The 56,428-nt window shown below is 64.7% G+C and carries 54 protein-coding genes (1 of these 54 running past the window's edge); 24 read left to right on the top strand and 30 right to left on the bottom strand.

Annotated features, from left to right (window positions below; translation table 11 throughout):
- Window positions 1-158: 158 nt before the first annotated feature.
- A complete protein-coding gene (locus ACR9YP_RS32980) occupies window positions 159-938 on the top strand; it encodes an enoyl-CoA hydratase-related protein (RefSeq protein WP_438109933.1) in 780 nt (259 codons plus the stop codon).
- 341 nt (window positions 939-1,279) lie between these two features.
- Here ACR9YP_RS32980 and ACR9YP_RS32985 read toward each other — a convergent pair whose 3' ends face one another.
- Genes ACR9YP_RS32985 through ACR9YP_RS32995 form a run of 3 tightly spaced genes read right to left on the bottom strand, consistent with a single transcriptional unit; the run spans window position 1,280 to window position 3,431 of the window.
- Window positions 1,280-1,657 (bottom strand): DUF6285 domain-containing protein, encoded by a 378-nt coding sequence (locus ACR9YP_RS32985; protein WP_438109935.1) that lies wholly within the window; start codon window positions 1,655-1,657, stop codon window positions 1,280-1,282.
- A 2-nt stretch (window positions 1,658-1,659) separates the two neighbouring features.
- Window positions 1,660-2,646: a phosphotransferase family protein gene (locus tag ACR9YP_RS32990; RefSeq protein WP_438109936.1), complete on the bottom strand. Its 987-nt coding sequence runs from the start codon at window positions 2,644-2,646 to the stop codon at window positions 1,660-1,662.
- Complete coding sequence (locus ACR9YP_RS32995; protein WP_438109938.1) at window positions 2,643-3,431, bottom strand: enoyl-CoA hydratase/isomerase; 789 nt, start codon at window positions 3,429-3,431, stop codon at window positions 2,643-2,645. Before ACR9YP_RS32995 ends, ACR9YP_RS32990 begins: the two co-directional genes overlap by 4 nt.
- Before the next feature lie 180 nt (window positions 3,432-3,611).
- Between ACR9YP_RS32995 and ACR9YP_RS33000 the strand changes: the two genes are divergently transcribed.
- From ACR9YP_RS33000 to ACR9YP_RS33010, 3 genes are all read left to right on the top strand, one after another.
- Window positions 3,612-4,391 carry an SDR family NAD(P)-dependent oxidoreductase gene (locus tag ACR9YP_RS33000; RefSeq protein ID WP_438109939.1) on the top strand — a complete coding sequence of 260 codons (780 nt, stop codon included), beginning with the start codon at window positions 3,612-3,614 and terminating at the stop codon, window positions 4,389-4,391.
- 113 nt (window positions 4,392-4,504) lie between these two features.
- Window positions 4,505-4,885, top strand: coding sequence for a VOC family protein (locus ACR9YP_RS33005; protein WP_091895255.1), 381 nt, complete (start codon window positions 4,505-4,507; stop codon window positions 4,883-4,885).
- 298 nt (window positions 4,886-5,183) lie between these two features.
- Complete coding sequence (locus tag ACR9YP_RS33010; RefSeq protein ID WP_176945975.1) at window positions 5,184-6,461, top strand: acyl-CoA dehydrogenase family protein; 1,278 nt, start codon at window positions 5,184-5,186, stop codon at window positions 6,459-6,461.
- Window positions 6,462-6,660: 199 nt separating this feature from the next.
- On the opposite strand, the gene yghU is transcribed toward ACR9YP_RS33010, so the two are convergent.
- Window positions 6,661-7,533, bottom strand: a complete 873-nt coding sequence (gene yghU / locus ACR9YP_RS33015; RefSeq protein ID WP_438109941.1) for a glutathione-dependent disulfide-bond oxidoreductase — start codon at window positions 7,531-7,533, stop codon at window positions 6,661-6,663.
- Window positions 7,534-7,802: 269 nt separating this feature from the next.
- Between yghU and ACR9YP_RS33020 the strand changes: the two genes are divergently transcribed.
- Window positions 7,803-8,936, top strand: a complete 1,134-nt coding sequence (locus tag ACR9YP_RS33020; RefSeq protein ID WP_474217871.1) for a nitronate monooxygenase — start codon at window positions 7,803-7,805, stop codon at window positions 8,934-8,936.
- A 114-nt stretch (window positions 8,937-9,050) separates the two neighbouring features.
- On the top strand, window positions 9,051-10,568 hold the full coding sequence (locus ACR9YP_RS33025; protein ID WP_438109943.1) for an acetyl-CoA acetyltransferase: 1,518 nt from the start codon (window positions 9,051-9,053) through the stop codon (window positions 10,566-10,568).
- 105 nt (window positions 10,569-10,673) lie between these two features.
- Here the strand turns inward: ACR9YP_RS33025 and ACR9YP_RS33030 are convergent, their stop codons facing one another.
- From ACR9YP_RS33030 to ltnD, 7 genes are all read right to left on the bottom strand, one after another.
- Window positions 10,674-11,870, bottom strand: coding sequence for an efflux RND transporter periplasmic adaptor subunit (locus ACR9YP_RS33030; protein WP_474217872.1), 1,197 nt, complete (start codon window positions 11,868-11,870; stop codon window positions 10,674-10,676).
- A complete protein-coding gene (locus ACR9YP_RS33035) occupies window positions 11,857-15,036 on the bottom strand; it encodes an efflux RND transporter permease subunit (RefSeq protein WP_438109945.1) in 3,180 nt (1,059 codons plus the stop codon). Before ACR9YP_RS33035 ends, ACR9YP_RS33030 begins: the two co-directional genes overlap by 14 nt.
- A gap of 169 nt (window positions 15,037-15,205) precedes the next feature.
- A complete protein-coding gene (locus ACR9YP_RS33040) occupies window positions 15,206-16,900 on the bottom strand; it encodes a methyl-accepting chemotaxis protein (protein ID WP_438109947.1) in 1,695 nt (564 codons plus the stop codon).
- Between the two features lie 235 nt (window positions 16,901-17,135).
- Window positions 17,136-18,827, bottom strand: coding sequence for a methyl-accepting chemotaxis protein (locus ACR9YP_RS33045; protein ID WP_438109949.1), 1,692 nt, complete (start codon window positions 18,825-18,827; stop codon window positions 17,136-17,138).
- Between the two features lie 167 nt (window positions 18,828-18,994).
- A complete protein-coding gene (gene otnK / locus ACR9YP_RS33050; RefSeq protein ID WP_474217873.1) occupies window positions 18,995-20,272 on the bottom strand; it encodes a 3-oxo-tetronate kinase in 1,278 nt (425 codons plus the stop codon).
- Window positions 20,269-21,051: a 2-oxo-tetronate isomerase gene (gene otnI, locus ACR9YP_RS33055; protein WP_091895286.1), complete on the bottom strand. Its 783-nt coding sequence runs from the start codon at window positions 21,049-21,051 to the stop codon at window positions 20,269-20,271. The genes otnK and otnI overlap by 4 nt, the downstream gene beginning before the upstream one ends.
- A gap of 15 nt (window positions 21,052-21,066) precedes the next feature.
- Window positions 21,067-21,984 carry an L-threonate dehydrogenase gene (ltnD, locus tag ACR9YP_RS33060; RefSeq protein WP_438109953.1) on the bottom strand — a complete coding sequence of 306 codons (918 nt, stop codon included), beginning with the start codon at window positions 21,982-21,984 and terminating at the stop codon, window positions 21,067-21,069.
- Window positions 21,985-22,089: 105 nt separating this feature from the next.
- Here ltnD and otnC point away from each other — a divergent pair, with 105 nt between their 5' ends.
- Entirely contained in the window at window positions 22,090-22,764 is a 675-nt protein-coding gene (gene otnC, locus ACR9YP_RS33065; RefSeq protein ID WP_474217874.1) for a 3-oxo-tetronate 4-phosphate decarboxylase, read from the top strand.
- Between the two features lie 200 nt (window positions 22,765-22,964).
- On the top strand, window positions 22,965-23,408 hold the full coding sequence (locus ACR9YP_RS33070; protein ID WP_245471085.1) for a hypothetical protein: 444 nt from the start codon (window positions 22,965-22,967) through the stop codon (window positions 23,406-23,408).
- A 16-nt stretch (window positions 23,409-23,424) separates the two neighbouring features.
- On the opposite strand, the gene ACR9YP_RS33075 is transcribed toward ACR9YP_RS33070, so the two are convergent.
- The 6 genes from ACR9YP_RS33075 to ACR9YP_RS33100 form a co-directional block, all read right to left on the bottom strand.
- Window positions 23,425-24,129, bottom strand: a complete 705-nt coding sequence (locus ACR9YP_RS33075; protein ID WP_438109957.1) for an ABC transporter ATP-binding protein — start codon at window positions 24,127-24,129, stop codon at window positions 23,425-23,427.
- Complete coding sequence (locus ACR9YP_RS33080) at window positions 24,113-24,844, bottom strand: ABC transporter ATP-binding protein (RefSeq protein WP_438109959.1); 732 nt, start codon at window positions 24,842-24,844, stop codon at window positions 24,113-24,115. The genes ACR9YP_RS33075 and ACR9YP_RS33080 overlap by 17 nt, the downstream gene beginning before the upstream one ends.
- Window positions 24,841-25,824, bottom strand: a complete 984-nt coding sequence (locus ACR9YP_RS33085) for a branched-chain amino acid ABC transporter permease (protein ID WP_474217875.1) — start codon at window positions 25,822-25,824, stop codon at window positions 24,841-24,843. Before ACR9YP_RS33085 ends, ACR9YP_RS33080 begins: the two co-directional genes overlap by 4 nt.
- Entirely contained in the window at window positions 25,824-26,702 is an 879-nt protein-coding gene (locus ACR9YP_RS33090; RefSeq protein ID WP_438109963.1) for a branched-chain amino acid ABC transporter permease, read from the bottom strand. Before ACR9YP_RS33090 ends, ACR9YP_RS33085 begins: the two co-directional genes overlap by 1 nt.
- Window positions 26,703-26,931: 229 nt before the next feature.
- Window positions 26,932-28,176 (bottom strand): ABC transporter substrate-binding protein, encoded by a 1,245-nt coding sequence (locus tag ACR9YP_RS33095; protein WP_128935071.1) that lies wholly within the window; start codon window positions 28,174-28,176, stop codon window positions 26,932-26,934.
- Window positions 28,177-28,265: 89 nt separating this feature from the next.
- Window positions 28,266-29,081, bottom strand: a complete 816-nt coding sequence (locus ACR9YP_RS33100) for a putative hydro-lyase (protein ID WP_438109965.1) — start codon at window positions 29,079-29,081, stop codon at window positions 28,266-28,268.
- Window positions 29,082-29,201: 120 nt separating this feature from the next.
- On the opposite strand from ACR9YP_RS33100, the gene ACR9YP_RS33105 reads away from it, so the two are divergent.
- From ACR9YP_RS33105 to ACR9YP_RS33120, 4 genes are all read left to right on the top strand, one after another.
- Entirely contained in the window at window positions 29,202-30,119 is a 918-nt protein-coding gene (locus ACR9YP_RS33105) for a LysR family transcriptional regulator (protein WP_438109967.1), read from the top strand.
- A gap of 32 nt (window positions 30,120-30,151) precedes the next feature.
- The gene (locus ACR9YP_RS33110) at window positions 30,152-31,402 is read left to right on the top strand and encodes a Zn-dependent hydrolase (RefSeq protein WP_438109969.1); all 1,251 of its coding nucleotides are present in this window, start codon (window positions 30,152-30,154) and stop codon (window positions 31,400-31,402) included.
- Window positions 31,403-31,414: 12 nt separating this feature from the next.
- Window positions 31,415-32,326, top strand: a complete 912-nt coding sequence (locus ACR9YP_RS33115; RefSeq protein WP_438109971.1) for an NAD(P)-dependent oxidoreductase — start codon at window positions 31,415-31,417, stop codon at window positions 32,324-32,326.
- A 123-nt stretch (window positions 32,327-32,449) separates the two neighbouring features.
- On the top strand, window positions 32,450-33,523 hold the full coding sequence (locus ACR9YP_RS33120) for a malate/lactate/ureidoglycolate dehydrogenase (RefSeq protein ID WP_438109973.1): 1,074 nt from the start codon (window positions 32,450-32,452) through the stop codon (window positions 33,521-33,523).
- A 267-nt stretch (window positions 33,524-33,790) separates the two neighbouring features.
- Here ACR9YP_RS33120 and ACR9YP_RS33125 read toward each other — a convergent pair whose 3' ends face one another.
- Window positions 33,791-34,864 (bottom strand): tartrate dehydrogenase, encoded by a 1,074-nt coding sequence (locus ACR9YP_RS33125; protein WP_128944873.1) that lies wholly within the window; start codon window positions 34,862-34,864, stop codon window positions 33,791-33,793.
- Here ACR9YP_RS33125 and ACR9YP_RS33130 point away from each other — a divergent pair.
- The 3 genes from ACR9YP_RS33130 to ACR9YP_RS33140 all read left to right on the top strand — a co-directional run bounded on the left by ACR9YP_RS33130 (window position 34,857) and on the right by ACR9YP_RS33140 (window position 37,348).
- A complete protein-coding gene (locus ACR9YP_RS33130) occupies window positions 34,857-34,991 on the top strand; it encodes a hypothetical protein (RefSeq protein ID WP_276484778.1) in 135 nt (44 codons plus the stop codon). The genes ACR9YP_RS33125 and ACR9YP_RS33130 overlap by 8 nt on opposite strands.
- A gap of 28 nt (window positions 34,992-35,019) precedes the next feature.
- Window positions 35,020-35,796 (top strand): SDR family oxidoreductase, encoded by a 777-nt coding sequence (locus tag ACR9YP_RS33135; protein ID WP_438109975.1) that lies wholly within the window; start codon window positions 35,020-35,022, stop codon window positions 35,794-35,796.
- Between the two features lie 121 nt (window positions 35,797-35,917).
- On the top strand, window positions 35,918-37,348 hold the full coding sequence (locus ACR9YP_RS33140; protein ID WP_438109977.1) for an amidase: 1,431 nt from the start codon (window positions 35,918-35,920) through the stop codon (window positions 37,346-37,348).
- A 216-nt stretch (window positions 37,349-37,564) separates the two neighbouring features.
- Here the strand turns inward: ACR9YP_RS33140 and ACR9YP_RS33145 are convergent, their stop codons facing one another.
- Both ACR9YP_RS33145 and ACR9YP_RS33150 read right to left on the bottom strand, forming a co-directional pair.
- Window positions 37,565-38,671, bottom strand: coding sequence for an amino acid ABC transporter permease (locus tag ACR9YP_RS33145; protein WP_438109979.1), 1,107 nt, complete (start codon window positions 38,669-38,671; stop codon window positions 37,565-37,567).
- A 2-nt stretch (window positions 38,672-38,673) separates the two neighbouring features.
- Entirely contained in the window at window positions 38,674-39,861 is a 1,188-nt protein-coding gene (locus tag ACR9YP_RS33150) for an amino acid ABC transporter permease (RefSeq protein WP_438109980.1), read from the bottom strand.
- An 88-nt stretch (window positions 39,862-39,949) separates the two neighbouring features.
- Here ACR9YP_RS33150 and ACR9YP_RS33155 point away from each other — a divergent pair, with 88 nt between their 5' ends.
- The 4 genes from ACR9YP_RS33155 to ACR9YP_RS33170 all read left to right on the top strand — a co-directional run bounded on the left by ACR9YP_RS33155 (window position 39,950) and on the right by ACR9YP_RS33170 (window position 43,996).
- Window positions 39,950-40,822, top strand: a complete 873-nt coding sequence (locus ACR9YP_RS33155) for a MurR/RpiR family transcriptional regulator (protein WP_438109981.1) — start codon at window positions 39,950-39,952, stop codon at window positions 40,820-40,822.
- Window positions 40,823-40,825: 3 nt separating this feature from the next.
- On the top strand, window positions 40,826-42,175 hold the full coding sequence (locus tag ACR9YP_RS33160) for an aspartate aminotransferase family protein (RefSeq protein WP_474217876.1): 1,350 nt from the start codon (window positions 40,826-40,828) through the stop codon (window positions 42,173-42,175).
- Window positions 42,176-42,187: 12 nt separating this feature from the next.
- Complete coding sequence (locus ACR9YP_RS33165; RefSeq protein ID WP_438109985.1) at window positions 42,188-43,201, top strand: amino acid ABC transporter substrate-binding protein; 1,014 nt, start codon at window positions 42,188-42,190, stop codon at window positions 43,199-43,201.
- Window positions 43,202-43,357: 156 nt separating this feature from the next.
- Entirely contained in the window at window positions 43,358-43,996 is a 639-nt protein-coding gene (locus ACR9YP_RS33170) for an aspartate/glutamate racemase family protein (RefSeq protein ID WP_474217877.1), read from the top strand.
- Here ACR9YP_RS33170 and ACR9YP_RS33175 read toward each other — a convergent pair.
- Window positions 43,993-44,637, bottom strand: a complete 645-nt coding sequence (locus ACR9YP_RS33175) for a TetR/AcrR family transcriptional regulator (protein ID WP_474217878.1) — start codon at window positions 44,635-44,637, stop codon at window positions 43,993-43,995. The two genes, ACR9YP_RS33170 and ACR9YP_RS33175, sit on opposite strands and share 4 nt — an antisense overlap.
- Before the next feature lie 133 nt (window positions 44,638-44,770).
- On the opposite strand from ACR9YP_RS33175, the gene ACR9YP_RS33180 reads away from it, so the two are divergent.
- From ACR9YP_RS33180 to ACR9YP_RS33200, 5 genes are read left to right on the top strand one after another with little or no spacing between them, the layout of a single operon-like run.
- Window positions 44,771-44,980: a ferredoxin gene (locus tag ACR9YP_RS33180; protein WP_018648108.1), complete on the top strand. Its 210-nt coding sequence runs from the start codon at window positions 44,771-44,773 to the stop codon at window positions 44,978-44,980.
- Between the two features lie 56 nt (window positions 44,981-45,036).
- Window positions 45,037-46,257 (top strand): cytochrome P450, encoded by a 1,221-nt coding sequence (locus ACR9YP_RS33185; protein ID WP_438109991.1) that lies wholly within the window; start codon window positions 45,037-45,039, stop codon window positions 46,255-46,257.
- Between the two features lie 33 nt (window positions 46,258-46,290).
- Window positions 46,291-47,613, top strand: coding sequence for an MFS transporter (locus tag ACR9YP_RS33190; protein WP_438109993.1), 1,323 nt, complete (start codon window positions 46,291-46,293; stop codon window positions 47,611-47,613).
- A 3-nt stretch (window positions 47,614-47,616) separates the two neighbouring features.
- Window positions 47,617-48,279, top strand: coding sequence for a sulfite oxidase-like oxidoreductase (locus ACR9YP_RS33195; RefSeq protein ID WP_438109995.1), 663 nt, complete (start codon window positions 47,617-47,619; stop codon window positions 48,277-48,279).
- Window positions 48,280-48,305: 26 nt separating this feature from the next.
- Window positions 48,306-49,529, top strand: coding sequence for a bifunctional alpha/beta hydrolase/OsmC family protein (locus ACR9YP_RS33200; protein WP_438109997.1), 1,224 nt, complete (start codon window positions 48,306-48,308; stop codon window positions 49,527-49,529).
- Between the two features lies 1 nt (window position 49,530).
- Here ACR9YP_RS33200 and ACR9YP_RS33205 read toward each other — a convergent pair whose 3' ends face one another.
- The 9 genes from ACR9YP_RS33205 to paaA all read right to left on the bottom strand — a co-directional run.
- Window positions 49,531-50,610 (bottom strand): YeeE/YedE family protein, encoded by a 1,080-nt coding sequence (locus ACR9YP_RS33205; protein ID WP_438109998.1) that lies wholly within the window; start codon window positions 50,608-50,610, stop codon window positions 49,531-49,533.
- Between the two features lie 115 nt (window positions 50,611-50,725).
- The gene (locus tag ACR9YP_RS33210) at window positions 50,726-51,730 is read right to left on the bottom strand and encodes a quinone oxidoreductase family protein (RefSeq protein ID WP_438110000.1); all 1,005 of its coding nucleotides are present in this window, start codon (window positions 51,728-51,730) and stop codon (window positions 50,726-50,728) included.
- Between the two features lie 64 nt (window positions 51,731-51,794).
- Complete coding sequence (gene paaK, locus ACR9YP_RS33215) at window positions 51,795-53,126, bottom strand: phenylacetate--CoA ligase PaaK (protein ID WP_438110002.1); 1,332 nt, start codon at window positions 53,124-53,126, stop codon at window positions 51,795-51,797.
- Between the two features lie 42 nt (window positions 53,127-53,168).
- Window positions 53,169-53,618 carry a hydroxyphenylacetyl-CoA thioesterase PaaI gene (gene paaI / locus ACR9YP_RS33220; protein WP_438110004.1) on the bottom strand — a complete coding sequence of 150 codons (450 nt, stop codon included), beginning with the start codon at window positions 53,616-53,618 and terminating at the stop codon, window positions 53,169-53,171.
- Window positions 53,619-53,673: 55 nt separating this feature from the next.
- Complete coding sequence (paaE, locus tag ACR9YP_RS33225; RefSeq protein ID WP_438110005.1) at window positions 53,674-54,756, bottom strand: 1,2-phenylacetyl-CoA epoxidase subunit PaaE; 1,083 nt, start codon at window positions 54,754-54,756, stop codon at window positions 53,674-53,676.
- 2 nt (window positions 54,757-54,758) lie between these two features.
- Entirely contained in the window at window positions 54,759-55,262 is a 504-nt protein-coding gene (gene paaD / locus ACR9YP_RS33230; RefSeq protein ID WP_370985131.1) for a 1,2-phenylacetyl-CoA epoxidase subunit PaaD, read from the bottom strand.
- On the bottom strand, window positions 55,256-56,032 hold the full coding sequence (paaC, locus tag ACR9YP_RS33235; RefSeq protein ID WP_438110007.1) for a 1,2-phenylacetyl-CoA epoxidase subunit PaaC: 777 nt from the start codon (window positions 56,030-56,032) through the stop codon (window positions 55,256-55,258). Before paaC ends, paaD begins: the two co-directional genes overlap by 7 nt.
- Complete coding sequence (paaB, locus tag ACR9YP_RS33240) at window positions 56,032-56,319, bottom strand: 1,2-phenylacetyl-CoA epoxidase subunit PaaB (RefSeq protein WP_370985129.1); 288 nt, start codon at window positions 56,317-56,319, stop codon at window positions 56,032-56,034. Before paaB ends, paaC begins: the two co-directional genes overlap by 1 nt.
- 10 nt (window positions 56,320-56,329) lie before the next feature.
- Window positions 56,330-56,428, bottom strand: the final stretch of a protein-coding gene (paaA, locus tag ACR9YP_RS33245) for a 1,2-phenylacetyl-CoA epoxidase subunit PaaA (RefSeq protein ID WP_370985128.1). It continues 894 nt past the right edge of the window; 99 of the gene's 993 nt are visible here — the last part of the coding sequence; its start codon lies beyond the right edge, outside the window; it ends in the stop codon at window positions 56,330-56,332.

Consider the following 56,428-nt stretch of genomic DNA (forward strand, 5'->3'; position numbering starts at 1 on the left):
TTGCTTGGCATGATTAAGCGGAGAAGAGCGCATCCAAGTCAAGCAAGCCGAGACGTGTGAGGCGCGCAAGGCGCGCTTGCGCAATTCGATGGTGCTCAGGCGCACCCGCGCGCTACTATGCCGGCAATATTCCTTCACGAGAAAATGCGGGAGCGATCATGGAGCTGAAATTTTCGAAGGTGGAACGCAAGGGCCCGATCACGATCGTCACGCTGTCGCGCCCCGAGGTCTACAACGCGCTGCACACCGATGCGCATTTCGAGCTCAACAAGGTGTTCGACGACTTCTCCGCCGATCCCGAGCAATGGATCGCAATCGTCACGGGTAGTGGCGACAAGGCGTTTTGCGCCGGCAACGATCTGAAGTGGCAGGCGGCTGGCGGCAAGCGCGGCTGGGACAAGGGCGGCTTTGCCGGCCTGACCTCGCGGTTCGACTGCGATAAGCCGATCATCGCAGCGGTGAATGGCGTCGCGATGGGCGGCGGCTTCGAGATCGCGCTGGCCTGCGATCTCGTCATCGCCTCGGAGAATGCCACCTTCGCGCTGCCCGAGCCGCGCGTCGGACTAGCCGCACTCGCCGGCGGCCTGCACCGGCTGCCGCGGCAGATCGGGCTCAAGCGCGCCATGGGCATGATCCTGACCGCACGTCATGTCAGCGCCAAGGAAGGCTATGACCTCGGCTTCGTCAACGAGGTGGTGCCGCAGAGCGAGGCGCTTAGCGCTGCGTTGCGCTGGGCTGAGATGATCACCAAGAATTCGCCGATGTCGATCCGCGCCTCGAAGCAGGCGATCCAGAAGGGGCTTGGCGTCTCGCTGGAACAAGCGATCGAGGAGCAGCGCGAATACCCGGCGGTGAAGGAGATGGCGGCTTCGCAGGATTACATCGAGGGCCCGAAGGCGTTCTCGGAGAAGCGGCCGCCGAAATGGGTGGGGAAGTAGCCCCGCTCGGCGCCGTCATTCCGCGCGCCCTAACATCACCGGTGTCATGCCCCGGCTTGACCGGGGCATCCAGTACGCCGCAGCTTCTCTGTATGTCACTGCCGTCTCTGGAATACTGGATCGCCCGCCTGCGCGGGCGATGACAGCTGAGAGCTTGGATGGCGAGTACCACCGTCATTGCGAGCCAACGGGTCCGCGCGAAGCGCGGCCCGATGACAGGCTCCGCGAAGCAATCCAAGCTGCCTCCGCGGAAGCAGTCTGGATTGCTTCGTCGCATCAGCGCAAAATTGCTCCGCAATTTTGTCGCGGGCTCCTCGCAATGACGGAGCAGGTGGCTACGCCTACCCGCCCCTCGACAGCTCCCGCTTGTATGACGCGTAATTCGGCTGATCGACTGCGAGCTTGTCCATCGTGGTCGCCCAGAGGTGCTCGGCAAGGCCCGGCGTCGCGAGGTCCACCTCGCCCTTGGCGATGCGATCGGCGAGCGTGCGGTTAAGATCAATCAATGAACCTTCCATGCCCAGCAGCGCGCGCAGACGCTCCACCTCCCTTGCATCGCTGCCCTCCTCCCGCGTCAATTGCCGCGTCACGAGGTCGAGGATGTTGATGGCGACGCGCAGCTTGAAGGCCTGGTGGCCGGAGATCAGCAGCGTGATGTCGTTGCGCAAGAAATCTGCGACCGACTTGGTCAGCTCGATCGGTGTGGGTTCGTCCTGCATGGTCAACTCCCGCGCGGCGCGAGCAGCCGCAACAGATCGATCTCGGTCTCGGAGGCACGGCGGCCGATCATGGCGCGCTCCATAGAATGGTCGGGCCCCTCGCGGAACCGCTGCATCATGCCGCCGCACATGATGCCCCAGCGCAGCGTGCCCATGACTTCCCAGAATTTGACGCGCGCGGGATCGACCTTGCGGCCCGCGGCCTCATAACCTGCGAACAGCTCCTCGCGCGAACCAAAGCCGCCGACCGGCTTGTCGATCTCGCCAAAACGCCAGGAGTTGACGCAGACCCAGCCGAGATCCTCCATGGGATCGCCGAGATGGGCGAGTTCCCAATCGAGGACCGCACGGACACCGTCGGCGCCGATGATGAGATTGCCGTTGCGGAAATCGCCATGCACCAGCGTCTCCACGGCCGAGGGGCCGGGATCGCGATCGCGCAGCCAGCGCAGCGCCAGCTCGAACACCGGCTTTGGCCAGTTCAGGCTGCGATAGTCGCGCTCGAACTCGCCGATCTCCTTCGCCGCGGTCATGAGGCGCAGCTCGGGCAGCTTGTCCAGCGGCAGATTGTGCAGCCCGGCGAGCACGCCGCCGATCTGCCGCGGCAGCAGCGGCCGTGCGGCCGCGAACTCGTCATCGCGAAGGATCTTGCGGGCGATGGTCTCGCCCTCGACCCGCTGCATGATGAAGCCGGTGCCGAGATCGTCCTCCGGAGTGAGCACATGCATCACCCGCGGCGACGGCACGCCGGCCTCATAGGCGAGCTGCATCAGCTGCGCTTCAGCGGCAAGACCGGCCGCACGCGTTGGCGCAGCGCCATAGCCCTTCGGCGAGCGGCGCAGGATCGCGCCGATCGGACCATCGGGATGCACGATGTCGAAGCGCCAGGTTTCCTGGCTGGCGCCGCCCGAGAGCTTTGCCGCGCCGGTGACGCCGGTCGCGCCCGGGCACCAGCGCTGGACGCTGCGTGAAAGCTCCGCCTCGATCATTTGCCTTTGAACTGCGCGGACCGCTTCTCCAGGAACGCGCCGACGCCCTCGCGAAAATCCTGGGTGTCGCCGGCGCGGAGCTGGCACTGGAATTCAAGGTTGAGCTGATCCTCGAAGGAATTTTCCGGGCTGTCCCAATAGAGCTTGCGGATCAGCGACAGCGCGACCGTCGGGCCGCTGGCGAGCTCGCGCGCGAGCTTCATCGCCTCCTCCATCAGTACGCTGTCGTCGTAGACGCGGTTGACGAGGCCCCATTCGAGCGCCTTCTCGGCCGGCAGCCGCTCGCCCATCAGCGACAATTCGATCGAGCGCGCCCGGCCGACCAGGCGCGGCAACAGCCAGGTCGAGCCGCAATCCGGCACGAGGCCGATGCGGCGGAAGGCTTGCAGAAAATAGGACGAGCGCGCGCACAGGATCATATCGCCGAGCAGTGCGAAGCTCATGCCGGCGCCGGCGGCCGGGCCGTTGACCGCGGTGATGATCGGACAATGAAGGTTGCGGATGCGGCGCAGGAAGGGATGAAAGCCGGTCTCGAGCGTCAGGCCGGCCTTGGTCTTCTTCGACTGATTGTTGCGGCCCTGGAGATTCGCGCCGGTGCAGAACGCCCGCCCCGCGCCGGTCAGCACGACGCAGCGCACCTCGTCCCTCTTCTCCTCGATGGTATCAAGCGCTTCGGCAAGACCGCCCAGCATGTCCAAGGAGACTGCGTTCATCACCTCCTGATGGTCGAGCTTGAGGATCGCGACCGCGCCATCGAAATCGAGCGTGACGTGTTTGAACTGCATGGTTTCCTCGTCAGTTGCCGGCCTGCGTCAGTTTCGCAGACCGGAATTTATCTTGCCGGGGCGCATATTTGATTTTTGGCGCGGTCTTGTCCATGGTGATCAGAGCATAGCAAGCAATCTTGCGCGCAGCGGCTGATGCGCTGCATGCCAAGATGCCTTGCCCAAAACAGGAAACGCGCCATGGACCTTTTCGACCTCACCGGCCGCGTCGCCGTGATCACCGGCGGCAATGGCGGCATCGGGCTCGGCATCGCGCACGCGCTCGCCGGCCAGGGCTGCAACGTCTCGATCTGGGGCCGCAATCCTGACAAGAACAGCAGCGCTGCCGCGAGCCTGGCCGGCCTTGCCGGCAAGGTCGACACCCGCGTCTGCGACGTCACCGATCCGGCCTCGGTCAATGCCGCGATGAAGGCGACGCTCGACACGTTCGGCCGGGTCGACGGCTGCTTTGCCAATGCCGGTATCGGCGGCGGCGGCCGGCGCTCCTTCATCGAGCGCACCGAGGAGGAATGGCGCACGATGTTTGCGACCAATCTCGACGGCGTGTTTCATGCGTTCCAGGCCGCGGCAAAGCACATGACCGAGCGCGCCAATGCCGGCGATCCCTTCGGCCGGCTGGTTGCCACCTCGAGCCTCGCCTCGATCTTCGGCACCGCGCGCAACGAGCACTATGCGGCGACCAAGGCCGCCATCAACGCGCTGGTGCGCGCGCTCGGCGTCGAGCTGGCGCGTTACGGCGTCACCGCGAACGCGATCCTGCCCGGCTGGATCAAGAGCGACATGACCGCCGGCATCATGGCGAACGAAAAATTCGTCGCCAATGTGATGCCGCGCATTCCGGTGCGGCGCTTCGGCGAGGCATCCGATTTCGGCGGCATCGCCGTGTATCTGATGAGCAAGGCGTCGTCGTATCACACCGCCGATACGTTCGTGATCGACGGCGGCTATACGGCGTTCTGATTTTTCTTTCTCGTAGCCCGGATGGAGCGAAGCGCAATCCGGGACGGCCAAAAGCAAGCAAGACCCGGATTTCGCTACGCTCCATCCGGGCTACAAACTCTGAGGGAGGCAAAATGTTCTCGCACGTCATGATCGGCACCAACGACTTGGACAAGGCCAAGGCGTTCTACGACAAGCTGCTCGGCACGCTCGAGGTGCGGCCGGCCAGGGTCGACGGCCACCGCATCTTCTACATCACCAAGACCGGTGTGTTCTCGGTGTCGAAGCCGATCAACGGCGAACCGGCGACCTGCGCGAATGGCGGCACGATCGGCTTTGCTTGCAATTCGCCGGAGCAGGTCGAGGCTTGGCACGCGGCCGGAGTCGCCGCCGGTGCAAAATCGATCGAGGATCCGCCCGGCATCCGCCAGGGCCCTGGCGGCAAGCTCTACCTCGCCTATTTGCGCGACCTCGACGGCAACAAGATCTGCGCCATGCATCGGATGCCGGCGTGAGCTAGCTACCCCCACCGCTGTCATTCCCCGCGAAAGCGGGGAATCCAGTACGCCGCAGCTTCTCGATTCAATCACTGCGGTCTCTGGAATACTGGATCGCCCGGTCTTCGCCGGGCGATGACAGCGGAGAGTGAGGCGCGCGCCTGCCGCCTCCCGCCCAGCACCATTCAAACAACGTTTCAAACGCCCTTGCGAAATTCCATCGCATGGCATGGCGCGCGCGAAAAATGCGCGCTCGCACTTTGGCCACGCTGCGACTATTCTCCGCCTCAGCAGTCTCAACGATCCGGGAGGAACAATGACAAAACACACCTACATTCCCCGCACCACCAACTACACCCTCAATCCCGGCGACGAGCTCAACGACCTCAGGATGTCGGACCAGGTCCGGCCGCTCTATGATCACGTCAAGAAATTCATCCGCGATACCGTCGAGCCGATGTCGATCGAGTTTGCCAAGGCCGGCGAGAGCAAGGAGGATCGCTGGAGCTTTACGCCGAAGCAGCTCGAGGTGCTGGAGAAGGCCAAGAACAAGGCCAAGCAGGAAGGCCTCTGGAACTTCTTCCTGCCCGATGACGAGACCGGCCAGGGCCTGAAGAATCTCGACTACGCCTATATCGCAGCCGAGCTCGGCAAGAGCCCGCTGGCTTCGGAAACCATGAACTGCTCGGCGCCCGACACCGGCAACATGGAGGTGCTGGAGCGCGTCGGCACCAAGGAGCAGAAGGAGAAATGGCTGAAGCCGCTGCTCAACGGCGAGATCCGCTCGGCCTATGTCATGACCGAGCCGAACGTCGCCTCCTCCGACGCCAAGAACATCTCGACGACGGCCAAGCTCGTCGGCGACGAATGGGTCATCAACGGCGAGAAGTACTACATCTCAGGTCTCGGCGATCCCCGCTGCAAGATCCTCATCGTGATGGTGAAGACCAATCCGGATGCGGCGCCGAGCAAGCAGCAGTCGCAGATCCTGGTGCCGCGCGACACGCCCGGCGTCGAGGTGCTCGGCCCCATGTACGTGTTCGGCCAGGACCACGCCCCGCGCGGTCACATGCATATGCGCTTCAACAATGTGCGGGTGCCAAAGGAGAACATGCTGCTCGGTGAAGGCCGCGGCTTCGAGATCTCGCAGCTCCGCCTCGGCCCCGGCCGCATCCATCATTGCATGCGCACCATCGGCAAGGCCGAGAAGGCGCTCGACCTCATGGTGCAGCGTGGCCTCACCCGCGAGGCCTTCGGCAAGAAGATCGCCCATCTCGGCGGCAACATGCAGATCATCGCGCAGGCGCGCTGCGAGATCGAGGCGATGCGGCTGATGGTGCTGAAGGCGGCGAAGGCGATGGATGTGCTCGGCAACAAGGAAGCCCGCGTCTGGGTCTCCATGGTCAAGGCCATGGTGCCGGAGCGCGCCTGCAAGATCATCGATCAGGCGATCCAGATGCACGGCGCCACCGGCATCTCGCACTGGACCCCGCTGGCCGAGATGTACCAGGACGTCCGTCACCTCCGCTTCGCCGACGGTCCGGACGAGGTGCACTGGATGGTGGTGGGGCGCCACGAGCTGAGCATGGCGTGAGTCCCCTCCCTCTCTTTTTCCCCTCTCCCCGCTTGCGGGGCCGCGACGAGCTTCGCTCGCGCTGAGAGGATCAGGGTGAGGGGGAGCCTCCGCAAGGACGGTGTCAGTCGGACTCGCGGAGAGTCCCCTCACCCGAATTCGATCTACGATCGAATTCGACCTCTCCCCGCAGGCGGGGAGAGGTGAAGGGAGCACCGCCCTACGTCACCGGCGCGAGCTTGTCCTGCGTCTTGGTCTCGAAGTCGCTCGCGTCGTGGCGCTCGTGGAGCTGGCTGGCGGGATCGCCGGAGACGCGGTTGACCATGCGGCCGCGCTTCACGGCCGGGCGCTTGGCGATCTGGTCGGTCCAGCGCTGCACATTCTTGTAGTCCTGCACCGAGAGGAATTCGCCGGCGCCATAGACCAGCCCCTTGGCGAGCGCGCCGTACCAGGGCCACACCGCCATGTCGGCGATAGTGTACTCGCTGCCCGCGAGATATTCGCTGTCGGCGAGCCGCCGATCGAGCACGTCGAGCTGGCGCTTGGTCTCCATCGCGAAGCGATCGATGGCGTATTCGATCTTGGTCGGCGCGTAGGCGTAGAAATGGCCGAAGCCGCCGCCGAGATAGGGCGCGCTGCCCATCTGCCAGAACAGCCAGGACATCGCCTCGGTGCGGGTCTTGACGTCCTTCGGCAGGAAGGCGCCGAACTTCTCGGCGAGATAGAACAGGATCGAGCCGGACTCGAACACGCGGATCGGCTCGGGCCCGGAGCGGTCCATCAGCGCCGGGATCTTGGAGTTCGGATTGATGTCGACAAAGCCGCTGCCGAACTGATCGCCGTTGCCGATCCTGATCAACCAGGCGTCGTATTCGGCGCCCTTCTGGCCGAGCGCCAGAAGCTCCTCCAGCATCACCGTGACCTTCACCCCGTTCGGCGTCGCCAGCGAGTAGAGCTGGAGCGGGTGGCGACCGACCGGCAGCTCCTTGTCGTGGGTGGGCCCGGCGATCGGGCGGTTGATGTTGGCGAACTGCCCGCCATTTTCCTTGTCCCAGGTCCAGACTTTGGGCGGTACGTAGGGGGTGTCGGTCATGAAAATGCTCCGGCGCGGAAGGGCGCGTGCAACGTTAGCTAGCGAGACCGGTAAAATTGACAAGGGCGCCGACATGCATTGCCGGGCGGGGCCGCTCTCCATTTCGTCATGGCACTCGTCCCTGCAACCCGTCCTGCACGTGGCGCCTGCACGCAAGATGCGCCTCAGAATCCGGCGTGGCATCGCCGGTGGTGATGGGCTAGCGTCGGGATGCCTTCGCCCGAGGAAAGCAACAAGAGCAAGCGATGGCCCGCCGCCGGGAGAGAGCCATGAAATCGCCGATCTGCGACATGCTGGGCATCGAGTTCCCGCTGCTCGCCTTCAGCCATTGCCGCGACGTCGTTGCCGCCGTCAGCCGCGCCGGCGGCTTCGGCGTGCTGGGCGCCACTGTGCACACGCCGGATACGCTCGAACGCGAACTGAAGTGGATCGACGATCACGTCGACGGCAAGCCCTACGGCATCGACGTGCTGATCCCCGAAAACATCTCCACCGCGGGCGAGAAGGACGTCACCTGGAAGAGCCTGGAAGCGCGCGTGCCGCAAGAGCACCGCAACTACACGCGCGACCTCCTGAAGAAATACGATATCGAGCTGACGACCACTGAAGTGGCAGACAATCAGCCGCAGCCGTTCGACGGGAAGACCGCGCTTCAATTGCTCGAGGTCTCCTTCAATCATCCGATTCGCTTGATCGCAAATGCGCTGGGCGTGCCGCCGAAGGCGATGATCGAGATGGGCAAGAAGCATGGCGTGCCCGTTGCCGCGCTTGTCGGCGCCAAGGAGCACGCACTGCGCCAAGTCGCGGCCGGCGTCGACATCCTCGTCGTGCAGGGCACCGAGGCCGGTGGCCATTGCGGCGAGGTCTCGACCATGGTGCTGGTGCCGGAGGTGATCAAGGCGATCAAAAAGATCCGGGACGTGCCGGTGCTGGCGGCCGGCGGCATCATGACCGGACGGCAGATGGCGGCCTGCATGGCGATGGGCGCGGCCGGCGCCTGGACCGGATCGGTGTGGCTGGCCACCGTCGAGGCCGAGACCACGGAGATCTTCCGCGAGAAGATGATCGCGGCGTCCTCGCGCGACGCGGTGCGCTCGAAGGGCCGCACCGGCAAGCCGGCACGTCAGCTCCGCTCGGTCTGGACCGATGCCTGGGACCGCGCGCCGGACAGCCCGGGCGCGCTGCCGATGCCGCTGCAAAGCATCATCAGCCGCGACGCTTTCAACTCCATCGACCGCGCGGCGGCGAGCGGCAACGCCAAGGCGCGCGATCTTGTCAGCTATTTCGTCGGCCAGGGCGTCGGGCTGATCGACAGCGTGAAATCGGCCGGCGCCGTGGTGCAGGAGTTCAAGGAAGAGTTCGCCGAGGCCGTTGAGCACATGAATGCGCTGGTGGCGGAGTAGGCCCTACTCGTCATTGCGAGCGCAGCGAAGCAATCCAGAATCTTTCCGCGGCGGCAGTCTGGATTGCTTCGCTGCGCTCGCAATGACGAAACAACTGACATCGTGAATTGAAGCATGACAGATAAGAACAATATCCCCGAAGACCGCATCCCCGTCATCGTCGGCATCGGCGAGATCGTCGACCGTCCCAAGGAGATCACCGAAGGCCTCGAGCCGCTCGATCTCCTGGAACAGGCGCTGCGGCGCGCGGAAGCAGACGCCGGCGCAAAGCTGCTTGGCGAGGTGCAGTCGCTCGACGTCGTCAACTTCCTGAGTTGGCGCTATCGCGATCCGGAGAGGCTTTTGGCGCAACGGCTCGGCATTTCGCCGTCGCATTGCTACTACGGCCCGGTCGGCGGCGAGAGCCCGATCCGCTACATCCACGAGGCGGCAAAGCGCATCGCGCGCGGTGAATGCACCGTGGCAGCAATCTGCGGCGCCGAGGCGCAATCGACCGCAACCAAGGCTGAGCGCGCCGGCGTCAAGCTGCCGTGGACGCCGTTCGCGCACGACGTTGAGGAGCCCAAGCGCGGCGCAGCGTTCCAGAAGCCGCTCGCTGTGAAGCTTGGCGTGTTCCGGCCCGTCACCGTCTATCCGTTCTATGAGGCGGCCTCCTCCGCGCATTGGGGCCAGACGCCGCGCGAGGCGATGGCGGAATCAGGCACGCTGTGGTCGCGCTATTCGGAAGCTGCCGCGCAGAATCCCAACGCCTGGCTGAAGCGGCGCTATGCGCCTGACGAAATCACGACGCCGACCGCCGACAATCGCCTGATCGCGTGGCCCTACAACAAGCTGATGGTCGCCAATCCCAGCGTCAACATGGGCGGCGCGCTGCTGCTCACGAGCCTCGCCAAGGCGCGGGCGGCCGGGATTGCCGAGGACAGACTGATCTATCCGCTCGGCGGCGCCTCGGCGGAGGAGCCGCGCGACTATCTCCTGCGCGACCAGTTCTACGAGAGCCATCCGCAGAACGCGGTGCTGAAGGCGGTGATGGATCTTGCCGGCGGCGACGGCAAACAGTTCGACGCCATCGAGCTCTACAGCTGCTTCCCGTGCGTGCCCAAGATGGCACGGCGGACGCTGGGCCTGGGCGCCGATGTGCAACCGACCGTGACCGGCGGCCTCACCTTCTTCGGCGCCCCGCTCAACACCTACATGACGCACGCGGCCTGCGCGATGGTCCGCCGTGTGCGCGACGGCGCCAAGCTCGGCCTGCTCTACGGCCAGGGCGGCTTCGTCACCAAGCACCATGCGCTGGTGGTGTCGAAAACGCCGCCGCGCGAGGCGCTGGTGCAGGACACGAGCGTGCAGGCGGTGGCGGACCGCAACAAACGCGCGGTACCGGAATTCGTCACGGAGGCAACTGGCGGGGGCAAGGTCGAGAGCTTTACCGTGCTCTACGGCCGCGGCGGCGATGTCGAGCACGGCGTGGTGATGCTGCGCACGGAGGATGACCGGCGCACGCTGGCGCGGATTCCGGCGAGCGACAGCGCGACGCTAGCGCATCTGCTCAACATGGATCGCACGCCGGTAGGCTCGCGCGGCGAGATCACGATGGCTGCCGACGGGGTGCCGGAGTGGCGGGTGGCGTAGCTCTCGTAGGGTGGGCAAAGCGGAGCGTGCCCACCATCTTGCCACGATGGCGGACGTAATGGTGGGCACGGCGCAAGAGCGCCTTTGCCCACCCTACGAGACTGCCTAGCTCCTTGGCGCCTGCTTCTCCGAAGCCGTCGCCGGCTTGGCCTTGGCGCCAACCACGCGTACCGCATCCCCATCCGACAAGCCGTCCGGCGGTGCCGTGATGACGCGATCATCGGGCGCAATGCCCGAGGCCAGCTCGATCTCGCGGCCGAGGTCACGGGCGATGGTGACGGTCTTGAACAGCACCTTGTCGTCGGGACCGACGGTCGCAACGCGCAGGCCGCTGCCGTTGAAGATCAGCGCGCTGGCGGGGATGCTGAGCGGCGCGGCATCGCGCTGGAGGTTCAGCTTCACGCTGGCATACCCGCCGGGCATCAGCTCGCCCGAGGAATTGTCGAGCCCGAGCTGCATGCGCGTGGTGCCGGAGGCGACGTCGACGGCCTGGGAGGAGGCTTCCACTGTCACCTGGAAGGTTCGGTTCGGATATTCCGGCAGGGTGATGGTGGCCTTGGCGCCGATCTTGATCGCCGGCACATAGTTCTGGGGCACGTTGACGTAGACGCGCAGCTTGGTGATGTCGGAGACCACGAACATCGCCGGGCCTGCCCCGCCGCCGGCATTGATCAGCGCGCCGACGTCGGTGTCGCGCGCGGTGACGACGCCATCGAACGGCGCGGTGATCTTCTTGTAGCCGGCCAGCGCTTCCAACCGCTCCACATTGGCCTGGCCCGAATGCACGGCGGCGTTCTTGTTGGAGAGATCGGCGGTGCGCTCGTCGATCTCCTGCGCGGAAACGAAGTTCGAGGCGACCAGAGTCCTGCGCCGGTTCAGCGTTGCCTCCGACAGCCTGGCGCTGGCCTGCTGGCTGGCGAGGTCGGCTCGGGCCTGCAACAGCTGCTGGTCGAGGTCCGGCGCCTCGATCTCGGCAATCACCTGCCCTGCCTTGACGCGGGCGCCGATGTCGGCGTTCCAGCTCTTCAGATAGCCCGACACGCGCGCGAAGATCGGCGCGCGGTAGTAGGCTTCCAGCCGGCCCGGCAGATCGATGGTGGCGTTGAGGACCTTGGCGTTGGGCTGGGTCACCGCAACGCTGGGAACGGCCTGATCATCGGTCCATTCCTTCAGCTTGGAGCCCTGCTCCTCGCGGGCACGGATGCCGGTGCCCACGACGAGGCCAGCCGCGATCAGCGCCACCACGCCGAAGATGCCCAATTTCCGGTGCGACACCGGGGAGCGGGGTTCAGTGGGCGACATGCGGGGTCTCCAATGAGGCGGCGGCTTTGGCGCCTTGTTTCTTGTGTACCATGCTGAACACCACAGGAACAAACATCAGCGTTGCGAAGGTTGCAAAGATCAGGCCGCCGATCACGGCGCGGCCGAGCGGCGCATTCTGCTCGCCGCCCTCGCCGAGCCCCAGGGCCATCGGCGCCATGCCGATGATCATGGCGAGCGCGGTCATCAGCACCGGGCGGAACCGGACGAAGCCGGCTTCGAGCGCAGCGGCGACGGGATCGCCCAGCTCCGCGTAGCGCTCGCGCGCGAAGGAGATCACGAGCACGCTGTTGGCGGTGGCAACGCCCATGCACATGATGGCGCCGGTGAGCGCCGGCACCGACAGCGTCGTCTCCGTCATGAACAGCATCCAGACGATGCCGGCGAGCGCGGCCGGCAGCGCCGTGATGATGACGAAGGGATCGGACCAGGACTGGAAGTTCACGACGATCAGGAAATAGATCAGCACGACGGCGCCAAGCAGGCCGAACAGGAGACCAGTAAAGGCGCTGTTCATGGTCTGCACCTGACCGAGCAGCACCACGGAGGACCCCTTCGGCACCTCCTTGGCGGTGTCGGCAATCAGCTGACGGATATCGGCGGCGACCGCGCCGAGATCGCGGCCCGACGTGGTCGCGAAGATCTGCACCATCGACTGGATGTCGTATTGCGAGACCACGGCGCTCGAGGTCGAGCGCTTGATGTCGGCGATGCCGCCGAGGATCGGCGACTGCGCATTGCCGGCGGCGGTGATCGGCAGCGTCTGCAACGCGCTGAGCGAGTCGATCTGGTATTGTGGCGTCTGCATCACGATCGAGTAGGACACACCGTTGTCGGGGTTGAGGTAGTAGGTCGGCGCCACCTGCGAGGAGCCGGCGAGGTTGACCACGAGGCTGTTGGTGACGTCGCGCTCGGTCAGGCCGACATATTGCGCGCGGGTGCGATCGACATCGATGTTGAAGGTCGGATTGTTCGGCGACTGCTGGATGCGCGCATCGGCAACACCGGGAATCCTGCGGACCTTTGCCAGCAGATTGTTCGCGTAAGCGAAGTTGGCGCTGAGATTGGCGCCGCGGATCTGCAGGTCGATCGGCGCGGGCGCGCCGAAATTCAGGATCTGGCTGACGATATCGGCGGGCAGGAACGCGAAGCTGACGCCGGGGAACAATCGCGGCAGCTGCTCACGCAGCACGCGCACATGTTCTTCGGTCGGCTTGTGGCCTTCTTTCAGCTTGATCTGGATATCGCCGTCCTGCGGGCCGATGACGCCGGTGTTGTTGTAGGTCATGTTGATGCCAGAGATCGGCATGCCGATGTTGTCGGTCATGGTCTCGATCTCGCCCGGGATCAGCTTGCGAACGGCCTTCTGCACGTCGGCGAGCTGGTTGGCGGTCTCCTCGACGCGGGTACCGACCTGGGTGCGGACATGCATCAGGATGTTGCCGGCGTCGACCGCGGGAAAGAAGTTGCGCCCGAGGAACGGCACCAGCGCGAAGGACGCGCCGACGACGCAGAGGAAGCCGATCACGAATACCGCGCGGTGCGCCAGCGCGAGGCCGAGCAAACCACGATAGCCACCGCGAATGCGCTCGAACCCCGCTTCGAAGCCGCGCTGGAGCCAGACGAAGGGATTGCGCGACTTCGGCGGCCCGCCCTCGTGGTGAACATGCGCCTGCAGCAGGTAGTTCGCCATGGTCGGCACCAGCGTACGCGACAGGATGAACGACCAGATCATCGCGAACATCACGGCTTCCGCCATCGGCACGAACAGGAAGCGCGCGACGCCGGTCAGGAAGAACATCGGCACGAACACGATGCAGATGCAGAGCAGCGACACGAAGGCCGGCGTCACGATCTGATTGGCGCCGTCGAGGATCGACTGCTCGACCGGCTTGCCCTGCTCCAGATGGTAATTGATGTTCTCGATCGTCACGGTGGCGTCGTCGACGAGGATGCCGACGGCGAGCGCGAGGCCGCCGAGCGTCATGATGTTGAGCGTCTCGCCGATCGCCGACAGCATGATGATGGCGCCCAGCACCGACAGCGGGATCGAGACCGCGATGATGATGGTCGAGCGCCAGCTGCCGAGGAACAGGAGGATCATGACGCTGGTGAGCAGCGCCGCGATCACGCCCTCGAAGGCGACGCCCTGGATCGCGCCACGGACGAACACCGACTGGTCGCCGATGAAGCCGATCTTCAGCGCGTCAGGCAGCTGGTCCTTGACGTCGATCACCTTCTGCTTGATGCCGGCGATAATATCGAGCGTCGAGGTCGCGCCCGCCTTCAGCACCATCATCAGCACCGAGCGGTTGCCGTCGACATGGACGATATTGGTCTGCGGTGGGTTGCCGTCGCGCACGCTTGCGACGTCGCGCACATAGACCATGGCGCCGTTGACGGTCCTGATCGGCAGATTGCCGAGCTCGTCGATCCGGAGCGGCGAGTTGTTGAGCTGGATGTTGTATTCGAACTGGCCGATCTTCTGGGTGCCGACCGGCGTGATCAGGTTCTGGGCGGCCAGCGCATTGGCGACGTCCTGGCCCGAGAGGCCGCGGGCCTGCAGCGCGGTCGGATCGAGATCGATCTGGACCTGGCGCTGCTTGCCGCCGAACGGGTACGGGATCGCCGCGCCGGGTACTGTGACCAGCGGCGTGCGCAGCTGATTGATGCCGATATCGGCAAGGTTCTGCTCGGTGAGCCCCTCGCCCGACAGTGCCACCTGGATGATCGGAACGGTGGAGGCGGAGTAGTTCAGGATCAAGGGCGGCGTCGCGCCCGGCGGCATCTGCTTCAGCAGCGTCTGCGAGATCGCGGTGACCTGCGCGTTGGCGGTGCGGATATCGACGTTGGGCTGGAAGAAGATCTTGATGATGCCAAAGCCGTTATAGGAATTGGCAGTGATGTGCTCGATGTCGTTGACCGTCGTCGTCAGCGCGCGCTGGAACGGCGTCGTGATGCGGCCGGACATCTGGTCGGGCGGCAGGCCGGTGTACTGCCAGACCACGCCGATCACGGGAATGCGAATGTCCGGGAAGATGTCGGTTGGGGTCCGCAGTGCCGCGAGCGGTCCGATGATCAGCAGCAGCAGCGCGAGCACGACGAAAGTATAGGGCCGGCTCAGGGCAATACGGACCAGAGCAATCATGCGCCAGACAATTCCAGGTCAAACGAGGATGTGGAATCCGCCCCCGGGCGATCCCCATTCCCCCTTTACCCGAGCACCGCCGGAAACGCTAACCTCCGGCGGCCTTCGCGCATTCACTTCCCTGCTACCGCACTGCGAAATCTACATTGCAGCCATGCGGCTGCGTGCTTCACGCGGCGCGGACCGTGTCCAGGAACTTGCCGACCTCGAGCTTGAGGCGGTTGGAGTCGCGCGACAGCATCTGCGCCGCCGACAGCACCTGCGACGAGGCCGAGCCGGTTTCGGAGGCGCCGCGCTGGACGTCGCCGACATTGGACGAGACTTGCTGGGTGCCGTGGGCGGCCTGCTGCACGTTGCGGGCGATCTCCTGGGTTGCCGCGCCCTGCTGCTCCACAGCCGCCGCAATCGCCGAAGCGATCTCCGACAGGCGCGCGATAGTGCCGCTGATCTCGCCGATGGCGCTGACCGAATCCTGCGTCGCCGCCTGGATGCCGCCGACCTGCTGGCCGATCTCGCCGGTGGCCTTCGCCGTCTGCTCGGCGAGCGCCTTGACCTCGGAAGCCACCACCGCGAAGCCGCGACCGGCCTCGCCCGCCCGCGCCGCCTCGATCGTGGCGTTGAGCGCCAGGAGATTGGTCTGGCCGGCGATGGCGTTGATGAGTTCGACGACGTCGCCGATCCGCGATGCCGCTCGCGACAATTCGCTGACACGCTCGGTGGTGGCATGCGCCTGGCTGACCGCCTCGCTCGCGATCCTGGTGGAATCCTGCACCTGGCGGCCGATCTCGCGGACCGAGGATGACATCTCCTCGGCCGCCGTTGCCACCGAATGGACGTTGCTGGAGGCCGCCTCCGAGCCGGATGCGACCGCCGTGGCCAATTCCTGCGCCCGGCCGGCAGTCGAGGACAGGGTCGAAGCCGAAGCCTCGAGCTCGGTCGCGGCCGACGACACGGTCTCGACGATCTCTCCGATCGCGGCCTCGAAGCCGTCGGCGAGTTTGGTCATATCTGTCTTGCGCTGCGCCTCGGCACGGCGCTGCACCGCCTGCACCTCGTCGCGGCTGAAGCGGATGATGGTCTGCACAGTCTGGAGATTGCGAAGCGCCTCGCCGATCTCGTCGTCGCGCTCGATGACGATGCGATTGTCCAGCTTGTCCTGGACGAGGTTGACCAAGGTATCGTTGAGGTGCTGCATCGGCCCCTGGATCGTGCGCATGGTCGCAAATCCAGCGAAGCCGACGACGGTAGCGCCGACCAAAGCCAGCAGCGACAGGACCAGACTGGTCGAACCGCCGGTCGACAGCGCGCCGCTAATGCCGAGCGCAAGAATGAACAGAACCTGGAGCGCCATCGTCGTGACGAGGCGTGCTTTCAGCGTCCCGGTGAAGACGCTGAAGCGGTCGAGCAGCGAGCGACGGCGGATGATGCCGGCATCGATGCGATAGCCATGCGGCTTCTTCTCACGGATCGCGGCGTAAACCTCTTCCGCGAGCCTGCGCTGGTCGGCCGGCAATTTTGTGCGGATCGAGGTGTACCCCGTGACCTGGCCATTTTCCCGGATCGGCGAGGCAGTCGCCAGCACCCAGTAGAAGTCGCCGTTCTTGCGGCGGTTCTTCACCGCGCCGAGCCACGGCTTACCCGCCTTCAGCGTGTCCCAGAGATTGTCGAACGCCTCCGGCGGCATGTCGGGGTGGCGGACGATGTTGTGCGGCTGGCCCATCAGTTCCGCCGACGTGAAGCCGGCGGCGGCGAGGAAGTCCTCGTTGAAATAGGTGAGCTTGCCCTTGAGGTCGGTCCTGGAAACGATCAGCGTCTCGTCGCTGACGGGATATTCGACATCGGTGACGGGAAAATTCTTGCGCATCGGGGCCCCAACGAATTGAAAATGCATTCTTTCCAAACAGGACGCCCCGCTGTTCGAGGCGTCTCCCGCAATTCTCGTAAGGCGAATTTAACTATCGATAAAATGGGCGCCCCGTACGTTTACGGTCAACTCCCCATAATGCTACCTGCAAGCGAGATCATGCTACCGGCGACAAAAAGAAAACGAGCGGCGCTTGGCGCCGCTCGTTTCCTGGAGCGATGGACTTTGCGAGGGACTACGCCGCGCGGACGTTGGTCAGGAACTTGCTGACCTCGTTCTTGAGCCGGGTCGAGTCGTTCGACAGCATCTGCGCCGCCGACAGCACCTGCGAGGAGGCCGTGCCGGTCTCGGTCGCGCCGCGCTGCACGTCGGCGATATTGGAGGAGACCTGCTGGGTGCCTTGCGCGGCCTGCTGCACGTTGCGGGCGATCTCCTGGGTCGCTGCGCCCTGCTCTTCCACGGCCGCTGCGATCGCCGAGGAGATTTCCGACAGGCGCTCGATGGTCGAGGAGATCTCCTTGATCGCACCGACCGAATCGTTGGTTGCCGCCTGGATGCCGGAAATCTGCTGACCGATCTCGCCAGTCGCCTTCGCGGTCTGCTCGGCGAGCGCCTTCACCTCGGAGGCGACCACAGCAAAGCCGCGGCCGGCCTCGCCGGCCCGCGCCGCCTCAATGGTCGCGTTCAGCGCCAGCAGGTTGGTCTGGCCGGCGATGGTGTTGATCAGCTCGACGACGTCGCCGATGCGCGAGGCGGCCTTGGAGAGCTCGCTGACGCGCTCGGTGGTGGCCCGCGCCTGGCCGACGGCGTCGCCCGCCATCCGCGCCGATTCCTGCACCTGACGGCTGATCTCGCCGACCGACGAGGCCATCTCCTCGGTCGCAGACGCCACCGACTGCACGTTGGTCGAGGCTTCCTCCGAAGCGCCGGCAACGGTGGTCGCCAGCCGCTGAGAGCGGTCGGCGGTCGACGTCAGCGTCGAGGCGGAGGCTTCGAGCTGGGAAGAGGCCGACGACACGGTCTGGACGATCTCGCCGATCATGGTTTCGAATTCGCGGGTGATGTTGTCGACGCGACGGCCGCGCTCGATCTTGGCTTCGGCGTCGGCCGCGGCGGCTTCGTCCGCGGCCTTCTTGGCAATCAGCGCCTCCTTGAAGATCTGGAGCACGTCGGCCATGGCGCCGATCTCCGTCTTCTCGCCGCGATGCGGGACTTCGGCCGAAAGGTCACCTTTGCCCAGCGCCTGCATCGGTTCGGTGATGGAATTGATACCGTTGGAGACGTCACGGACGAGATAGAAGCTGAGAATAATGCCGATCACGACAGCGGTGCCGAGAATGACCGAAACCAGCATGAAGGCGAAGGAATAGCTGTCGGCCGCGTCCTGAGCAGCCTTGTCGCCGCCCTTGGTGTTGAACTCGATATCCTTGGCCAGGACCTCGTCGGATTTCAGGCCGATCTTGTTGACCGTCTTGGTGTTCAGCTCATGCGCCGCGTGCGGAACCTTGCCTGCCGACATGCGCGACAGCTCCATGACCTCTTCCGCGCCCTTCTGATACTCGCTCCACAGTTTCGACCACTCGGTATAGAGAGCCCGCTCCTCCGGCGAGGTGATCATCGGCTCATAGTCCTTCCGGGACTTGGCCAGCATTTCGGTCACGGCCGCCGCAGTCTTTTCGGCCTCCAACTTGTCGTCCAGCGTCTCGGACAGCATGTGCTCGCGAACCACGTTGCGATAAGTGATGACGGCAGCGCGAAGATCGCCCAGCACACGAACACTCGGCATCCAGCTCGTCGCGATGTCGACGGTGCTGGCGTTGACCGACCGCATCTTTGTGACGGCGAGGAGACCCATGCCGGTCATCGCAACCAGCAGGAACGCCACGACACTGATGATCTTGGCGCGGATGGAGATAGTGGCGAGCATAATCGGGTCTCTTTGTGCTGGAGCCGGCGCGCGTCCGGAATTACGAATCAAGCAAAGGGAGCAGCGCCGACATCCCACACCAGAGCACCTGAGCGGGCGTTAACTACGACTCCGTACGAGTACGGAAGCCAGAAAGAAATGAACGGGCGACTAAGAATGCTCTGCGCTCAGCGCATGAGCCCAAACGCGTCGGAGAAAAACTCCGGACCGCCAAAATTCCCGGATTTCAGAGCGAGCAACATCTCGCCTGCCTGCGCACCGACCGCACGCAGCACCGGGACACCCGCGGCGATTTCCACGCCCACGAGAAACCCGGGAATCCTCAAGCGGTCGACCACGGCGCCGGATGTCTCGCCGCCCGCGACGATCAGGCGCCGGACGCCCGCGTGCACCAGCCCCTCAGCGATGTCGGCCATCGCCTGCTCGATGGCATGCCCGGCCGCGTCGCGGCCGTGACGCGCCTGAACGGCGGCAACGGCCTCCGGTGTCGCACTCGAGGCGATCAGAACAGGACCGTCCGCCAGGCGCGGCCGCGCCCAGGCCAGCGCGCGCTGCGCTTCGCCAGAACCTGTAACGATCTGCTCGGGATCAAGATGTAACACCGGCATGACACGCTCCGCGCTGGCGATCTGCTGAAGCGTCGCCTGCGAGCAGCTCCCGGCAAGGCAGGCCGCCGGGCCACCAACCGCCGCACCAGCGTCGCTGCCCGCCGCGCTCGACCGCACCTTTCCGGTCGACACCAGCGCCCGCGCCAGGCCAAGGCCGATGCCGGAGGCGCCGACCGACAGCCGATGCTCGGCGGCAACGAGGCCGATGGTCTCGAGGTCGCGGTCGAACACGGCGTCGATGATCGCGGCACCGATGCCCTTGCCCGCGAGTTCGGCCAGCCGCGCCCGCACCGCATCTGCCCCGCGCGTGACGGTGGCGAGATCGACGAGGCCGATTTGCGTCCTGCTCTGGCGCGCCAAGACGCGCACCAGGTTGGAATCCCGCATCGGGTTGAGCGGATGGTCCTTCAGCGGGCTCTCGTTCAGCGGCACGGCGCCGACGAAGAGGTTGCCCTGATAGACGGTGCGGCCGGTCTCCGGGAAGGCCGGCGTCACCAGAACGACGCCTTCGCCGCAGTCGGCGCGGAGCGCGTCCATGACGGGGCCGATATTCCCAGCGTCGGTGGAATCGAAGGTCGAGCAGATCTTGAACAGCACGTGGCCCGCGCCGCGTCCGCGCAACCATGCCTCCGCCGCGCGCGAGCGGGACACAGCAAGGCCGGACTCGATCGAGCGGCTCTTCAGTGACACAACGACGGCATCGACCTCGGGCAACGCCAGATCATCGGCAGGCACGCCGATGGTCTGCACGGTGCGCAAGCCGGCGCGCGTCAGCGTGTTGGCGAGATCGGAGGCGCCGGTGTAGTCGTCGGCGATGCAGCCCAACGCAAGTGTCACGGCTTCACTCCAGCGTAAGGCTTGAACCAGGCGAGCCCATCCGTTGTCTTGCCGCGCGGATTGTATTCGCAGCCGACGAAGCCGGCATAGCCGAGCCGGTCGAGCTCTTCGAACAGGAACGGATAGTTCAGCTCCTCGCCGTCGGGCTCGTTGCGCGAGGGAATGCTGGCGATCTGGATGTGGCCGATGATCGGCATCATCTCCCGCAGCCGCATGGTGACGTCGCCATGGATGATCTGACAGTGATAGATGTCGAACTGGAGTTTTAGGTTCGGAAGTCGCAATTCCTGGATCAGGTCGCGGGCGAAACCGAAATCGTTGAGGAAGTAGCCGGGCACGTTGCGTGCATTGATCGGCTCGATCACGATGTCGATGCCGTGCGGTGCGAAGAACTCCGCGGCCCACGCCACTGACTTGTAGAACGCCTCGATCGCGACGCGCTCGCCGCGGTTGGCGATACCAGCCATCAGGTGCAGGCGCTTGACGCCGGTCGCCTTGGCATACGGCAGCGCCGTCTCCAGGCTGGCCTTGAGATCGGAGAAGCGCGCTGGCAACGCCGCAAAACCTTTCTCGCCGGCGTTCCAGTCGCCCGGCGGCAGATTAAACAGCGCCTGGGTCAGCCCGTTACGCTTGAGGCGCTCGCCGACCGCCTCGGCCGGATGCTCGTAGGGAAAGAGAAACTCGACGGCGGTGAAGCCGGCTTGCGCGGCGGCATCGAAGCGGTCGAGGAACGGCACCTCGGTGAACATCATCGAGAGGTTGGCGGCAAAACGGGGCATCGGAATCCTCTCAGTTTACTTGTCGCCGGGCAGCTTGACGCCGGTGACCTGCGCATACATCCGCGCCACCGACGCATCATCGTCGCGGCCCATGCCGGCAGCTGATGTCATCAGAAACATCTGAAGTGCGGCGGCGGAGACCGGCACCGGGAATCTGGCGCTGCGCGCCATGTCCTGGATGATGCCGAGGTCCTTGACGAAGATCTCGACCGCGCTACGCGGCGCGTAGTCGCCGTCGAGCACATGCGGCATCCGGTTCTCGAACATCCAGGAATTGCCGGCGGAGGCCGTGATCACCTCATAGACCTTGCGGATGTCGAGGCCCTGCTTGGCCGCGAACGCCATCGCTTCCGAAGCCGCGGCGATGTGCACACCGGCGAGGAGCTGATTGATCATCTTGAAGGCAGCGCCCTGCCCCGCGGCGTCACCGAGCTCATAGAGCTTTGCGGCCATGGCGTCGAGCGCTGGGCGCGCGCTGACAAAAGCGGCGGAGCTGCCGGAAGCGAGGATGGTCAGCTCACCTTGCGCGGCGCGCTGGGCTCCGCCGGAGATCGGCGCATCCAGATAATGCCGGCCGGTGGCCTCCAACTGCTTGGCAAGGCGCCGCGCGATATCCGGGTCCATGGTCGCCGAGGATATGAAGACGCTGCCCTTCGGCATGGTCTCTGCGGCGCCGTCCTTGCCGAACAGGATGGTTTCGGTCTGGGCGGCGTTGACCACGACGCTGACGACGATATCGGCGTCCTTGGCCGCCTCGGCCGGCGTCCTGGCGCCTGCGCCGCCGTCCTTCACGAAGCGCGCCACCGCATCGGCCGAGACGTCGCAGCCGGTCACGGTATGGCCGGCACGCCTCAGCGAGGTCGCCATGCCAAAGCCCATCGAGCCGAGCCCGATCACGGCGATGCGCTGATTTTGTGACGTGGAGGCGGACATGCAACTAACCCTTGCGAAACGTTTCCCGGACGGCCGCCCTTTGCAGCGGCTCGGCGCACCGATAACACGGCTTGGCCGCGCTGCCAAAGCGTGAGACAAGCAGGCATGACGGCCATGAACAACGAGACACGGCTGCGTGAGGAAATCTGCCGCTTCGGGCGGTCGCTGTTCGAGCGCGGGCTGACACCGGGCTCCTCCGGCAATATCAGCGTCAAGCTGGACGATGACGGCTGGCTGGTGACGCCGACCAACGCCTCGCTCGGCTTTCTCGATCCGGCGCGGCTGTCGCGGCTGGATAGAAGGGGACGGCTGGTTTCCGGCGATGCGCCGACCAAGGAAGTTCCGCTGCACACCGCGCTGTACGACACGCGCGGGAGCGCGCGCGCGATCGTGCACCTCCACTCGACCCATTCGGTCGCGCTCTCGATGCTGCCCGAGATCGACCCGCGCGCCGCGCTGCCGCCGATGACGGCCTACTACCTGATGAAATGCGGCGCCACCGCGCTCGTGCCCTATTACCGCCCGGGCGACCCCGCGGTCGCGGACGCGATCAAGGGCCTGGCGGGGAAATATTCATCGGTGCTGCTCGCCAATCACGGCCCGGTGGTCGCCGGCGATACGCTGGAAGCCGCGGTGTTCGCGACGGAGGAGCTGGAGGAAACGGCCAAGCTGTACCTGCTGCTGCGCGGCATGAACCCGCGGTATCTGTCGCCTGACCAGGTGGCCGATCTGGTGAAGGTGTTCGGGGTGACGTTGCCGGAGCATGGGGATGGGCATTAGCCCGGCTCTAACCCGTCATTGCGAGCGTAGCGAAGCAATCCAGAATCCCTCCGCGGGAAGACTCTGGATTGCTTCGCTGCGCTCGCAATGACGGAGGATGTGGTGACGACAGTAGCCCGCATGAGCGGAGCGATATGCGGGACCAGCGGACCGGAATTGATTTGCATCATCGGGATCGCGAGCAGATGATCCCCCTGTAATTGACTGAAGGAGTTGTTTCATCGATCGCTAGGAGAATTGTCATGGATTTCAAAATATCCTGCGCCCTCCTCTCTGCCGCCTGCTTTATTGCCCTGCCACTTTCCGCAAACGCCCAGACGTCCGCGCGCGGCGGCGTCCCCGATCTCAAGGTCGAGGCCAATTGCAAGGCAACTCAGGAGATCGACAAGTCGCTGACCGAGCCGCAGTCCTACGAGGCCTGCATGAGCGACGAGCAAACCGCACAGCAACAGCTCGGGTCCATCTGGACGACAACGCCGGAGACAATTCGCACCCAATGCTACGCCGAGGCCTCCGCCGGTGGCATCGAAAGCTATGTCGACCTTCTCTCCTGCATCCAGATGAATGGCTTCGGGCAACCCTCGGCACCCGCGTCAACGCTGCGCGGCGCAAGCAAGAACCGGAACAAGAAGCAATCAGGATAGGGATCGTAGCGAGCGGCTACAATCCGAGGTACGCCTTCCTGACGTCCGGATTGCCCTTGATCTCCGCAGACGGGCCCTGCATCAGCACGCGACCGGTTTGCAGGATGTAGGCGCGATCGGCGATCTCGAGGCACTCGGCCATGCGCTGCTCGACGATCAGCACGGTCATGCCGGCGTCGCGGATGCGCTTCACCGCCTGAAAAATCTCGTCGACGAGCTTCGGCATGATGCCCTGCGAGGGCTCGTCCAGCATCAACAGCCGCGGGCGTGTCATCAGCGCGCGGCCGATCGCGAGCATCTGCTGCTCACCGCCGCTTAGCGTCTCCGCGCGTTGCTCGAGACGTTCGGACAGACGCGGAAACAGCTGGAAGACGAGATCCAGCGGCCCCTCGCGGTTCGCCTCGCCCCGGTAGAGATAGCTGCCGAGGCGGAGATTGTCGCGCACTGACAGGCGGGGGAACAACCGGCGGTTCTCCGGCACATAGGCGATGCCGGTTGCGGTGATGTGGTGCTGCGCCATGCCGTCGAGGCGCTTGCCGTCGAACGTCACGGAGCCCGAACGCGGGCGCTCGGCGCCGGCGATGGATTTGAGCAGCGTCGACTTGCCCGCACCGTTGGCGCCGGCGACGCAGACGATCTCGCCCTTCTGAACCTCGATCGAGACCGCGGAGATCGCGACCAGGCCCTGATAGGCCGTCGTGACTTCACGCACCGACAGCATGACGATCTCCCAGATATGCGCTGATCACCTCGGGATCGCGGACGACCTCGGTGGGCTTGCCCTCGACCAGCACCTTGCCGAGGTCGAGCACGATGGCGCGATCGACCAGCGGCATCACGATCTCCATGACATGCTCGACCATTAGCACGGTGATGCCGGCATCGCGCACCTTGCGCACCAGCGCCACGCCGGTCTGCGCCTCGGTCGGCGTCAGGCCGGTGAGGACCTCATCGAGCAGCAACAGCTTTGGCTCAGTTGCCAGCGCACGGGCGACTTCGAGGCGGCGCTTCTCGGCCGGCACCAGGTCGCTTGCGAGCACGTCGGCGCGCGCGGCAAGGCCGGTGAACTCCAGCACCTCATGCGCCTTGCGGCGCGCCTCGCGCATCACGGTGTTACGAACCAAAGCGCCGACAATGACGTTGTCGACAACCGTCATGGTCTCAAAGCTCTTGACCACCTGGAAGGTGCGCCCGATGCCGCGCTGGCAGCGCTCGGCCGCCGGCATATGGGTGACATCCTCGCCGTCGAACCAGATCGAGCCTTGCGTCGGCGGCAAGACGCCGGCGATGAGGTTGAACAGCGTCGACTTGCCGGCGCCGTTCGGGCCGATCAGGCCGACGATCTCGCCGCGGCCAACCGAGATCGAGACGTCGCTGTTGGCGACGAGGCCACCAAAACGCTGCCAGACGCCACGGGTTTCAAGGAGCGCGGTCATCGTGTGGCCCCCTTAGCTTTTGCGCGTGAGAAAAGGCTCACCAGACCCTGCGGCAACGCCAGCGAGATCAGAACGATCAGGGCGCCGTAGACGATGAGGTCGACGCCGCGCCCGGAGCCGCCGATATAGGAGCGCGTCAGCTCGGTCATCGGGATCAGGATGGCAGCCCCTAACACCGGCCCCCAGAGGGTACCGATGCCGCCGAGCACGGCCGGCAGCGCCATCAGCAGCGAGAACTGGAAGCCCATCACGCTCTCGGGATCGATATAGGCGAGAAACTGCGCATAGAAGGCGCCGCCGATGGCGACGAGGAAGGCGGAGACGGCTGCCGCGCCCATCTTGGAGTTGAACACGACGACGCCGAGGCTTTCGGCCGCCTCCGGATTGTCCTTCACCGCACGCCACCAAAAGCCCCATTTGGAGTCTTCCAGCCACCAGGTGACGAACCAGGCGAGGCAGCAGAGCGCCAGCGCGAAATAGAAGTACGGCAGCTTGGTGCGCAGGAACTGGAATTTCAGCCAGCTGTCACCCCGGATCGGAATGGTGATGCCCATCGCAGCTCCCGCCCACTCCCAGTTCTGGAACAGCAGCAGACCGATTTCGGCGATGACGATGGTCGCGATCACGAAGTAATGGCCGCGCAGGCGGAAGAAGGGATAGCCGAGGCCCATCGCGATCAGGGCGGCAACCACGCCACCGCCGAGCATGCCGAACCAGGGCAGCACGCCGAACTTGGTGAACAAGAGCTCGGTGGTGTAGGCGCCGATGCCGAAATAGAGCGCGTGGCCCAGCGAGATCTGTCCGCAATAGCCGGAGAGGATGTTCCAGCTCTGCGACAGCGCCGCATACATCAAGGTCAGGATCAGGATGTTCTGGACGTAGACATCCTTGATGAACAGCGGCGCCAGCGCTGCGAGCCCGGCCAGCACCGCGGCGATGATGAGGTCGCGGCGGCGCCGCGCGGCGAAATTCTTGTCCATCACATCGACCCGAACAGGCCACGCGGCCGGATGAAGACGACGAGCAGGTAGACGGCGTAGATGCCGACCGACTTCAGCGACGGCGGCAGCACCAAGGCGGTGACCGCTTCGACGAGACCGACGATGATGCCGCCGGCAAAGGCGCCGAACACGCTGCCGAAGCCGCCCAGCGCCACCGTGACATAAGCGATCAGCGCAAAGGACGCGCCGACATCGGGATAGATGTAGAAGAAGACCGCCATGATGGCGCCGGCCAGACCGACCAGCGCTGCGCCAAGGCCCCAGCCCAGCGCGAACACGCGGTTCTTGTCGATGCCGACGAGAGCCACCGCGCCGGGATCCTCACGCGTCGCTTCCAACGCACGGCCGAAATCGGTGCGATGGATGAAGAAGTAGAGACCGGCAAAGGCGAGAATCGAGACCAGCGCGCCGATCAGCTGCGGCTCCGGCAGGAAGACGCCGGCGACCGAGATGGTTTTGCCGCCGAGCCATGACTGCGGAATGCTGCGATAATCCGGCGTGAAGAAGAACTGCGCCAGGCCGCGCATCACGATGGCGAGGCCAAAGGTGGAGAAGATCTGCACCATGCCGGCATTGGCCTTGGCTCGCACGGCGAACCGTACAATGAGTAGGTAGACCACCGCTCCGAACACGAACAGCGCCGCGGCAACCAATGGCGCCGACAGCAAGGGATCGATGGCGAAGAACGCGAACAGGAAGAAGCTCGCATACATCGCGATCATCAGGAACTCGCCATGGGCGAAGTTCACGACGTCCATCAGGCCGAAGATCAGCGCGAGGCCGACCGCAATCAGTCCGTAGAGCAGACCCATGAGCAGGCCGCTCGCGAGACTCTGGATAATGGCTTGGGCTGTCACTGCTTTGCCTCCACCAGAAAAACGTCACGGTAGGGCTCCGTCATTGCGAGGAGCTCGGGACAAAATTGCGAAGCAATTTTGTGCTGATGCGACGAAGCAATCCAGATTGTCTCCGCGGATGCATTCCTGGATTGCTTCGCTTCGCTCGCAATGACGGAGAATGCGGTTAGCGGCTCGATCTTCTCGGCTCTCACAGTGCTTGATTCCCTGCCCCGGCGCTGCGTCCCGCTTACTTCATCGGCCAGATCGCCTCGGCGATCGCGGCCTGCGGCGGGAAGATGGTGACGAACTTGCCGCCGACATATTGCAGCAGCACCGGATCGGCGTCGTTGTTCTGGCCCGCCTCGTCGAACTTGACGCGCTTCCAGGGCATGATGGTCTGCTCGCCGGGAATGTCGGTCGCGGCCAGCGCGTCGCGGATCTTCTCGCCGTCGGTCGACTTGGCGCGGCTGATGGCGTCGGCGAGGATGATCAGGCCCATGAACTGGCGCGAGGTGAGGTCGTTGAAGTCCTTGCCCGACCGCGCCTTGAACATCGCGTTGATCTTGCCGACCATCGGGCGCTTCTGCGCGAGGTCGAGCGAGAAGGTGCCGCGCGAGATCACGCCTTCGAGCTTGTCGCCGACGGCGTCATAGAGCGCCTTCTCCGAGAAGCCGGCGTCCTGCGCCACGATCGCGTTCGGCTTGTAACCGAGCTCAGCCATGGTCTTGACCAGGAGGATGCCGTCGGTGGTGTAGCTCGAGGGCATCAGCACGTCGGCATTGGCGGTCTTGAGCTGCTGCACCTCGGCGGAGAGCGACGGCGAGTTGGCGCGATACTTGATGTCGGTAACGATCTTGTAGCCGCGCTCGCCGGCGATCTTGGCCTGGGCGTTGCCGGAATCGGTGCCGAAGATGGTGTCCTCGTGGAACAGCGACAGCGTCTCGATCTTGGTGCCCTTCTTCTTCATGGCATCGAAGAAATCGAACATCGCGGCCGAGTACATCTCGTCATGCGGGGCGGCGCGGAAGTAATATTTGAGGCCGCGGCGATGCAGGCTCGGCGAGGAATTGTCGGCGGAGACGAACGGGATCTGGTAGCGCTCGCAGATCTGGCTGACGGTGACGGCGACCGCGCTCTGATAGGTGCCGATGATGGCGGCGACCTTCTCCTGCGTGATCAGGCGCTCGGCCTCGGCGCGGCCCTTCTGCGGATCGGCCTGGTGGTCGGCGAACACGAGGCGCACCTTGGCGCCGCCGAGGCCCGGCAGGCCCTCACCTTTCGCCAGCGGCAGGTCGAAATCGGTGTCCTTGTTGATGACTTCGAGCGCGGTCTCATAGGCTTTCTGGGCATCGACGCCCTGCTGCGCGCTGCCGCCGGAGAACGGATAGATCACGCCGATCACGACTTCCGAAGTCTGTGCGCGCGCGGCCAGCGGCACCAGCGCGGCTGTAGCGGTAGCTCCCAACAACACGTCGCGGCGAGAGATCGTCATGGCAAAGTCCCCTGTTACTGAATTTCGGCTGATCGAATGAAGTGATTGATGGCTGCGGTAAAGCCCGAACAAGCAGCAAACGCTGCCTGCTAAATCACGGCCATGGTCCTGTTCTTGATATCCGTCACCAGCATCAGCCCGGGCGAATGCGTGATCGCGAACGGCAGCTTCGCGGCGTTGATGACGGATTGCGGCGTGACGCCACAGGCCCAGAACACCGGAATCTCATCATCGGCGACCGGCACGGGATCGCCGTAGTCGGGCTTGGCAATGTCCTTGATGCCGATCAGATGCGGATGGCCGAGATGTACGGGCGCGCCGTGCACGGCCGGATAGCGCGAGGTGATCTGCACCGCGCGGATCGCATCCGCCGGCTTGAACGGACGCATCGACACCACCATCGGGCCGGCAAACGGTCCGGCCTCGCCGCAGGCGATGTTGGTGCGATACATCGGCACGCGCACGTTCTTCTCGATGTGGCGGATCGGCATTCCCTCCTCGAGCAGGGCCTCTTCGAACGAGAAGGAGCAGCCGAGCACAAAGGTGACGAGATCGTCGCGCCAATACGACGTCACGTCGGTCGGTTCGTCCACGACCTCGCCGTCGCGCCAGACTCGATAGCGCGGAACGTCGGTGCGGATGTCGAGATCGGCGCCGAGCGAAGGGATGTAAGGGCTGCCGACGTCGGACATGCCGATGATCGGGCACGGCTTGGGATTGAGCTGGCAGAAGCGGTGAAAGGCGCCGGCATATTCCGCCGGCAGGATCGCCAGATTGCCCTGAACGAATCCTGGGGCGACGCCGGCGGTGGAGGCGACCAGCCCGTTGCGATAGGCGAGCCGGGCCTTGCGGCTCGGGAGCATGTCGGGCGTTTCAGTTTGCTGCGCTGCCACCAAAACAGTCATGGGATCGACCTGCCTATAAACTCGACAAAGACAAGCCAACACCAAGCGTGCTATAAAGTCTAATCGTCGTTTCTAATCAATCTCGATAAATCTTATTTATCGACTGGGAAAATCCTTCCAATGCTGGACTTCAGGTCGATCGAGACATTCCTCTGGGTTGTGAAGCTCGGCAGCTTTCGGGGCGCCGCACAACGGCTCAACACCACCCAGCCGGCGATCTCCCAGCGCATCGCCCAGCTCGAGCGCGAGATGGGCGTGAAGCTCCTCAATCGCGATCATCGCGTGGCCTCGCCGACACCGAGCGGCCGGCAGATGATGGTCTATGCGGAGAAGCTGATCGGCCTGCGCGCCGCGATGATGGCGGAGATCGGCGATCGCTCGGCGATGCGCGGCGTCATGCGGCTCGGCGTCGCCGAGACCATCGTGCACACTTGGCTGCCGCGCCTGGTGAAGAGCGTGAACGAGGTCTATCCGAACCTGTCGCTGGAGATCGAGGTCGACATCACGCCGAACCTCACCGCGCGCCTGCTCGCGCAGGAGATCGAGCTTGCGTTTGTGGTGGGACCGCTGTCCACTTCCGGCGTGCACAATCGCGTGCTCGCCGATTATCCGATCGGCTTCCTCGCAAGCCCCTCGCTCGGCCTCGGCCAGGGTCCGGTGACGCCGGCTGAGCTCGCACGATTTCCGATCATCACCTTTCCGCGCAAGACCAAGCCTTACGAGGTCGTGCGCGAAGTGTTCGACCGGCCTGAGCTGCCGCCGATCCGGCTGCACGCCTCCGCCTCGCTGGCCACCGTCATCCACATGGCGGTCGAAGGACTCGGCATCGCCGTGATCCCCGACGCCATCGTCGAGAACGAGCTTGCCGACGGGCGGCTGCAACTGCTCGACACCGATCTCGCGATCGCGCCGCTGACCTTCACCGCGAGCTGGCTCGCCTCGCCCGACGTCGTGGCAGTCGAGCGCGTCGCGGACCTGGCACGGCAAATTGCGCAGAGCAGCCTCGCGGTTGACGCGCCCGCGCTGGCGCGTCATTGAAAAAGGCGCCGGACAATTGAGAGACTGACCGCATGAGCCGAGCCGCCACCAACCTGCAGATCGATTCCGCCCGCCTCTGGGGCTCCATCCACGACACCGCGCAGTTCGGCGCGACGGCCAAGGGTGGCGTGCGGCGGCTGACACTGAGCTCCGAGGACAAGCAGGTCCGCGACTGGTTCCGCAAGGCCTGCGAAGACGCGGGCCTGGAGGTGCATGTCGATGCGCTCGGCTCGATGTTCGGCCTGCGCAAGGGCCGCGACATGTCGAAGCCGCCCGTCGGCATCGGCTCGCATCTCGACACGCAGCCGACCGGCGGCAAGTATGACGGCATTCTGGGTACGCTCGGCGCACTCGAAGTGATCCGCACGCTGAACGATGCCGGCATCGAAACCGAAGCGCCGATCTGCGTCGTCAACTGGACCAACGAGGAAGGCTCGCGCTTCGCACCGGCGATGATGGCCTCCGCGGCTTATGTCGGCGACTTCACCACCGACGACATTTTGTCGCGCAAGGACGCCGAGGGTACGACCGTCGGCCAGGCCCTCGACGGCATCGGCTATCGCGGCGACAAGCCGGTCGGTTTCCAGAAGCTCGGCTGCTTCGTCGAGCTGCACATCGAGCAGGGCCCGATCCTTGAGGCCGAAGGCAAGACCATCGGCGTGGTCGATTCCGGTCAGGGCGTGCTGTGGTACGACGGCAAGATTTCCGGCTTCGAGAGCCATGCGGGATCGACGCCGATGCCGCTGCGGCGTGATGCGCTGGCGACGCTGTCCGAGATCGTGCTGGCAATGGAGGCGATCGCAAAAAGGCACGGACCGAACGCGGTCGGCACCATCGGCGAGGCCGTGATCGCAAACCCCTCACGCAACGTCATTCCCGGCGAGATCGCTTTCACCATGGATTGCCGCAGCGCCGATGGCGCCATCATGGACGCGCTCGATCGCGATTTGCGCGCCGCGATTGCCGAGATCGCCGCGCGCCGCAAGGTCGAGGTCAAGATCGACCTGGTCTGGCGCAAGCCGCCGACGCATTTCGATCCCAAGCTGATTGCGGCGGTCGAGAATGCGGCGAAGACGCTGGGCTATTCGTCTCGCCGCATCACCTCCGGTGCTGGCCACGACGCCTGCAACCTCAACACCATCATGCCGGCGGCGATGGTGTTCGTGCCCTGCAAGGACGGCATCAGCCACAACGAGCTGGAGGACGCCACGCAGCCAGACTGCGCCGCGGGCACCAACGTTCTCATGCATACCGTGCTGGCGATCGCCGGCGTCGCATCCTGACCGGAGAGAACCATGCGCGGAGTTTTCGTCGACGCCAATGAAACGCTTGCCCTGATCATGGAGCGGCTGGAGAAGCTAGGCGATCCCAAGGTCAAGATCCACAAGGACCCCGATATCAAGCCCGAGCAGTACCCTGATATTCTCGACGGCGCCGAGATCGCCATCGTCGATCACACTGCGCTGCCGACCGAGGTCGCGAAGAAGTGCGCCGGGCTGAAGCACGTCGTGTTCCTCGGCACCGGCGCGCGCAGCTACATGAATCCGGAGGAACTGGCCGAACTCGGCATCTCCGTGCATCTGATCAAGGGCTACGGCGACACGGCGGTGGCGGAATCCGCGATCGCGCTGATGTGGGCCTCTGCCCGCGTCATCGCGATGATGGATCGCGAGATGCGCGGCGGCAACTGGCTGCGCGAGGACGGCATGCAGCTCACCGGCAAGACGCTCGGGCTGATCGGCTTCGGCGGTATCGCCGCGGAAGTTGCACGCATTGCGTCCGGCAGCGGCATGAAGGTGATCGCCTGGAACCGCTCGCCAAAGAGCTGTCCTGGCGTGGAATTCACCGATCTCGACACCGTGCTGGCAAGGAGCGACGTCGTGTCGCTGCATCTGCTGCTCAACGATGAGACGCGCGGCATGATCACGCGCGAGAAGATCCTTGCGATGAAGCGCGGCGTCATCCTCATCAACACCGCTCGCGCCGCGATCGTCGACGAAGCCGCGATGATCGACGCGCTGAAGTCGGGCCACATCCGCCATGCCGGTCTCGACGTCTTCAACATCGAGCCGCTGCCCGGCGATCATCCGCTGACAAAATTGCCGAATGTGACACTGTCGGCGCATTCCGCCTTCCGCACCCCGGAAGCGAGCGAAAACCTGATTGAAGCGGCGTGGGAGCACTGCCGCCGAATCGTAAGTTCGTAGGGTGGGTTAGCGAAGCGTAACCCACCACTGTCTATTTCCGCTGGGACAGAAGAGGTGGGTTACGGCTTCGCCTAACCCACCCTACGCCCCCCGCCGGATCGTAAGAGGATAAGAGCAACAACAATGGCCGACTATCGCACCATCAAGGCAGAGCCGCTCACCAACGCCATCCACGCCATCGTCAAGGCCGGCGGCTCCTCGGACCGCGAGGCCGAGCTCGTGTCCACCAACCTCGTCGAGGCCAATCTGAAGGGACATGACTCCCACGGCGTCGGCATGATCCCGCGCTATGTTCAGAGCGTCACGACAGGCGGACTCGCCGTGAACCAGCACGTCAAGATCGTGCTCGACACCGGTCCGCTGCTCACCCTCGACGGCCTGACCGGCTACGGCCAGGTGATCGGCCATGAGGCGATGGAGTTGGCGGCCGAGCGCGCCAAGAAAAATGGCGTGTGCCTCGTCGGCCTCTCGAACTCGCACCATATCGGCCGCATCGGCCACTGGGCCGAGCAATGCATCGACCACGGGCTGGTCTCGATCCACTTCGTCAACGTGATCTCGCGCCCGATCGTGGCGCCCTGGGGCGGCAGCGATGCGCGCCACGGCACCAATCCGTTCTGCGTCGGCATCCCGCGCCGGGGCAAGGACCCCATCGTGCTCGACTTCGCCACCAGCAGGATCGCGCAGGGCAAGACCCGCGTCGCCCACAACAAGGGCGTCGAGCTCGAGCCCAGCACCATCATCGACGATGAAGGCAAGCCCACGGTCAATCCGCGCTACACCGTGATCCCGCCATACGGCGCGATCCTGCCGTTCGGCGAGCACAAGGGTTCGGGGCTCGCGCTGGTGTGCGAAATCCTCGGCGGCGCGCTCTCCGGCGGGCAGGTGGTCAAGGGCCCGTCCGACGGCAAGTACAACGTCCTCAACGGCATGCTCTCGATCGTCATCGACCCTGGCAAGCTCGGCACCGGCGAGAACCTCGCGCGCGAAGTCGAGAGTTTCGTTGCCTGGCACACCGGCTCGCCGCCCGGCCCCGGCGTCGACAAGGTCAGAATCGCCGGCGAGCCCGAGCGCGAGACCAAGAAGAAGCGGCTGGCCGAAGGCATTCCTGTCGATCCGACCACCTGGCAGGAAATTCTGGATGCCGGGAAGCGGTTCGGGCTGGATCAGGCCGCGATCGAGAAGATCGTGGGGTGAGTAATCTGCTGCGCGGGAATGGAAGAGTCACTTTCCGTGCTGCCCTCCCTTTTCCCCTTGTGGGAGAAGGTGGCATAGGCGGCCTTCGGCCGCCGTTCTTGGGAACGCCGATGCTTCGCATCGGCTATGGCGCCGGATGAGGGGTTCGCTCCACGAGCTGTCCTTCAAATGAGAGGCCTGTCTCCGCGGATAGAGACCCCTCACCCGGCCTCGATGCTGCGCATCGAAGCCACCCTCTCCCACAAGGGGAGAGGGTGAAGCACCGAGCTAGTCCACCATCTCCGCGACGGCCTTGCCGCAGGCCGTCGTGTCGGCATTACCGCCGAGGTCCTTGGTCCGGAGCGTGCGTTCGGCGAGCGTGCGCTCGATCGCGTCGACGATCGACTTGCCGGCTTCCTTCTCGCCGAGATGTTCCAACATCATCGCGCCCGACCAGATCATGCCGATCGGGTTGGCGATGCCCTGCCCCGCGATGTCAGGCGCCGAGCCGTGTACCGGCTCGAACACCGAGGGGAAATCGCCCTCGGGATTGATGTTGCCTGACGGCGCGATGCCGATGGTGCCGGTGCAGGCCGGGCCGAGATCGGAGAGGATGTCGCCGAACAGATTGGAGCCGACCACGACGTCGAACCAGTCCGGATGCAGCACGAAGTTCGCGGTCAGGATATCGATGTGGTACTTGTCCCACTTCACGCCCGGGAACTTCTTGGCCATCGCCTCCACGCGTTCGTCCCAATAGGGCATCGTGATGGAGATGCCGTTCGATTTCGTCGCCGACGTCAGGTGCTTCTTCGGCCGCGACTGGGCGAGCTCGAAGGCGAACTTCAGGATGCGGTCGACGCCGATGCGGGTCATCACCGTCTGCTGCGTCACGAATTCACGGTCGGTGTCCGGGAACATGCGGCCGCCGACGGAGGAATATTCGCCTTCGGTGTTCTCGCGCACCACCCAGAAATCGATGTCGCCGGGCTTGCGGTTCGCCAGCGGCGACGGCACGCCGGGCATCAGCCGCACCGGGCGCAGGTTCACATACTGGTCGAACTCGCGGCGAAACTTGATCAACGAGCCCCACAGCGAGACGTGGTCCGGAATCTTGGCCGGCCAACCGACCGCACCGAAATAGATCGCATCGTGCTTGCCGATCTTTTCCTTCCAGTCATCCGGCATCATCTGGCCGTGCTTCTCGTAATAGTCCCAGGACGAGAAGTCGAAATGGTCGAATTGCAGGGACACCCCGTGCTTCTTCGCCGCCGCCTCCAGAACGCGCTGGCCCTCAGGCATCACTTCCTTGCCGATGCCGTCGCCGGGAATGACTGCGATCCGGTATTGTTTCTTGCTCATCGAGAACGTCCTTGATTGGTTCGGCAGCCGCCGCCTTTTGATCGCACTGCAATGGACCAAACGCGGCGGCAGTGCAACGCTGCACTGCAATGTTGACCATGGCGCGACCGAGCGCCTACTGATTTGATCCTGTTCCTATCCTGCGAGTCCCCTTCATGGATCTGCATCTGCGTGGCAAGCGCGTCCTGATCACGGGCGCATCCAAGGGCATCGGCGCGGCCGCCGCCGAGGCGTTTGCCGAGGAAGGCGCGCATCTGCTGCTCGCTGCCCGCAGCGGCGAGCAGCTCAAGGCGCTGGCCGAGCGGTTGCGCTCCGCGCACCAGGTCGATGCCGCGACGAGTGTCGTCGATCTACGCAAATCCGAGGACATCGCGCGGCTCGCCAAGGAAGCTGCGGACATCGACATCCTCGTCAACAACGCCGGCGACATCCCTGGCGGGTCCATCGACAAGATCGACGAGGCGACCTGGCGGCACGCCTGGGAATTGAAAGTGTTCGGCTACATCAACCTCACGCGGCAGATCTATGCGCAGATGAAGGCCAAGGGTGGCGGCGTGATTGTCAACGACATCGGCGCGGCGGGCGAGAAGTTCGATGCTAATTACATCTGCGGCAGCGCCGGCAACGCCGCGCTGATGGCCTTCACCCGCGCGCTCGGTGGAAAAAGTCTCGCCGACAACATCCGCGTGGTCGGCATCAATCCCGGACCTGTCGGCACCGACCGCCACGTCACCCTGCTCAAGACGCGGGCAAAGCACCAGTTCGGTGACGAGACCCGCTACAAGGAATTCCAGAAGAGCCTGCCGCTCGGGCGCCCTGCGCATGCGCGCGAGATCGGCGACCTCATGGCGTTCCTGGCGTCGGACCGCTCGGGCTACACGTCAGGGGTGATCTACACCGTTGATGGCGGCATCAGCGCCGGGTGGGGCTAACTCTATCCCCGTCATTGTGAGCGAAGCGAAGCAATCCAGAAATGCCCCCGCGGTGAAAAGACTGGATTGCTTCGCTTCGCTCGCAATGACGGCACCAAGTACAAGCATAGGAGTAAAATAGTTGTCTCAAGAGCTGATCCGCGAAACCGCGTGCGCCGTCGTCGACAAATTGCGGTCTGGCGACGTCTCGCCGCTTGAACTGCTGGATGTGGTGGAGAAGCGCATCAGCGAAGTCGATGGCAGGGTCAACGCGCTGCCGACGCTGTGCTTCGATCGCGCCCGGGATAACGCCAAGGCGCTGATGCAGAAGCCGGCCGGCGCGCGCGGGCTGCTCGCGGGCCTGCCGGTGCCGATCAAGGATCTGACCGACGTTGCGGGCGTGCTGAACACGCAGGGCTCGCCGATCTTCAAGGACAACATCCCCGCGAAATCCGACCTCATGGTCGAGAACCTCGAGGCCAATGGTGCGGTGGTCTACGCCAAATCCAACACGCCGGAATTCGGCGCCGGCGCCAACACCTTCAACGAGGTGTTCGGTGCGACCCTCAATCCCTGGGATACTTCGAAATCTGCCGCCGGCTCCTCCGGCGGCGCGGCAGTGGCGCTGGCCACCGGCATGGCCTGGCTCGCGCAGGGCTCCGACATGGGCGGCAGCCTGCGCAGTCCGGCAAGTTTCTGCGGCATCGTCGGCATGCGGCCGAGCATCGGCCGCGTCGCGCATACGCCCAAGGCGGGCATCGACCGCAATCTCGGCGTGCAGGGCCCGATGGCCCGCAACGTCGAGGATCTCGCACTGCTGCTGGATGCCATGAGCGGCGACTATGCCGCCGATCCGCTGTCGCTGCCGGCGCCGCTGACGTCGTTCCTGTCGGCTGCCCAGTCCGGCAAGAAGCCGAGGCGTATCGCCTATTCGCCCGATCTCGGCATCACGCCGGTCGATCCCGAGGTCAAGGCGATCACACGCAAGGCGGCTGAACGCTTCGCCGAGGCCGGCGTCACCGTCGAGGAGGCGCATCCGGACTGGCGCGAGGCGCATGAATGCTTCCACGTGCTGCGCGCTTTCGACTTCGCGATCAGCAAGGCGCAACTTCTTCGCACCAAGCGTGACCTGCTCAAGCCGGAGGTGATCTGGAACATCGAGGAAGGCCTCAAGCTCACCGTCGAGCAGCTCGAACGTGCCGAGGCCCAGCGCGTCGGCATGACCGCGCGCGCGGTCGAGTTCTTTAGGACCTACGATCTCCTGCTGGTGCCGACCACGATCGTGCCGCCCTTCCCGGTCGAAAATCGCTATGTCGCCGAATGCGCGGGCAAGCGATTTGACAATTACGTCGAATGGCTCGGCATCGTCTACGCCATCACGCTCGCATGCTGCCCGTCACTGTCGCTGCCCTGCGGTTTCACGGCGTCAGGCCTGCCGGTCGGCGTGCAGGTGGTCGGCGCACCACGTGCGGATGCGCAAGTGATCGCAGGCGCGAAAGTGCTGGAGGATATATTGGGCCTGCGCGGCACGACACCGATCGATCCGAGGGTGAAGCAACAGCGCAATCCATGATGCTAGCGCAGTACCCCTCTCCCCTTGCGGGAGAGGGTGGATCGCCGCATAGCGGCGAGACGGGTGAGGGGTATCTCTCCGCGCGCAAATCTCGTCATGGGAGTTCGCTGAAGCAAACCCCTCATCCGGCGCCATAGCCGATGCGAAGCATCGGCGTTCCCAAGAACGGCGGCCGAAGGCCGCCCATGCCACCTTCCCACAAGGGGAGAAGGAAGATCACCTTCCGCTCGTCGCCTCCAGACTCCGGCTGTAGCGCGACATCGCAAAGCAAAAGACAAAATAGATTGCGGCGACGAAGATATAGACCTCGACGGAAAACTGCTGCCAGGCGGGATCGATGATCGCGGTCTTCGCCGTCGTCAGCAGGTCGAAGATGCCGATGATCAGCACGAGACTGGTGTCCTTGAAGAAGGCGATGAAGGTGTTGACCAGCGGCGGGATGACGTGGCGGATCGCCTGCGGCAGGATGATCAGCCGGTTCTTGCGCCAGTAGGACAGCCCGAGCGCGTCGGCAGCCTCATATTGACCACGCGGCACGGCCTGAAGGCCACCGCGGATGACTTCGGCAAGGTAGGCGCCCGCGAACAGGATGATCGCGATCTGTGCGCGCAGGAGCTTGTCGATGTTGAACCCACTAGGCATGAACAGCGGAAACATCACGCTGGCCATGAACAAGAGGCTCACCAGCGGCACGCCGCGGATCAGCTCGACATAGAGCACACTGAGCGAACGGATCGCTGGAAGCTTTGAACGCCTGCCGAGCGCGACAAGGATGCCGAGTGGAAAGCCGAACGCGAGTCCAAACGTCGCCAGGATCAGTGTCACCGGCAATCCGCCCCAGCGATCCTGCGAGACGAAAGAGAGTCCCAGCACCCCGCCCCACATCAGCACGCTGATTAGCGCGAGCGCACCGATCCAGATGAAAACGAGCTCGCGCCGCCACAGGGCGCGGCGGGTCGAGAGATAGAACAGCGCGATGAACAGCACGACCGACAGCGCCGGCCGCCACTGCTCGTCGAACGGATAGGTGCCGAACAGGATGAAGCGGTACTTTTCAGGAATGACCGCCCAGCAGGCGCCGATGCCGCGCACCGCGCGGCAAGCGCTGGAATCATTCACCGGCGTAAGCCAGACCGCACTAGCAATACCCCATTGCACGAAGCTGATCACGCCCTTCGCGAGCACCGCCAGCAGCACGATCGTCAGGATGCCGTTCGGGATCGACGAGAACAAGTTGCTGCGCAGCCAGCGCAGCATCGGATTTCCAACCTGTGGGCGGCGAGCGGCACGCGGCACGTCCGGCATATCGCTGATCGCCGTCATTCTCAGCGCTCCACCAGCGCGATGCGCGCATTGTACCAATTCATGAAAAAGCTGATGCCGAGACTGATGGTCAGGAACACCGCCATGATCAACGCGATCGCCTCGATCGCCTGGCCTGTCTGGTTGAGCGTGGTGTTCGCGATCGAGACGACATCCTGGTAGCCGATCGCGACCGCGAGCGAGGAGTTTTTTGTCAGATTGAGATACTGGCTCGTCATCGGCGGCACGATCACGCGTAGCGCCTGCGGCAAGATGATCTGCCGCAGCATGAAGCTGCGGCGCAGACCGAGCGCGTTGGCGGCGTCCCACTGTCCCCGCGGCACGGATTGGATGCCGCTACGCACGATCTCGGCGATGAAGGCCGAGGTGTAGGTGACGAGCGCGATCAGCAGCGCGAAATATTCGGGCGCCAGCGTCAGCCCGCCGACGAAGTTGAAGCCGCGCAGCTGGGGCCATTCGATCCGCCAGGATACGCCGAGCAGCACGGACGCCAGCGCCGGCAACGCAATCATCAGCGCAACCGCAAAGGGCCAAGCTGGCCGTGGCTTGCCATCGCGCATCTGCTGCGCGATCAGCCATCGCCGGACGACATAGAACACCGCGCAACCCAGCACCGCGGTGCCGAGGACCGCCAGCTGGGGCGGGCCGAACGGGATCGCCGGCAGGATCAAGCCGCGATTGGAGAGGAACACACCCTCGACAGGTCGCCACGCGGCGCGTGCAGCCGGCAGTGCCTGCATCAGCACGTACCAGAACAGGAGCTGAAGCAGCAGCGGGATATCGCGAAGCGTCTCGACATAGACCGCGGCGAGCCGTGACAGCAGCCAGTTCGCCGACAATCGCGAGATGCCGATTAGCGTGCCCAAGATCGTCGCGAGCACGATCCCGATCACGGCAACGCGCAAGGTGTTGGCGACGCCGACAACGAACGCCCAGAGGTAAGTGTCTCTCGGACTATAGGCGAGCAGACTGTCGGCGATGGGCATGCCGGCCTCGCGGCCGAGGAAGGCAAAACCGGTGGTGATGCGGCGGGCCGAGAGGTTGGTGACGGTGTTGGACCAGAGGAACGCGATGACCGCAACCGCGATGCCGACGACCAGGACCTGCCAGAACAGGCCCTTCAGCTCGCGGCGCCCGAAGGCGCCGAAGAAGCGGCGGCGCGGCGGCGGTCTCGGTGCATCTGAGGTCACGGCACAAAAATCCTTCTCAAGGGGCAGCGATTTCCGGCAGCGCACGTCAACTGTTGCACCAAACTTCAATTCATGCAACAAATGTTTCATGGCCGAGCCCGCGAAATCCTCGCCGTTGAGCGAGCTGCGTATTGCATTGCCATCGCTCCCGATGCGCTTGCAGGAGGTCGGACGCTTCGTCGCCGCCAACGATTACGACGCCACCACCCGTTCGATGCGCGATCTCGCGGCGGAAGCCGGCGCCGATCCTGCCGCGTTCACGCGGCTTGCGAAGGCGATCGGCTATTCGGGCTGGGAGGAGTTGCGCGCGGCGCTGACCGAGGCGCGGCGGCCGTCGCAGACCGCGCCCTTCTCCGGCCGCGCAAGAGGCCGTCGCCACGGGCCGAACGCCGATGTCGCGCTCGTCACCAACAAGCTTGCGGCCGAGGCCGCCGGCCTTCCGCGGATCCCGGCACACCCGATCGCGGAAGCTGCCCGCGCGCTGCACGATGCCAAGCGGATCTGGATCGCCGGCTATCGCAGCTGCCGCAGCGTCGCGGAATTGCTAAACTACGAGCTGCGACTGTTTCGGCCCGAGCAGGTCCAGCTCGTCGGTGCTTCCGGCCCCGACGACCTCGATCTCGGCGCGTTCCGGCCCGGGGAAGCCGTTATCGTCGTCGGCTTCCTGCCCTACACGCATGCAAGCGTCCGTGTCGCGCAGGCGGCCTATCGCGCCGGCGCGACACTGGTCGCCATCGCGGATAGTCTCTCGGCACCAATGGCCGAGGGCGCCGACCACGTGCTGCTGTTCGAGGCGGCGTCCTCTCCGGGCTTCTTTCCGAGCCTCACCGGCGCGATTGCGATCGCGCAGTCGCTCGCGGCGGTCACGTTCTCGCTCGGCGGCGTTGCCGCGAAGAAGCGTCTGGAAAGTACCGAGGCGCGACTCGCTGCGACCTCCACTTACGTCCCAGAGAAAGGTTGACCCATGGCCGCTCGCACCAGCCGCGTGCTGCACCGCTCGTTGCGCGAAACGCCGCCCAAGGCGATCGGCGGTGAAGGCGTCTATCTCTTTGCCGAGGACGGCCGGCGCATCATCGACGCCTCCGGTGGCGCGGCGGTCTCCTGCCTCGGGCACCAGCACCCGCGCGTGATCGCGGCGATGACAAAGCAGGCTGCGACGCTTGCCTATGCTCATACCGCGTTCTTCTCCTCCGAGCCGGCCGAGGCACTGGCTGAGCTGCTGGTCGGCCATGAGCCCGGCGGTCTCGCCTACGCCTATTTCGTCAGCGGCGGATCGGAGGCGATCGAGGCCAGCATCAAGCTCGCCCGGCAATATTTCATCGAGCGCGGCGAGCCGCAGCGGCAACACTTCATCGCGCGGCGGCAGAGCTATCACGGCAACACGCTCGGCGCGCTTGCCGCCGGCGGCAATGCCTGGCGGCGCGCACCCTATGCACCGCTACTCTCGGCGGCATTCAGCCACGTGACGCCGGCCTTCGCCTATCACGAGAAGCGCGAGGGCGAGTCGGATGCGCAGTTCGTCGCGCGCCTTGCCGCCGAGCTCGAAGCCGAGTTTCAGCGGCTTGGCCCCGACAGCGTGGCGGCGTTCCTCGCCGAGCCCGTCGTCGGCGCCACCGCCGGCGCCGTGACCGCACCGGAGGGCTACTTCAAGGCGGTACGCGAGATCTGCGACCGGCACGGCGCGCTGCTGATCCTCGACGAGGTCATGTGCGGCATGGGCCGCACCGGCACCACGCATGCCTGGGAGCAGGAAGGTATCGCGCCCGACATCCAGGCCATCGCGAAGGGTCTCGGTGGCGGCTATCAGCCGATCGGCGCGATGCTCGCGAGCGGCAAGATCGTCGACACGATCCGCGCCGGCTCCGGCGCGTTCCAGCACGGTCACACCTATCTGGCGCATCCCCTCGCCTGCGCGGCCGCGCTCACGGTGCAAAACGTGATCCGCGAGGACGGCCTGCTCGATCAAGTCAGAGAGCGCGGGCGGCAACTCGAGCAACGGCTGACCGAACGCTTCGGCAATCACCGCCATGTCGGCGACATCAGGGGTCGCGGGCTGTTCTGGGCTATCGAGCTCGTCGCCGATCGCGCCAGCCGCACCTCGTTCGACCCGGCGCTCAAGCTGCACCAGAAGATCAAGGCGGAGGCGCTCGCCAACGGGCTCGGCTGCTATCCCGGCGGCGGCACCGTAGACGGGGTGCGCGGCGACCACGTGCTGCTGGCGCCGCCCTATATCGCTTCCGCAGACGAGATCGACCTGATCGTCGACAGGCTCGGCACGGCCGTCGACAACGTGTTGCGTAGTGTCAATCACTGAGGGGAGAGTAGCATGATGAGGAAAGTGGTTATCGCAGCGGGCGTGCTCGCAGCATCGACGGTCGTCGCGTCGGCCGCGACGCTCGACACGGTGAAGAGCCGCGGCACGCTGGTGTGCGGCGTCAGCGCCGGCTTTGCCGGCTTCTCCGCGCCGGATTCGCAAGGCAACTACAAGGGTCTCGACGTCGACTATTGCCGCGCCCTCGCGGCCGGCGTGCTCGGTGATCCCAACAAGGTGCGTTACGTCTCGCTGACCGCGCAGAACCGCTTCACCGCGCTGCAATCGGGCGAGATCGACGTGCTCTACCGCAATTCGACCCAGACATACTTGCGCGGCGTAACACTGGGCCTGCGGCAAGGTCCGATCAACTTCTACGACGGCCAGGGTTTTGTCGTGAGGAAAGACCTCGGCGTGAAGGAGCTGAAGGACCTCAAGGGCGCCACCGTCTGCGTGGCTCAAGGCACCACGCATGAGGTCACGCTGGGTGATTACGGCCGCGCCAACGGCATCGACTGGAAGCCGCTGGTGTTCGACCGCATCGACACCATGTACCAGACCTTCTTCGGCGGCCGCTGCGATGCCATGACCCAGGACGCCTCTGCGCTCGCGGGTGCCGTGACGACCGCGGCGCCGAACCCGGTCGACTACGTCGTGCTGTCGCAGACCATCAGCAAGGAGCCACTCGGCCCCTTCACCCGCAACGGCGACGAGGTCTGGAGCGACATCATCACCTGGCTGCATTACGGTCTGATAGAGGCCGAAGAACTCGGCGTCACCCAAGCCAATGTCGACGAGATGGCGAAGTCGCAGACGCCTGCGATCCAGCGGCTCCTCGGTGCCTCCGGCGACCTCGGCTCGCGGCTTGGGCTCGACAACAAATGGCTGGTCACGGCGATCAAGGCCACCGGCAATTATGGCGAGATCTATGAGCGCAACGTCGGCAAGGCCAGCACGCTCAAGCTCGATCGCGGCCTCAACGGCCTCTGGAGCAAGGGCGGCTTGATGTACGCGCTGCCGTTCAAGTAGACGGTGCTTCACCTCTCCCCGCCTGCGGGGAGAGGTCGACCGCGCAGCGGTCGGGTGAGGGGGAGCTTCCGCGAGTCCAACTCTCACCGTCCCCGCGGAGACTCCCCCTCACCCCACCCTCTCCCCGCAAGCGGGGCGAGGGAGACGAGACATCCCATGCGCATCGCCCTCATCCACGCCCTCAAGCATTCCATCGCGCCGATCGAGGCGGCGTTCGCGCAGGCGTGGCCCGAGGCGCGGCTGATGAACCTGCTCGACGACAGCCTATCGGCGGATCTGGCGCGCGACGGTGCGCTTACCGACACGATGACCGAGCGCTTCCTGGCGCTCGGCGATTACGCGGCGGCAACAGGGGCGGACGGGATCTTGTTCACCTGTTCGGCCTTCGGTCCCTGCATCGAGGCGGTCGCGCGGGCGCATGCGCCGATGCCGGTGCTGAAGCCGAACGAGGCGATGATCGAACGTGCCGTGACCATGGGTAAGCGCATCGGCCTGCTCTCGACCTTCCCGCCGACCCTGGTCTCGATGCCGCCGGAATTTCCTGCTTCCGTCCAAATCGTGCCGAAACTTGCCGAGGGCGCGCTGGCTGCGCTCGATCGCGGCGACCGCGCCACGCACGACCGGCTGATTACGGAGGCCTCACGCGATTTGCGCGATTGCGATGTCATCGCGCTCGCGCAGTTCAGCATCGCGGCAACGGCGCCGCTGGTTGCGGAAGCCACCGGCCGCCCTGTCGTCACCACACCGGACAGCGCGGTCGACAAGCTGATGAGCCTGCTGAAGGCGAAGACTTAAGCGCCGTTCTTTTTTCGCCGGGCATCCTTGATCGCGACCGCGAGCGCGGCCTTCGTTTCGCTCACGAAATCCTGGACGAGATCCTCGCGCGTGGCATGAGCGGCCTCGCCGGTGAACAGGCCCTGCTCCGCCAGCATCACCACGCCGTGCAGCGCCGCCCAGATCTTGAGGGCCTGTCGTTCGCGCAAATAGCCGACGGCAGGCACCTCCAGGGCCTCGATCACGAGCGCAAACGTCTCGCGCGTGGCCTCATGCAGCTCGCTGCCCTTGGCGGCGCGGGACACTGTGCGGGACGCGAACATCAGGCGATAGATGCCGTTGCGGCGCAATCCGAAGTCGAGCATTGCCTGCGCCAGCCGCGACAGCTTCGACTGCTCCGACGGTTTCGCCATCGCCGCCCGAAAGGTTGCACTGAGCTGCCGGAACGCCTCTGCCGTCACCGTCGCAAGCAAGGCGTCGCGGTCGGCAAAATGCCGGTATGGCGCCGGCTGCGAGACGCCGAGCTGCTTGGCCAGCGCCTTGATGCTGATCGCCTCGGCGCCGCCGCGTTCCGCTTCGCGCAGCGCGGCCTTGATCAAGGCATCGCGAAGATCGCCATGGTGGTAGGTCTTCTCGGGCTTGCGGGCGAGTTGTGAGCGCATGTCGCGGCGAGACTATAAGTTTGCGCTTGACAGGGGAAGCCTGTCGCGAATGTAATAGGATATAACTTATAGAACGCAGATGAGGAAACGCGCCGCCTTCGGGCCTCGCGCGCACACGACCGAGGAAGCCGCAATGGCAGAGCGACTGAAGGTTCACGTCGATCCCGACAAATGCCAGGGCCACGCCCGCTGCAAGGCGCTCGCGCCGGAGCTGTTCGAGCTCGACGAATACGGCAACGCCCATGAAGCCGGAGACGGCACCGTCCCGCCGGGACTGGAAGACAAAGCCTGGCTTGCCAAGTCCAATTGTCCGGAGATCGCAATCGATGTGATCGAGGAGTAGCGTGCTTTCCGCGTTGTGGGTGCCTTCCGCGAACACGAGCCCCTGGGGATTCCGAGATGTCCGACGTCAGCCAACCCGCCGCTCATCCGCCCGTGACCGACTGGGTCCATGATTTCGACCACACCGATCCGCAATGGACGGACGATCCCTTCCCGATCTGGGACGAACTGCGCGCCGCAAGCCCGGTCGTGCACACAGAACGCTTCCTTGGCTGCTATCTGCCGACGACCTATGCAGCCGTGCGCGAGATCGCCAACGACACCGAGCATTTCTCCTCCCGCCGCATCATCGTCCGCGACGTGCGCCCGGAGATCGCCAGGAATGCGGCCCCGCCGATCACCTCCGATCCGCCCGTGCACAAGCCGGCCAAGCAATTGCTGCTGCCGCCGTTCACGCCGGACGCGATGAAGAAGCTCGAGCCAAGGGTCCGCGCCATCTGCAACGAGCTGATCGACGACTTCATCGCCGAGAAGAGCGTGGACGCCGCGGCGCGCTACACGAAGCACATTCCGGTGCGCGCGATCGCGCACATGCTCGGCATTCCCGAAAGCGACAGCGACCTCTTCGTCAACTGGATCCACATGATCCTGGAGCTCGGCATCAAGGACGAGAGCAAGCTGCTCCAGGCCGTCCAGGAGATGAGCGCCTATTTCAGCAGTCATATCGAGGCGCGCAAGACGAAGCCGACCGACGACCTGATCTCCTACCTGATGAACGCCAGGGACAAGGACGGCAATCCGCTCGAGGACTCCCACGTGCTGGGCTCGCTGCGCCTGCTCCTGATCGCCGGCATCGACACCACTTGGAGCGCGATCGGCTCCTCGCTCTGGCATCTTGCGAAAACGCCGACCGATCGCGAACGGCTGATCGCCGAGCCAGGGTTGATTCCAACCGCGGTGGAAGAACTGCTGCGCGCCTATTCCCCGGTGACGATGGCGCGCGAGGTGGTCAAGGACACATCAATTTCGGGCTGCCCGGTGAAAGCAGGCAACATGGTGCTGCTGTCCTTCCCCGCCGCGAACCGCGATCCCAAGATGTTTCCGGACGCTGACAAAGTCGTGATCGACCGTCGCGAGAACCGCCATGCTGCCTTCGGCCTCGGCATCCATCGCTGCGTCGGTTCCAACCTTGCGCGCATGGAAATGCAGGTTGCACTGGAGGAATGGCTGAAGCGGATTCCGGATTTTGCTCTTGACCCGGCAGGCACCGTGACCTGGTCGCAAGGCACGGTGAGAGGGCCCCGCCAGTTGCCATTTCTGCTTGGAAAGGCGATGTAGGCCTCTCCAAACAACGATACGGAGAGGCCGGACGTGACAGAGCAAGCAACCAACCCGGCCTCTGCGTATTTTGACCTCGCCGACGCCGAGCGGCGGATCAAGGCGATCTTCATCGGCTCGATCGGCAATCTCGTCGAGTGGTACGATTTCTACGCCTATACGGCGTTTGCGCTCTACTTCGCTCCCGCGTTCTTCCCCGGTAACGACCCCGTCGTCCAGCAATTGAACGTCGCCGTCGTATTCGCGGCGACCTTCCTGATGCGGCCTCTCGGCGGCTGGTTCTTCGGCTATATCGCCGACCATTTCGGCCGCCGCATCTCGCTCACTCTGTCTGTCGTCTTCATGTGCTTCGGCTCGCTGATCATTGCGCTGACGCCGACCTATGCCACGATCGGCTTTGCGGCGCCGGTGATCCTGGCGCTCGCCCGCGTCATCGAGGGCTTGAGCCTCGGCGGCGAATATGGCGCCAGTGCCACTTACCTCAGCGAAGTCGCCGACCCCAAGCACCGCGGCTTCTATTCCAGCTTTCAGTACGTGACGCTGATCGGCGGCCAGCTCACCGCAATCATCGTGCTGCTGCTCCTGCAAAAGGTCTTCCTCACGCCGGCGGAGCTGAAGGACTGGGGTTGGCGTATCCCCTTTGCGATCGGCGCGGCGCTTGCGATCTTTGCCGCGGTGATGCGGCGTGGCCTGCACGAGACCGAGGCGTTCGAGGAGGCCAAGAAGGTGGTGAAGCCGACCGGATCGATCACCAACCTGCTGCGTTATCCGCGCGAGCTCTTGCTGGTCGTCGGCCTCACCGCCGGCGGCACCGCCGCTTTCTACACGTTCACCACCTACATGCAGACCTTCGTCAAGCTTTCGGTCGGGCTGACCGAGGACCAGACCACTTTCGTGATCTTCGGCACTTTGATTTTCGCGACCATCCTCCAGCCGATCTACGGCGCGATCTCCGACAGGATCGGACGCAAGCCGCTGCTGATCTTCTTCGGCGTCGCCGGCACGCTCGCGACCGTGCCGCTGCTGATGACGCTGAAGGAGACCAAGTCGCCCTTCATCGCGTTCATCCTGATCTGCGCCGCTTGGCTGTTCGTCGCCGGCTACACCTCGATCAATGCGGTGGTGAAGGCCGAGTTGTTCCCGACCAATGTCCGCGCGCTCGGCGTCGGTCTGCCCTATGCCATTACGGTCTCGATCTTCGGCGGCACGGCGCCGGCGATCGCGCTCTATTTCAAGAGCATCGGGCACGAGGAATGGTTCTATTTCTATCTTGCCAGCATCATCTGCCTGTCGCTGATCATCTATGCTACCATGCGCGACACCAAGCACGCCTCCGCAATGCATCGGCACGAGTAAGCCATGGCTGACGACAACGAGCCGCCCGACAGCAAGCTGACGCGCACCAAGGAGAAATGGGCGCGCGAGGGCCGCTTCCTCACCGGGAAGATCACGCGGCCGGAGGACCAAAGGCTGCCGCCCGGCCAGCACCTCACCAAGGATTGGCCGGTGCTCGATCTCGGCGTCGTGCCGCCTGTGTCGCGCGAGCGCTGGCGGCTCGACGTCTATGGCGCGGTCGATGCCCCCGTGTTCTGGACCTTTGCCGAATTCACCGCGCAGAAGCAGGCGCGGTTCACCTCCGACATTCACTGCGTGACGACCTGGTCGCGCTATGACAATGAGTGGAACGGGCTCGCGACGCGTGAGCTGCTCGCGGCCTGCCAGCCGCGCGAGGATGCTCGCTTCGTCGTGCTGCATTCCTATGATGGCTATACCACCAATCTCGCGCTGGAAGACTTCGCCGCCGAGGACGCTCTGCTCGCCCATAGCTGGTCGGGTCAGCCGCTGTCGGCCGAGCATGGCGGACCAGTGCGGCTGGTCGTGCCGCATCTGTACTTTTGGAAGAGTGCCAAATGGCTCCAGGCCATCGAATTCCGGACTGAGGACGCGCCGGGCTTCTGGGAAGTCCGCGGCTATCACAACCGCGGCGATCCCTGGGCCGAGCAGCGCTATTCAGGCGATTAGGTTCAACAAAGGACGGGGGAAGTCCAATGCCGACGGAACGCTTTCAATTCACCGGTGAAGGCGGCCATCAGCTTTCGGCCGCGCTCGAGCTGCCGGACGGTGAGCCCGCAGCTTTCGCGCTGTTCGCGCATTGCTTCACCTGCGGCAAGGATACGCTGGCCGCCAAGCGCATCTCCGTTGCGCTCGCGGCCAAGGGCATTGCAGTGCTGCGGTTCGACTTCACCGGGCTCGGCTCCAGCGAGGGCGATTTCGCCAACTCCACGTTCTCCTCCAATGTGACCGATCTCGTGCGCGCCGCCGATCATCTGCGCGCAACGCGCAAGGCGCCGTCCGTCCTGATCGGCCATAGCCTCGGCGGTGCCGCGATCCTCGCGGCAGCAGGACATATCCCTGAAGCCAAGGCGGTTGCGACCATCGCGGCGCCGTCCGATCCCGCCCACGTCACCGGGCTATTCAAAGAGCACATCAATAACATCCGCGCGCAGGGCGAAGTGGAAGTCTCGCTGGCGGGCCGCCCGTTTCGGATCAGACGTGAATTCCTCGACGACATCATCGAGCATGAGTTGATGAAGGACGTCACCGGCCTGCACAAGGCGCTTCTGGTGATGCACTCCCCGGTCGACGACACCGTCGGCATCGACAATGCGACCAAGATCTTCGTGTCGGCGAAGCACTCCAAGAGCTTCGTCTCCCTCGACCACGCCGACCATCTGCTGACGGCGCCTGCTGACGCTCTCTACGCGGCCGATGTGATCGCGGCCTGGGCCAGCCGCTACATCGACACCGCAAAGCCCGCGAAGGCGATGGATCTCCCCGAGACGCCGCGCCAGGTCGTGGTGCAGGAGACCCGCAAGAGCAAGTTCAACCAGATCATCTCGGTCGGTCCGCACCGTCTGGTGGCGGACGAGCCTGTGGCTGCCGGCGGCGAGGACGCTGGTCCCGGGCCCTATGATTTCCTGCTCGCAGGCCTCGGCGCCTGCACCTCCATGACCATGCGCCTCTATGCCGACCGCAAATCGTTGCCGCTCGACCGCGTCACCGTCACGCTGAAGCATTCCAAGATCTACGCCAAGGACTGTGCGGAGTGCGAGACGCGCGAGGGCATGCTCGACCAGATCGAGCGCGACATTGCGATCGAGGGCGCGCTCGATGCCGAGCAGCGCAAGAGGCTGATGGAGATCGCCGACAAGTGCCCGGTGCACCGGACGCTGACATCGGAGATTCGCATCGTGACGAAGGCCGTGGAGTAATTCAAGCGGCCGGCGAACCTACCCCGGTTGCCGCCTCGAAGGGTTGGACCCGCAGCGCACCGCGCAGACCCGCCGTCGTGCCAAGCAGAATGCCGGCAACAGCGATGAACGAGCCCAGCGCCAGCGTCGACATGCCGGTGAGCCCCTGCCCTATCGAGCAGCCGAACGCCATTACGCCGCCGATCCCCATCAGCGCCGCGCCGGTGCCCGAGCGCAGCATGTGGCGCGGCGAAGAATAGCCTTCGAGCTTGAAGCGCCCCGTGACGAGCGCAGTGACCAGGCTCCCGGCGAAGACGCCCGCGACCGTCGCGATGCCGAAATTGAGGGTCAGGCCGGTCGAGAGCATGGCGTATTGCAGGCTATCAGCAATCGGCGCGATGAAAGTGAGCGAAGTCACCGGCACCGGATTGAAATCGTCGGCGCCGAGAGAGCCGGTAGCGAACCAGCCGGCGGCGACGAGCAGGCCGACGACGACGCCCGCGGCGATTTGGCCCGGCGAGCGACGAAATGCCGGATGCGCGAATGCAAACAGGATCAGCCCGACGACGAGCGCGGCAGCGGCCAGCGCGCGCGAAAGAGCTTCAGCCGGGCCAAGCGTTGCCAGCAGCGCCGGCAGCGAATTGGCGTTGACGGTGGTTTGAGAAGCCTGAACCAGCGCGATACGCGCCGGTGCAATCAGGCCCTTGAGCGTCATCTGCGCGGCAATCGCAAGCACGATCACGACGACGAAGGAACGGAGATTACCGCGGCCGAGCAGCACTAGCGCCCGCGAGCCACAGCCGTTCGACAGCACCATGCCGTAGCCGAACAGCAGGCCGCCGAGGAACAGCACCGGCACCGAAAACGTCTGTTGCAGATAGATCGACTTGCCGAGATCGACCATGCCACTACCGGCGAAGAACTGGCTGGTGGCAATCGCAACGGCAATCGCCAGCGCATAGGTGCGCACCAGCCGCCCGTCGCCCCGCGCCAGAAAACCGCGCATGCTGCTCATCAGGCAGAAGCCGCTGAGCAGGCCGACGGCGCCATAAATCAGGCCGATGACGAGGCCGGCGAGGATGACGAGTTGCGTGGATTCCATCGGTTGTTCTCAGAACTCTCGCCAATCTCCGTCATTGCGAGCGCAGCGAAGCAATCCAGTCTGTCTCCGCGGGTGCATTTCTGGATTGCTTCGCTGCGCTCGCAATGACGGTGTGTTACGGCTTCAGGATCACTCGGTCGCGCGACGAGCCAGCGACAGCGACATAAGCATCCCTGGCGCGCTCCAGCGGATAGACGGCGCTCGCCTTGATCGGGAACGGTTTCAGATGCCCACTCGCAAAGCCCGGACCGAGATCACGAAGCACCGCACCGGTCGCCGCCGACGAAAGGCCGAGCGTGTCGATACCGACATAGGTATGCTGGCCCCGGTAGAACTCCAGAATGTTGAACTGGACGATGCGGTCGATCGCGGCGATCAGGATCTGGCGGCCGCGCAGAGCAAGTGACTTGTGCGCCGCCGGGAAGTAGGGGTCGCCGACCGTGTTGAAGACGATGTCCGCGCCTTTGCCGCCGGTCAAATCGCGCACGCGCGTGGCGACATCGGTCGTGGAAGCATCGATCAGCTCGACCGGCGCGTTGGTGTGGCCTTCATAGGTCTCCGCCTTGCGCACCACGCCGATCACGCGCGCGCCCTGCCAAGTCGCGATCTGCACGGCGGCCTGGCCGACCTTGCCGTTGACGCCGAAGACCAGCACCATTTCGCCGGGCTTCGGCACGCCGGCGCGACGAAAGCCTTCCATGGCCGTGACGAAGGGCACGCCGATGCCGGCGGCTTCCTCCCAGGACACCGTCTTCGGCTTCTCCACCACGGCATCGGCTTCGACCACGAGATGGGTTGCGTGAGTGCCGTCGCGGCGGATGCCGAGATCGCCGGAGGAGCCAAACACCTCGCGACCGACCGTCCCAGCCGGCCCGTCGATCACCACGCCTGCGTAGTCCCGGCCGGGCGTACGCGGAAAGACGGCATAAGGCATCAACCCCGTTGCGGCCTTGACGTCGGATGGATTGACCGCGGCAGCTTTCACCTCGATCAGGAGATCGTTCGGACCAGGCCTGAGCGTCTGAGGCTCGATCACCGGCGCAAGTGCCGCGGCGTTCTCCGCCTTGGCATTGAGGCGGACGCAACGCGCTTCGACGGTTTTGGTATCGGCTGGCGACATCGAAAGACCCGTGATTTCTTGCGGGCCTTGTCGCCTTTGGGGCCGGTCAAGTCAATCCGTCAAGTCAGTCCTTGGGCCGCTTGTCGTAGAGCCGCTTGGCCTTGCCGAGCGAGCGCTCCAGCGTGGCCGGCGCGACCACCTGAACCTTGGAGCTGATCCCGATCGTGTTCTTGATGTGGGTCGATACCCTGTCGGCGTGATCGACGAGACCGCGGCCGTCCCAGCTTTCGGGACGCGCTTCGGCGATGATCGTCAGCTCGTCCATCCGGCCTTCGCGGGTGAGTTCCAGGATGAAGTGGCCGCCGCACCAATCGGTCGCGAGCAACACCTCCTCGATCTGGGTCGGGAACAGATTGACCCCGCGCAGGATGATCATGTCATCCGAGCGCCCCGTTACCTTCTCCATGCGCCGCATGCCCGGCCGCGCCGTGCCCGGCAACAGCCGCGTCAGGTCGCGGGTGCGATAGCGGATCACCGGAAACGCCTCTTTGGTCAGCGAGGTGAAGACCAATTCGCCCTTCTCGCCGTCGGGCAGCACTGCGCCGGTCTCGGGGTCGATCACTTCAGGGTAGAAATGATCCTCCCAAATATGGAGCCCGTCCTTGGTCTCGATGCATTCCTGCGCCACGCCGGGACCGATCACCTCGGAGAGACCATAGATGTCGGTCGCATCCATGTCGAAGGCGTCCTCGATCTCGCCGCGCATGGCGTTGGTCCAGGGCTCGGCGCCGAAGATGCCGACCTTGAGCGAGCATTGGCGCGGATCGAGCTTCTGACGCTTGAACTCGTCGAGGATCGCCAGCATGTAGCTCGGCGTCACCGTGATGATATCGGGCCGGAAATCGTTGATGAGCTGCACCTGCCGTTCGGTCATGCCGCCGGAGATCGGCACCACGGTGCAGCCGAGCTTCTCGGCGCCGTAGTGCACACCGAGGCCGCCGGTGAAGAGACCATAGCCGTAGGCATTGTGAATGATCATGCCGGTGCGACCACCGGCGGCACGGATCGAGCGCGCCATCACGTCCGACCAGGTGCCGATGTCGCGTTGGGTATAACCGACTACGATCGGCTTGCCCGTCGTGCCGGAGGAGGCATGCACCCGCACCAGTTTTTCACGCGGCACGGCGAACATGTTGAAAGGATAATTGTCGCGGAGGTCCGTCTTCACGGTGAACGGGAATTTGGCGAGATCGGACAGCTCGCGAAAATCGGACGGATGCACGCCGGCCTTGTCGAAGGCGTTGCGATAATGCGCGACGTTGTCGTAGGCGTGCTTCAACGACCAGGCCAGCCGCTGCTTTTGCAGCGCCATGATCTCGTCGCGCGAGGCGCGCTCCTGCGCGTCCATCTCGGCGCTATAGGTGTTGCCACCTTCCTTGCGTCTCGTCAGAGCCATCCTCGTTTCCCCACATTGTCGTTTGTTCTTTTCTTTGGTCTCTTATTGATCCTGCGCCGGCAGCCACGTGCCGGGAATGACACGCGAATGCCCGCGGAATTCCGCGATGACGGTATCGCCTACAGTGACACGCACGTCGTAGATGCCGGAGCGGCCGCCACGGGTGATCTCTCTTGCCATCGCAACCAGGCGATCGCCAAGCTTGCCCGGCCTGATGAACGAGATCTGCCCCTGCGTCGCAACGACGCGCTCATTGTGCGAGTTGCAGGCAAATGCGAAGGCGGAATCGGCGAGCGTGAAGATGAAGCCGCCGTGGGCGATACGCTGGCCATTGACCATGTCCGGCCGCACCAACATCGCCAGCGTCGCAAAGCCCGGGCCGATCTCGACGATCTCCATGCCGAGTCCCTTGGAGGCATCGTCCTCCGCCCACATTGCATCGGCGCAGGCCCGCGCGATATCCTCGGGCGACAAGGTGGCTTTGACGTTCACGCGCTTCTCCCGGGCAAATGTCTATCCATCATGCTCTGCTGCTTGGCCAAAACTGTCAAACATGGTCGTAATCGACCATGACCCGCTCCGACGACGGCTTCGCCTGACAGGTCAGGATAAAGCCGGCCTTCAGCTCCCAGGGTTCCAGAGAGTAATTGATGTCCATCGGCGCCTCGCCCTCGACCAGCTTGGCACGGCAGGTCGAGCACATGCCGCCCTTGCAGGCGAAGGGCAGATCGACGCCGGCGCGCAGCGCGGCATCGAGTATCGCCTCGTCCTCGGCAACAGGCACGTCGCGGCGCTTGCCGTCGATGATCAGGGACGCGACCGCCTTCGGCGGCGCGTCGGGCGCAACGGCTTTCTTCGGCCGCGGCTTGCCGCCGAATTCGGAGACAAAGCGCTCGACATGGATACGCTCTTCCGCAATCCCGAGGTCGCGGCAGGTCGCCTCGATGTCTTCGCTCATGCCTGATGGACCGCAGATGAAGACATGATCGACGCTCTCCGCCGGCACTAGTGAACGCAAGAGCACCCTCACCTTGTCGCCGTCGAGCCGGCCATGCAGGATCGGGATATCCTGTTCCTCACCGGAGATGACGTGGAAGATCGAGAGGCGGTCGATGAAGCGGTCCTTCAGCTCCTCCAGCTCTTCGAGAAACATGATGTTGTCGGTGGCGCGGTTGCCGTAGAACAGAAAGAAGCGACTGTCGGGCTCGCGCACGAGCGTGCCTTTCACGATCGAGAGAATGGGCGTGATGCCGGAGCCCGCGGCAAAGCCGACATGGATACGGCCGGTCTCCGCTGATGGGACCAGGCCGAAGCGCCCCGTCGGCGTCATCACGTCGAGCTCGTCGCCGCATTTCAGCTCGTCCGCCGCCCAGCTCGAAAACGCGCCGCCGTCGACCTTCTTCACGGCGATGCGGATCTCGCCGTCGTCGGGTCCGGAACAGATGGAATAGGAACGGCGCACTTCTTCGCCATCGAGAGTGGTGCGGAGCGTCAGGTATTGGCCGGGCGTGAAGGCATAATCACTGGCGAGTTCGCCGGGAATGGCGAAGGTCATCGAGATGGCATCCGAGGCCTCGCGGCGGAGGTCGTTGACGGCCAAGCGATGGAAGCGCGGTGCGACTGCTGACATGATCAATGACACTTGAAATAATCGAAGGGTTCACGGCAGGCCTTGCACCGCCAGAGCGCCTTGCAGGAGGTCGAGCCGAATTCGGACAAGAGTTCGGTCTTGTCAGAGCCGCATTGCGGACACGCGACGGCCTGTCCGCCGAATAGCGCGCGGCGCGAGCTTGAGGCCTGCGGCGGCGCGATGCCGTAGGCGCGCAGCTTCCGGCGGCCCTCCTCGCTCATCCAGTCGGTGGTCCAGGCCGGCGACAACACCGTGCGCACCTCCGGACGACGGAAGCCGGCGCGCTCCAGTGCAAGCTCGATCTCGAGTGCAATCATGTTCATGGCCGGGCAGCCCGAATAGGTCGGCGTGATCGCGACCTCGACGCGATCGCCGTCCAGAACGACGTCACGGAGCACGCCGAGATCGGCGATGGTCAGCACCGGAATCTCGGGATCGACCACGCTCGCCGCGGCATCCCAGGCCCGCCGGCGTAGCTCGCTATCGCGCTCCAGCACCGTCACCATGTCGACCCCGGGAAGGTGCGCTGCATCGATTGCAGCTCGGACAGGAGATGGCCGAGATGCTCGCTGTGCCGGCCAGAGCGGCCACTCTGCTGCATCCAGTCGTTCTGCGGCAGCTCAAGTGTCGCCTCTCTGACAATATCAGACAACGTCGTCAACCAACGACCGCGCAAGCTCGCCGGATCGATGGCAATATCGGCATGGATCAGGGCGCGCTCGGCTTCGTCCACGGCAAACATCTCACCGGTGAACGCCCAGAGATGATCGATCGCGGCCTGCGCGCGGGCCCTGCTTTCGTCCGTGCCGTCGCCGAGCCGGATGATCCACTCGGAGGCATGGCGCAGATGATAGGCGCTCTCTTTCTCCGACTTGGCCGCAATGGCGGCAAGCGTCGTATCGCGCGAGGTCATCATCGCGCGCCAATAGAGGTCGGCGAAGGCGGAATAGAAGAACTGCCGCACCAGCGTCTGGGCGAAATCGCCGTTCGGCTGTTCGACCAGCAGAAGGTTACGGTATTGCCTGACGTCGCGCAGATAGGCGAGTTTGTCCTCGTCGTTGTCGTTGCCTTCGACCTTGGCGGCGTAAGTGTAGAGCTCGCGCGCCTGGCCGATCAGGTCGAGCGCGATGTTGGACAGCGCCATGTCCTCTTCCAGCATCGGCGAGTGACCGCACCATTCCGACAACCGGTGGCCGAGGATCAGCGCGTCATCGGCGCGGCGCAGCGCGTACAGCACTAGCGGCGTTTCGGAGACCTGGATGTTGGCGACCGGCATCACATGTGCCCCACTTCTTCGGGCACCTCATAAAAGGTCGGGTGCCGATAGATCTTCGATTCCGCCGGTTCGAACATCATGCCCTTGTCGGCCGGATCGCTCGCGGTGATCGCGATGGAGGGCACGACCCAGATCGACAGGCCCTCGCCGCGACGGGTGTAAATGTCCCGAGCAGCTTGCAGCGCCATCGTCGCGTCGCTCGCATGCAGCGAGCCGACATGTTTGTGCGCAAGCCCGTTGCGGCTGCGAATGAAGACTTCCCACAGCGGCGTGTTCGGCGTGGCCATCGTGATCTCCCTATTCCGCGGCTTGTGCGGTCTGACGCTGCGCGCGCTTTGCCGCGTAAGCGGCTGCCGCCTCACGCACCCAGGCGCCCTCCTCGTGCGCCTTGCGGCG

The organism is Bradyrhizobium sp. BR14999, from assembly GCF_056106085.1.

Excerpts from the sequence above, each read along its gene's own strand:
- ACR9YP_RS33155 (WP_438109981.1), top strand. The coding sequence starts at position 39,950 with ATGGCCGAGCCCGCGAAATCCTCGCCGTTGAGCGAGCTGCGTATTGCA.
- paaK (WP_438110002.1), bottom strand. The coding sequence starts at position 53,126 with ATGGCTCTGACGAGACGCAAGGAAGGTGGCAACACCTATAGCGCCGAG.
- ACR9YP_RS33000 (WP_438109939.1), top strand. The coding sequence starts at position 3,612 with ATGGACCTTTTCGACCTCACCGGCCGCGTCGCCGTGATCACCGGCGGC.
- ACR9YP_RS33030 (WP_474217872.1), bottom strand. The coding sequence starts at position 11,870 with ATGTCGCCCACTGAACCCCGCTCCCCGGTGTCGCACCGGAAATTGGGC.
- ACR9YP_RS33075 (WP_438109957.1), bottom strand. The coding sequence starts at position 24,129 with ATGCTGTCGGTGCGTGAAGTCACGACGGCCTATCAGGGCCTGGTCGCG.
- ACR9YP_RS33170 (WP_474217877.1), top strand. The coding sequence starts at position 43,358 with ATGCGCATCGCCCTCATCCACGCCCTCAAGCATTCCATCGCGCCGATC.
- ACR9YP_RS33180 (WP_018648108.1), top strand. The coding sequence starts at position 44,771 with ATGGCAGAGCGACTGAAGGTTCACGTCGATCCCGACAAATGCCAGGGC.
- ACR9YP_RS33120 (WP_438109973.1), top strand. The coding sequence starts at position 32,450 with ATGGCCGACTATCGCACCATCAAGGCAGAGCCGCTCACCAACGCCATC.
- ACR9YP_RS33105 (WP_438109967.1), top strand. The coding sequence starts at position 29,202 with ATGCTGGACTTCAGGTCGATCGAGACATTCCTCTGGGTTGTGAAGCTC.
- ACR9YP_RS33110 (WP_438109969.1), top strand. The coding sequence starts at position 30,152 with ATGAGCCGAGCCGCCACCAACCTGCAGATCGATTCCGCCCGCCTCTGG.
- ACR9YP_RS33085 (WP_474217875.1), bottom strand. The coding sequence starts at position 25,824 with ATGGACAAGAATTTCGCCGCGCGGCGCCGCCGCGACCTCATCATCGCC.
- paaD (WP_370985131.1), bottom strand. The coding sequence starts at position 55,262 with ATGGTGACGGTGCTGGAGCGCGATAGCGAGCTACGCCGGCGGGCCTGG.
- ACR9YP_RS33165 (WP_438109985.1), top strand. The coding sequence starts at position 42,188 with ATGATGAGGAAAGTGGTTATCGCAGCGGGCGTGCTCGCAGCATCGACG.
- yghU (WP_438109941.1), bottom strand. The coding sequence starts at position 7,533 with ATGACCGACACCCCCTACGTACCGCCCAAAGTCTGGACCTGGGACAAG.
- otnC (WP_474217874.1), top strand. The coding sequence starts at position 22,090 with ATGACGGCCATGAACAACGAGACACGGCTGCGTGAGGAAATCTGCCGC.
- ACR9YP_RS33025 (WP_438109943.1), top strand. The coding sequence starts at position 9,051 with ATGACAGATAAGAACAATATCCCCGAAGACCGCATCCCCGTCATCGTC.
- paaE (WP_438110005.1), bottom strand. The coding sequence starts at position 54,756 with ATGTCAGCAGTCGCACCGCGCTTCCATCGCTTGGCCGTCAACGACCTC.
- ACR9YP_RS33115 (WP_438109971.1), top strand. The coding sequence starts at position 31,415 with ATGCGCGGAGTTTTCGTCGACGCCAATGAAACGCTTGCCCTGATCATG.
- ACR9YP_RS33195 (WP_438109995.1), top strand. The coding sequence starts at position 47,617 with ATGGCTGACGACAACGAGCCGCCCGACAGCAAGCTGACGCGCACCAAG.
- ACR9YP_RS33145 (WP_438109979.1), bottom strand. The coding sequence starts at position 38,671 with ATGACGGCGATCAGCGATATGCCGGACGTGCCGCGTGCCGCTCGCCGC.
- ACR9YP_RS33200 (WP_438109997.1), top strand. The coding sequence starts at position 48,306 with ATGCCGACGGAACGCTTTCAATTCACCGGTGAAGGCGGCCATCAGCTT.
- ACR9YP_RS33020 (WP_474217871.1), top strand. The coding sequence starts at position 7,803 with ATGAAATCGCCGATCTGCGACATGCTGGGCATCGAGTTCCCGCTGCTC.
- ACR9YP_RS33080 (WP_438109959.1), bottom strand. The coding sequence starts at position 24,844 with ATGACCGCGCTCCTTGAAACCCGTGGCGTCTGGCAGCGTTTTGGTGGC.
- ACR9YP_RS33045 (WP_438109949.1), bottom strand. The coding sequence starts at position 18,827 with ATGCTCGCCACTATCTCCATCCGCGCCAAGATCATCAGTGTCGTGGCG.
- ACR9YP_RS32990 (WP_438109936.1), bottom strand. The coding sequence starts at position 2,646 with ATGATCGAGGCGGAGCTTTCACGCAGCGTCCAGCGCTGGTGCCCGGGC.
- ACR9YP_RS33095 (WP_128935071.1), bottom strand. The coding sequence starts at position 28,176 with ATGACGATCTCTCGCCGCGACGTGTTGTTGGGAGCTACCGCTACAGCC.
- ACR9YP_RS33205 (WP_438109998.1), bottom strand. The coding sequence starts at position 50,610 with ATGGAATCCACGCAACTCGTCATCCTCGCCGGCCTCGTCATCGGCCTG.
- ACR9YP_RS33010 (WP_176945975.1), top strand. The coding sequence starts at position 5,184 with ATGACAAAACACACCTACATTCCCCGCACCACCAACTACACCCTCAAT.
- paaC (WP_438110007.1), bottom strand. The coding sequence starts at position 56,032 with ATGCCGGTCGCCAACATCCAGGTCTCCGAAACGCCGCTAGTGCTGTAC.
- ACR9YP_RS32985 (WP_438109935.1), bottom strand. The coding sequence starts at position 1,657 with ATGCAGGACGAACCCACACCGATCGAGCTGACCAAGTCGGTCGCAGAT.
- ACR9YP_RS33210 (WP_438110000.1), bottom strand. The coding sequence starts at position 51,730 with ATGTCGCCAGCCGATACCAAAACCGTCGAAGCGCGTTGCGTCCGCCTC.
- ACR9YP_RS32980 (WP_438109933.1), top strand. The coding sequence starts at position 159 with ATGGAGCTGAAATTTTCGAAGGTGGAACGCAAGGGCCCGATCACGATC.
- ACR9YP_RS33175 (WP_474217878.1), bottom strand. The coding sequence starts at position 44,637 with ATGCGCTCACAACTCGCCCGCAAGCCCGAGAAGACCTACCACCATGGC.
- paaB (WP_370985129.1), bottom strand. The coding sequence starts at position 56,319 with ATGGCCACGCCGAACACGCCGCTGTGGGAAGTCTTCATTCGCAGCCGC.
- otnI (WP_091895286.1), bottom strand. The coding sequence starts at position 21,051 with ATGCCCCGTTTTGCCGCCAACCTCTCGATGATGTTCACCGAGGTGCCG.
- ACR9YP_RS33125 (WP_128944873.1), bottom strand. The coding sequence starts at position 34,864 with ATGAGCAAGAAACAATACCGGATCGCAGTCATTCCCGGCGACGGCATC.
- ACR9YP_RS33135 (WP_438109975.1), top strand. The coding sequence starts at position 35,020 with ATGGATCTGCATCTGCGTGGCAAGCGCGTCCTGATCACGGGCGCATCC.
- ACR9YP_RS33005 (WP_091895255.1), top strand. The coding sequence starts at position 4,505 with ATGTTCTCGCACGTCATGATCGGCACCAACGACTTGGACAAGGCCAAG.
- ACR9YP_RS33185 (WP_438109991.1), top strand. The coding sequence starts at position 45,037 with ATGTCCGACGTCAGCCAACCCGCCGCTCATCCGCCCGTGACCGACTGG.
- ACR9YP_RS32995 (WP_438109938.1), bottom strand. The coding sequence starts at position 3,431 with ATGCAGTTCAAACACGTCACGCTCGATTTCGATGGCGCGGTCGCGATC.
- ACR9YP_RS33035 (WP_438109945.1), bottom strand. The coding sequence starts at position 15,036 with ATGATTGCTCTGGTCCGTATTGCCCTGAGCCGGCCCTATACTTTCGTC.
- ACR9YP_RS33040 (WP_438109947.1), bottom strand. The coding sequence starts at position 16,900 with ATGCGCAAGAATTTTCCCGTCACCGATGTCGAATATCCCGTCAGCGAC.
- ltnD (WP_438109953.1), bottom strand. The coding sequence starts at position 21,984 with ATGTCCGCCTCCACGTCACAAAATCAGCGCATCGCCGTGATCGGGCTC.
- ACR9YP_RS33160 (WP_474217876.1), top strand. The coding sequence starts at position 40,826 with ATGGCCGCTCGCACCAGCCGCGTGCTGCACCGCTCGTTGCGCGAAACG.
- ACR9YP_RS33100 (WP_438109965.1), bottom strand. The coding sequence starts at position 29,081 with ATGACTGTTTTGGTGGCAGCGCAGCAAACTGAAACGCCCGACATGCTC.